The organism is Marinimicrobium alkaliphilum, from assembly GCF_003259155.1.
Lineage (GTDB): Bacteria > Pseudomonadota > Gammaproteobacteria > Pseudomonadales > Cellvibrionaceae > Marinimicrobium_A > Marinimicrobium_A alkaliphilum.
Genome location: NZ_QGMQ01000011.1, coordinates 57,672 through 109,486 on the forward strand (window position 1 = coordinate 57,672; position 51,815 = coordinate 109,486).

Genomic DNA, 51,815 nt, shown 5'->3' on the forward strand with positions numbered 1-51,815 from the left:
CCCTGCAGTTCTTTGACATCCATCCCGAGCACCACGTTATCGAAATCAACCCGGGCGGTGGCTGGTACGCCGAAATCCTGGCGCCGCTACTGCATGAGCATGGGCGCTACACGGCCGCCATCATCGACCCTGACCTGCCCGACATGCCGGCCTACGTTCCGCGCCTGGCAGAGATGATCAACCAACTGCTCGCGCAGGATGAGGCGCTTTACGGTGAGGCTCACATCCACCGGTACAACCCCGCCGAACCGGTACTGGGAGAAACCAACAGCGCCGATCGGGTGCTGACCTTTCGCAACGTCCACGGCTGGATCAACGGCGGCCAGGCGGAAGGCATGTTTGCAGCCTTTTACGACGTGCTGAAACCCGGCGGTGTGTTGGGCGTGGTCCAGCACCGGGCCGAAGACGGTGCGGATTACCGGGAGACAGCGCAGAGCGGTTACGTGCCGGAATCGGCGGTGATTGCCCTGGCGGAGGCGGCGGGATTTCGGTTGGATGAACGTAGCGATATCAACGCCAATCCCAACGATACCCGAGACCATCCGCGCGGCGTATGGACCCTGCCACCGAGTTTGGCGTTGGGCGATGAAAATCGGGAGCGGTATATGGAAATTGGGGAGAGTGACCGGATGACGTTGCGGTTTGTGAAGGATTAATAGTAAGCCCAACCCCTGAAGGAGTTGGGTGCCTCAGTGTCGGATTACGCCCTGCGGGCTAATCCGACCTACAGGAAACAGCGTACCATTGTCCGAGTAGGTCGGATTAGCGCAGCGTAATCCGACAATGAGGCACCCAAACCAGATAAAAACGCCACAGTCCTGATAGGTCGGATTAGGCGAAGCCGTAATCCGACACCGAGCCACCCTGCCCGAATAGATTAACGACGGTTCGGCGCCGTAAACGGCAACCGGTCATTCAACCCTTCAAGAAAATCGCCGGTGTTGTTGAGGCTGCGCACGATCTGCTCCATGGCCCGGAACTGGGCTTCCTGGCGGGCGCGGAAGGCTTCGCTGCGGCGCTCAAGACGCTCACGCGCGTCAGACACTTCCGTCTGCTCCCGGCGCAGATTGTTCTCACGCTCGGAAATCAAACCGGAGCTGCGCGCATAAGTATCCATCATAGTGGATACCATGGAACCAAAACCGCGAGAAAAACTCACGTTTGCACTGGTGGCCCCCTGCGCGATCCTCAGACTAAGGCCCTCAGAGGGCGAACCTATTGCGCCACGCAGGAACTGGCCAAATCCAAACGCTGCCACGCCATTAATGGTGCCCTGAACGTTCTCACCGACCGTGCCTGCGGCCGCTTCAATCCCCAGGTCCGCCATATCGGCCCCAACACTGAGAATATCGACGCGACTGTCCTGCCCATACGTGGCCGACTCGATGTGCAGACCGCCCGTATCATTATCCACGGTGACGCTCACCCGCACGTTGGCAGCGCGAAGCGTGGCATCCGAATTAATCAGCGTCTGGATTTCTGCGGCCAGATCTTGTGCCGAGTCATAAGTACGGCCCTCGGGCAAGGTGATGGTTTCCGCTTGCCGACCGTTAACGGCGACATCAAAACTGTAATCTTTACCGGTGGTATCCAGTGGGAAACCTTCCGCAATAGGACCTGCCAACAAATAGCCGCGAGAAGCCTGCTGGGTGATCTCCACCTCGTAATCACCCGGCTGGGTGCGATTGCCGAAATCCTCCACCATTACCCGGGAAGAGCTGGACGACATCTTGGGCACAAACAGATCGCGAACCTGTTCAAAGTTGTTGTTCAGCGCATTGCGGAAGCCGGTCGCCTGACCATCTTCTATAATCTCCAGCGTTCCGTCCGTCTTGGTACGAATACCAATATTCGCCAACAGGTTGAAGCTGTCCGTAATACCGGGCACTGGGCTGGCCAAGGTGCTCTGCAGGGAACGCAACAGATTGTTCGCCAGGGGATCATTGGCAAGGCTACCCTGACCGTCCTCACCCGCCTCACGATCCGTCAAAAATCGGATCTTCTCGTAAAACTCGTTATAGGTTTCAACAAAGGCACGGATCGTTTCTTCTGCCTGCGCGCGATCTTCAGAGATGTTGATCACAATTTCTTCGGCGGGGTTTGCGTTGAAAATATCAAATTCTACACCGTCGATGACGTCACTGATGGCGTTGGTGCTGCGCGTCACCTGCAAGCCGTTAACACTGAGAATCGCATCCTGGCCCGCCTGGTTTTGGGTCATGGCCTGATTGTCTTCATTGAAATTGAAGGCCGACAGCCCGGGCGTCGCGCCCTCGTCAGCGGTGATTTCCATTTCTTTGGTCTCGCCCGTCGGGCTGGTCAACAACAGGCTATAGCTGCCGGCTTGACCCACGATACTGGCCTGTACGCCAATACCCGCACCATTGATCGCATCGCGCAACCCGGACAGCGTGTTATTGCTGTCATCAATCTCAATGGTGGCCCCTTCAGCATCCGGGTCCAACGTGAAACTACCCGCATCCCAGCTACCGAAGCGAATGGTCAGGGAGCCTTCGCCAATAGGCTCGCTGGTGCTGCCAAAGGCGCCAGAATTCATGGACTGGGACTGAGCCACCTGCTCGATGCGCAGTCTGTAATTCCCAGGAACGGCATTGGGCTCAAGGGCATTGACCGCAATCAGTGAGGTATCAGAAATTGACGCCTGCTTGGCGTTAAACGTATCCGGATCCGAAAGAATCGCGAGAACAGAATCCATATCATCCATGGCACCGCGCATCATACCCAGGCCCGAAATCTGGGACTCCAGGCGCTGGTCGCGCTGATCCAGACGCCGCTCTTCCGGCGCACGCTCCAACTCAACCAGTTGATCCACCAGACTGCGGGTATTGATGCCCGAGCCCCCGCCGATCTGATTGACAATGTCGCTTCCGATGTTGGTAGCCATAGATAAAACCTATTGGTGCTGATTGCGCTGTTGACGTGTGCTTATCGGATTACCCGACTCAGGGAGGTTATCGACTCCGCTACGCCAAACTTTAGTCCAGCTGCACAAATTTTACCCAATAAAAAAGGGTGCCCTTGTGGGGCACCCTTTCTAAGGTTGCTAAGCTGATGAGCTCGCTAAGCCTGCTCACTGAAAAAGTGCACCGGCTCATTGACACGCAGATTCCGTGCCAGATTCAGGAAGACTTCGTCCGGAATTTGCCGGATCACCTCCTGAGTCTGCCGATCCAACACTCTGACAATGGTCTCGCCCGAGTCCTGGTCAACCGTAAAGCGCAGATCCCGCTGGGTCGCCTGGATGTATTCATTCATCTGGGCAACGGCTTCGCGAAGCTGTTCCGCGAGCTGCTCTTGCTGGTTGACTTCAACCTTTTTCACTACCGGTTGTGGGGCCGAGACGGTCGGCGGCAAAACCTTGCCGCCGGCCTGTGCCGCTTGACGGGATACATCAGGTGAAGCGTCCTGACCAGTCCGGGCCTTGTAAGCCTGGGGCTGGCCAGCACTGTGTAACATCGTGACTTCACTCATGTTTATACCCTCTCAAGGGCTCCGCCGGCGAACCGGCGGAGAGACTCATCTTACTGGAGCAGCTGCAGCACCTGCTGCGGACGGGCGTTAGCCTGGGCCAACATGGCCGAAGCCGCCTGTTGCAGCACCTGTGACCGGCTCAGTTCAGCCGTCTCGGCAGCAAAGTCGGCATCGGTGATGCGCGAGCGGGCTGCTGAGGTTTTTTCACTGATGTTCGCCAGGTTGGATACGGTGAAGTCCAGGCGGTTGTTGATCGCACCCAGGTCTGCACGGGCCTGACCGACCTGATCGATGGCGTTATCCAGAATGCCGATGGCTTTCTGAGCACCGTTAAAGGTCGAGATGTCCAGGCTAGCGACAGAGCCGATACCGTCCAGGGCGTTGCGCTCTTGCAAGCCTGTTTGGGTGCCGACATTTGTTGCATTTTCGGCAAACTTAATAGAGATCTGATCACCTGTGGCCGAGCGCAACAAGAGTTCGTTGGCGGCACTCACATTCGCTACAACACCAGTTTGGCTGGAAATATCATTGATGGATTTCGCCAAGGCTTCAGCGTTATCGCCCACTGTGGTTGTCAGTGTGGTTTCGCCTACGGCAACGCCATTGATCAGCAAGTCACCTTCGTTGAGTGTGCCTGCCGCGCCACCAACAGCAACACCCACCAGATTGCCATTACTATCATTGCGGTCGATACCAAGATCAGCAAATCCCGCGGCAGTACCGGCGTCATTTTCGACAGTAATCGCTCGACCCTGACCGGTCGTATCGTTCAGCACCAGTGAGAACTGAGTAGTTACTGCCGCTGTTCCGAACCCGGTGGCGTCCGAGGCGTCTGTAACCGCAATAGTTTCAACGCCCTCTGCAGATAAAACCAAGCGGCCTCTGTTGTCCAGCGATGCCTCAATGGAAGTATCAGCGTTGATCTTGGCCACCAACTCCTCCATGCTGTTGGTACCACCAATTTGGTAAGACTGAGTGTTGTCATCGCCATCCGTAACCACAATGTCAAAGGTATCAGTACCGCGCAACACCCCGTCACCCACGCCACTTGCTGTCGCCTGCACAATGGTCGAAGCTTCAATGCCTGTGTCTTTCAAGTCGGCATTGATGATTTTCATCGCATCGTTGACGCTACCTGCTCCAGACAAGTCACTGATATTGACATCGTTAATTACCAGTGTAGTGCCAGCACCACCAGCAAAAGCGTTCAGAGCGGCTATTCCGGTACTTTCCTCACCCACCAAATCGCCAGTGGTTCCACCGAGCGAACGGGTATTGAAAGACTCGACAGAAACCCCGATGGTTTGACCCTGCTCGGAACCAACCTGCAACAAGGCGTTGCTCAGGCTGCCATCAAGCAGTTTCTGGCCGTTAAAGGTGGTGTCATTCGCCAGGCGGTCCAGCTCAACTTTGAGCTGCTGTACTTCGGAATCCAGACGTTGACGGTCATCATTAGAGTAAATGCCGTTGGCGGACTGAATCGACAGCTCGCGCATACGCTGAAGGATGTTGGTCGCTTCCTGCAGAGCGCCTTCGGCTGTCTGAATCATGGAGATACCGTCGTTGGCGTTACGAATGGCCTGGTCCAGACCACGGATCTGAGAGGTCATCCGGTTGGAAATGGCGAGGCCGGCGGCGTCGTCTTTAGCCGAGTTGATACGGTTACCGGAGGACAGGCGCTCGGTGGCCTGATCCAGTGCGTTACCTGATTGCATCAGCTGACGCTGAGCGTTCAGAGAGGCTACGTTTGTGTTAATTACGAGTGACATAGTCAATCTCCTGGGTTGGTCTGGACACAGGCTTTACCAGCCGTGATACAAGTCGTTTGGTGAAGCCCGAAAACCTTGGGTATGAGGACTTCTGTATAGCTTTTCGACCATTCCGGAGAGAGCTTTAGGTTTTTTTTTGCGATTTGGTGGTTTTTCGTGCCGTTTGGGGTTGGAAGGGGGGTTGTTTGGGGCTGCAGGGGTTGGGTGCCTCAGGTGTCGGATTACGCGCTTTGCGCTAATCCGACCTACAGGGAGCAGTGTGCCATTGTTTAAGTAGGTCGGATTAGCCCGCAGGGCGTAATCAGACAATGGGGTACCCAACCCCGATAAAAGGCTACTTGCCGTAAGCCACCTTGGCCTTATCACCTCGAGCAAACTCCTTGAGCTGCTCGCTCAAGCGGGCTTTGCTGGTCTCCGCCAGTTCGCCCACCTGCTCATTGAGCGCCTGCAGCTCGACGATGGCCTCTCGCAGGACTTCCGCGTAGCCGTTTTTGACCACTTCCACCATGAATTCGCTGCTTTTGAGAGCCTCCAGGGATTCCTGACGCTCGGCCAGCACCTGCTCGAAGGTGGCCCAGTCGTCTTCCCGAGCAAGCGCCAGCAGTCGCCGGGACTGGTCGATGGCCTGGTAGACCGGGTTCAGGCAGGTGCTTTCATGGGGGTTGGTCATGGGGTTTCCTTTTGGCGTCACATGGTTCTGGGGTGGTGCCTCAGGTGTCGGATTACGCTTCGCTAATCCGACCTACTGGGACTTGGGTGGTGTTTTTGTCGGATTACGGTTGCGCCTAATCCGACCTACTGGAGACAGCGTACCATTGTTTACGTAGGTCGGATTAGCCCCGAGGAAGCAATGAGGCATCCAACCCGAAACGGCGTACCATGGTTCAAGTAGGTCGGATTAGCCCCGAAGGGGCGTAATCCGACAGTGAGGCATCGGGCCGTATAAAAAGTATATCGCCCATCCGCTGCTATAGTTTAGGACATTGCGTTTAGCTCACCCGTTCTGGAGGTTTTTATGCGTCATTACCACCCTACCCGCCGCCGCCTGCTACAACATCTGGGTATTTCCTCCGCCCTGCTCGCCACCGGCTGGTCGCCGCACCTGATTGGCGCGCCCGGGCGCAAGATCGGCGTGGCGCTGGTGGGACTGGGACGGTACAGCACTCGACAGTTGGCACCGGCGCTGCAACTGACCCAACACTGCGAGCTGCGCGGCATTGTGACCGGCAGCCCGGAGAAGATTCCCGAGTGGCAGGAGCGCTACGGCATCAAGGACAGCAATGTCTACAGTTATGACACCATGCACGAGATGGCCGATAACCCGGATATCGACGTGGTCTACGTTGTGACCCCACCCAGCTTACATATGAAACACTCACTGGCGGGCGCCAACGCCGGCAAACATGTGTGGTGCGAGAAACCCATGGCCATGGACCGGGCCGAGTGCCAGGCCATTATCGATGCCTGCGAGAAGAACAAGGTGCAACTGACCGTGGGCTACCGCCTGCACCACGAACCCAACACCCAGACCGTGATGCGTTGGGCCGAGGAGCAGCCCTTTGGCCCGATTGAGAAGGTGGAGGCGGTAGCCGCCTACACCGGGGGCGAGAACCGCTCGCCGGATAACTGGCGCATGCGCCGGGAGATGGGCGGTGGTGCCATGTACGATATGGGGGTCTATCCGTTGCAGGGGGCGCGCTACAGCACCGGGGAGGAGCCCATCGCCATCAAGGCCTGGCACGAGATCACCCACCCGGACGCTTTTACCGAGGTGGATTCCACGACCCATTTTGAGTTGCGCTTTCCGAGCGGGGCTACCGCCGAGTGTATGACCAGCTTTGTAAAACCGGGCAACGCTCTGGAGGTGACCTGCGCAGAGGGTTGGTACAACCTGATTCCCATGTCCTCCTACACCGGCGTCAGCGGTGAGGCCAGCGACGGTACCCAGTTGGATAAGCCCATTGCCAATCAGCAGGCGGCGCAGATGGATAATGATGCGTTGGCGATTCTGGAGGATAAACCGGTGAAGGTACCGGGTATTGAGGGCTTGCGGGATATTGTGATCGTCAATGCGGCATTCGAGTCGGCCCGCAAGGGCGATTGGGTTGAGTTGGCACCGGTTTGATGGTGGGATCGCGGTTGGTGGGTTGGGTGCCTCAGTGTCGGATTACGCGCTACGCGCTAATCCGACCTACTCGGTACATCGTGCCATCGTTTAAGTAGGTAGGATTAGGCCAAAGGCCGTAATCCGACAATAAGGAGCCCCACCCGATACCCCGTGCCATTGTTTGAGTAGGTCGGATTAGGCCAAAGGCCGTAATCCGACAAGGCCGCACCCCACCCGATACATCGTGCCACTGCTTGAGTAGGTCGGATTAGGCCAAAGGCCGTAATCCGACAATGCCGCAACCCACCCGATACCCCGTGCCATTGTTTGAGTAGGTCGGATTAGGCCAAAGGCCGTAACCCGACAATGCCGCACCCCACCCGATACATCGTGCCACTGTTTGAGTAGGTCGGATTAGGCCAAAGGCCGTAATCCGACAATAATTTCAATGGGGTCAGAGTCAATTGAAATTAGAGGAAGTTAAACAGGCTCAACTGGCTGACTTTGACAAAACTCTGCTGGGCTGCACTGAACACCATGCTCTCCATGGCGAGTCGGGTACTGGCTTCGGCGTAATCCAGATCCTGTAGGTCAGACAGCAGTTGGTCGGAGTACAGCTTGGTCTCCAGATTCAACTCCCGGGTACTGTCCAGGGTATTCAACCTGGCGCCCACCGCACCCTGAAGCGTAGTCAAGCTGGTCAGGCCGTTGTCCAGGTTGGCGAGCGTTTGCGCGACAATATCGCCGAGCGCGGCTTTGCTTTTGGGGTTGTCCTCGACATTTTTCATGGCATCACTGAGGCGCGAGAGCGTGGTCAAAATCCCCTGATTGGGCGTCGCATTGACCGAGAAGCGATCGCCCCGCTCGGCCAATACGCCATTGTCCGAGGTGGTACCGGCGCCGGTGGTTTCGAATCCGAACACATCGTTGGTGGCGGCGCTGCCATTGCGGACGGTGATATTCTCACCTCGCGCCGACACCAGTCCCTCACCTGGCTCCAGGGTCAGCCCCAGATTAGCCAGTCTGGCCGCGTTGCGATCGGCGCCGCTACCCGCCACGGTTTCTACCGTACTGCTCAAAGCCGCAAACAGCTCCGCTTCGTTGGTCACGGGCTGATCCAAAACAAAAGTTTCCGACACGCCACCAACGGTCATCACCACCGTCGCCGGTGCCACACTGAAGTCGACCGGCGCATCCACGTTCAGCGGTAAACTGCCCGGCTCTGCGGGTGTTCCCGGGAAAGGCTGGCCATCAATAGCAAAGCTGACGCCGCCCACTTCGATCTCCTGCCCCGGCGTGAACGGCTCATTGGCCATCAGCACCTTGCCCGAACTGCGTTCGGTCACGGTAAAGTTGCTACCGGCAGGGTCAATGGCACTTCGGGCATTAAAGGTGATCACCAGGTCACCGGGGTAGATTTCGCTCCAGGCGTCTTTATCCACCACCTGCCCGACACTGATACTGGCCGGAGGCTGCGCCTGATTGGCCGGATTGGCGCGAGTGGTAAAGGTCGGATGGGCACTGGGGATGTCCATAAACACCTTGCGCCCGTTATCGGTCACGGGCACGGTGACGTTTTCCGAAATCTGAATGCGCTTTTCGCCCTGATCACCCCGGTAGAAAAAGTTATCGTCATCCTGCTCGAAGGGCTGAGTACTGCCCTGATGGCCACCAAAAATATACTGACCCGAAGCGTTGCGGGTGTTCATCAAATTCAGCAACTCGTCGATGCGGGTATCCACCTCGGCGGCCATGGCTTTATAGTTACCGGAGTTCATTGTGCCGGTATTACCGGCTTGTACGCTCAGCTCGTTCATGCGTTGGACAATATTGAGTACGGCATCCAGGGTGGCCTCTTCGAGCTCGAGGTTGTTCTGGGCAATGTTGATGTTTTTATCAAACTGCTCCAGGCGCCCCAACTGCTGATTGAGCTTGAGGATGTTGGTGGCCGCCACCGGATCATCGGCGGGGCTGAGTACCCGCTTGCCGGTAGCCATCTGTTCGTTGGTACGGTTCATGGCCGACTGGGTTTTGTGCAAACTCACGTTGGCAATGTTGTACACCATAGAGGTGGATACGCGCATGGCTGCTTGCCTCTAAATGCTGTTCAGCAAAGTATTAAACAGGTCCCGGGCGACGGTCAGTACCCGGGCATTGGCGCCGTAGATCTGCTCAAACTTGATCAGGTTGGCCGCCTCTTCATCAATATTCACCCCGGAGATGCTGTCCCGGGTAGCCTGGGTCTGCTGCATCAGGCCTTCGGCGGCCTGGGTATTGATGCGCGACAGACTGCTTTTACTGCCGATCGTTTCCACCAGGCGACCGTAGGCGTCGGACAAGCTGAGTTTGCCGCCGTCGGCGACGGTCCCCTGGGTTTCCAGCGCCGCGAAGCGCAGAGCGTTGCGGTTATCGTTGGTGGCGTCCGAATTGAAATCGACAGTGAAGGTATCGCCCGCCTGAGGTCGACCTTTAATGTTGACCTGATAGCCCAGGTACGCCGAGCGCGCAAAGTCATCGGCGCGACTATCGCCGAACAGGCCGCTGGTCGTGGGTGCGGTTTCCAGGCGAATTCCTTCGGCCAGGGTAATGTCGATACGGCCACCGACAGTGACCTGACTCTCGCTGCCAGCGCCCTGCCCTTCAAGGCGAACGGTCGGGTTGCCATTGCTGTCGTTCACACCCAGGCGATTGTTGGGGTTGTCCGCCTCCAGGCGCACGTCCAGATCGACACCCGAGGAAGCCACCAGGCGCACCTCCGAGCGGCCGGTGACGGGATTGGTGCCACTCTCCGCGCGAATACCCAATGCCTTCAGGTTATCGTTGCCGTTGATCTGCTCGGCAAGAAAATCATTGAAGCCCACCGGATCGGTGTTGGGGTTGGGAACCTGACCCAGAATGTCACCGTCCGGGTCATAGGGAATCAGCGCCTCGCCATTGAGGGTGATCTGCAAGGGGCTATCGAAATCCTCGAACTGCATATCCGTCAGACTGGCGGTGGTGAACGCGTTGGCCGATACGCCGGGCATATTGCTCAGCTGCTCGGCGGTTTGCGCCGCCGTGGCATTGGCCCGCGTGACCATACGCTCCTGGCGGATCACACCCGTATCGGGATCTTGCACAAAAAAAGTCAGCTGTTCAGCCGGGTAGCCATTAGGCTGACGCTGGGCGCCACTGGCCAGAACGTCTGGGGAGCGGCCTTCCGGCAACCCCAGCCGCGCGCCATCGCCAACGATGACCGTCTCGCCCGGATCGGAACTGAAAATGGCATTTTCCGCCCCGGGCCGGAAGCGTTGCTCCCGAATGGGTGGCTCCAGCGGTACCGGGTTCTCCGGGTCACTGTTGTCGAGCACTTCGTAGGTGGTTTCCGAGGTAAAGCGGATCACCACCGGGGGCGACAGCTGTCCCGGGTTGGCAAAGGCGGGCAATAGGTTACCGTTGGCATCGTACAGGCTCTGGATGTCACCCTGGCTGATTTCGCCGTTACCCTGGTTGCCATAGTCACTGCCCGTGCGGATCGCGAGCGCAAAGGCCAGATCTTCCGGGCGGCTGAGCTCCGCGCGAATATCCTTGGCACCTTCGACCGTGGGCTTCAGGGTAAAACTGTCGCCACCCTGAAAGCTGCCGCCATCAAGACGCAGTCTCAGGCCGTCAAACTCAATTTCGTAAGGATAGCCCCCCGGCAGCGCTCCCTGACCCACCAGTTCGCCGTCACTCAGGCGGGTGATGGCATAGTTGCTGGTGTTGGGCAGTATCTGCAGCCGGTAGTCGCTGGTGGTCAGGCGACTGGTGTCATCGATAAACAGGGACAGGTCCCGATCATTGGGCAGCGCATTGTTGCCGGGGTAAATGCGTTTTTGTGCCAGCGCCGGGTCGTTGATATCGCGGAACATAGAGCGGCCGTAATCGCCGTCCAGATCGACGCCCTGCTGCTGCAGCTCGTTAAAGTTATCCGCGAGTGCAATCGCAACTCGGCCCAGTTCGTTTTTGGCATTGCCCAGGGTATCACCGCGAAATTCCAGCAGGCCACCGATCTTGCCACCTTTAAGTTGACCGGTAATGTCTGCCGAGTGGACGTTGTTACTGAGCATGATCTGGCCGTCGTTTGAAACGCTAAAGCGACTCACGGCATTGCCAATCACCAAGGGTTGACCATTGCCGATAAACACGCTCATCTCGCCATCGCCGCCCTGAACCACCTGGATATTCACCAGCTCTGACAGTTTGCGCAATGCCTCGTCACGCTTGTCGAGCAGATCGTTGGGCGAGCCGCCGGGTACCGCTGCACTCTTCTCGGTAATGGAGCGGTTGAGTTCACCAATGCTCTGGGCCAGGCTGCTGATCTCGGACGTAACGGCCGAGACCTCCCGGTTGATGCTCGACTCAATATCCGCAAGCCGGTCGTGCAAAGCGTTGAACTTGGTCGACAGGCTTTCTGCCTCGGTGATGGCGAGCTGACGCGCAGCTAACGACGAGGGGTCATCGGCCCCGTTCTGCATGGCGGCGAAGAACCGTTGCAGGGACTCACCCATGCCGGTATTCATATCGGCAAAGAGCTTATCCACCTGGCGAATATAGCCGTCAAAGGCGTTCAGCTGATGATAGGCCGAGGTGTCGGTCCGCAGCTGGGCGTTGACGAACTGGTTGACCACCCGCTCCACCGATTGGGTGGTGACCCCGCTGCCCATATAGCCGACGCTGCCCAGTCGCTGTTCGGGGCGCGTCGAGTAGCCCACCTGCTGGCGACTGTAGCCTTCGGTGTTGGCATTGGCGATGTTGTGCCCCGCCGTACGCAGGGCGTTCTGGCTTGCCTGCAAGCCGGAAATGGCGTTTGAGAGCAGACCTGACATGATCGTTATGCCTCGTCAAGAGCGTCGCGGGCAGAGGCCAGTGTCTGGCTCTCCGGGCGCATCAGCTCGCTGTTCATAATGCGGGAAATCTTGTCCGCGTAAGCCGGGTCCGTGGCATAGCCAGCGTTCTGCAGTTCACGTGCGTAGGCGTCAGCATCATCGGCGACGCTCAAGGCCTGCTGGTAGCGCGGGTTGTTTTGCAAGAACTCAACGTAATCGGCAAAGCTCTCCGCGTAGCTGTCGTAACGGCGGAAGTCGGCCCGCTCCTGTTGGGCCACGCCGTTGCGGTACTCCAGGGTACTGACATTGACGCTGTCGCCATCCCAGCGACGGTCGGCTTTGATGTTGAACAGGTTGTGGCTGTTGTCGCCTTCGCGTGTGTGAATCACATGGCGGCCCCAACCGGTTTCCAGGGCGGCCTGAGCCAGGAGCACACTCGGGTCAACGCCCAACTGTTCCGCGGCCTGCTCGGCGTAGGGGGTCAGGTGTTCGACGAACTCGGCCGGGCTGTTGAGGGCCGCGGTTTTGCCGCCGGGCTGCACACTGACGGTCGGGTTGGGGATGCCGCGGGTTGATTGGGTGGTGCCAGCATCCGGGTTGGGAGCGGATTGTCGGATTACGCCCTGCGGGCTAATCCGACCTACGGGGGATACCGAGGATGCGGGGGCTTCTGGGGCGGCATTGGTTTGCCCTTGCGGCAAGTGCTTGCCGTAGGCGGCTTTCATCTGGTCATACAAGGCATCGGCCAAACCGATGCCCCGCCCCTTGGCCATTTCCAGACCCAGTTGCTGGTGGTACATCTCTTCGTGGTGACGCATCTCGCTGCTGTCGAACATGCCGCCTTCTGAGAAAACGTCGTTACTGGCGCGCATCTGCTTGAGCATTTGCTGGATAAACAGGGACTCAAACTGCCGGGCGACCTCCCGCAAAGCCTCGGTATCACCGGCTCTGCCCATCTGTTTGACGTGATTCAGTGAGTTCACGCTAAACACGGAGTCTTGCATGTGTTGGCTGGCTTGGCTGTTTTCCAGAGCGAACATTCAGATCACCACTAGCTGGGCGCGCAGTGCGCCGGATTGTTTCAGGGCCTCGAGAATCGCCATCAAATCGCCGGGGGATGCACCCACCTGATTGACCGAACGGACAATATCTTCCAGGGTAGTGCCCGGTGCGAACTCGAACATCGGGTTGATATCCTCTTCAATATCAATATCCGTGCCAGGTACCACAGCGGTCTCCCCCAGGCCGAAAGGATTGGGCTGAGCAACGGCGTAGGTCTCGTTAATAGAGACGGTCAAACTGCCGTGGGTGATGGCCACTGGCGCCACGCGCACATGCTGGCCCACTACAATGGTGCCCGTGCGGGAATTGATCACCACCCGTGCCGCCTCATCCCCCGGTGTCACTTCGATGTTTTCCAGGATCGAAATAAACTCTACCCGGTGGGCTGGATTGACCGGGCTGTCCACGACAACCGAGCCACCGTCCATCGGGCGCGCAACATCCGGGCCCATCTTGTCGTTGATGGCCTGGGCGACACGGTTGGCCGTGGTGAAATCGGCGCGATTGAGGTTGAACACAATGGGCTGACCATCGTCAAAATTGTTGGCCACCGAGCGCTCCACAAAGGCACCGCTGGGAATACGACCCACGCTGGGGACGTTGACGGTTACGCGCGAGCCGTCAGCTCCCTGGGCACCAAAACCACCCACCACCAAGCTGCCCTGCGCGACCGCATAGGTATTGCCATCCAGGCCTCGCAGCTCGGTTACCAGCAGACTACCGCCGCGCAGACTCCGGGCATTACTGATGGAGTTCACAGTGACGTCAATGGCCTGCCCCGGACGGGCAAAGGCGGGCAGCTCAGCGGTCACCATCACAGCCGCAACGTTGCGCATCTGCATCCGTGTGCCCTCTGGCATGGTGATGCCGAACTGCTTGAGCATGTTGTTGAATGACTGGGTGGTAAACGGAGACTGGGTGGTCTGGTCACCGGTGCCATCCAGCCCCACCACCAGGCCGTAGCCAATGAGCTGGTTGGAGCGCACACCGGCAACACTGGCGATATCCTTCAGGCGTTCGGCCTGGGCCAGACTGGCTCCCAGCAAAAGCGTCAAGGCCAAAACAAGTCGTGTAAACATGGTCATGTCCTCAGTACTCAGAAGGGCCAGTAGGGGCCATTGAAGAAACGTCCGAGCCAACCCATTTCACCAGCGTCGGCCAGGGTGCCGGTGCCGCTGTAGGAGATACGGGCATGCGCCAGGCGGTTGGACTGCACGGTGTTCTGGGGGGAGACATCGTCCGGGCGGATGATGCCGCTGATGCGGATAAATTCATCGCCCCGGTTCAAGGTCATCCACTTTTCACCGCGCACCACCAGGTTGCCGTTGGGCAGCACTTCGGCGACCGTCACGGTGATGTTGCCTTCCAGGCTGTTGCTCTGGTCTGCACCGGCATCGCCGTTAAAGTCGCGGCTCTGACCCAGGTTGGTCTCAAGCTCAGGCAGGTTGCTCCCCAACAGCGGCCCCGCATTGAAATTGGTGTCGCTGTCCTTACTCACCGAAACATTGGAACGTTTGCGCGAGACAGTGCGCTCGTTCAGTGTCACCGTAATCACATCGCCCACTTGCAGGGCCTTGCGATCATCAAACAGGCTCATACCATAACGGGTCTGATAGAGTGAGCCCTCGGTGCGCTGGGGCATTTCTCCTGCCGAGTAGACCGGCGGCGCGTAATAGGGATCGTTCGGCGCAGGGCGCTCGTAGGTGACGCAGGCGCTCAGCGCACTGAGCATGCCAGCGACCAGGGCGGTGCGAGTCAGGTTCGTGATCAGTCTATTCATCTCAATTCACCTCGGCGTTAGAGCGTCTGGCTGATGTACTGGAGCATTTGGTCTGCCGTGGACACCACTTTGGAGTTCATCTCGTAGGCGCGTTGGGTGGTGATCATGTTCACCATTTCTTCCACGATATCGACGTTGGAGTTTTCCAGCATGCCTTGTTGCAAGGTACCCATGCCATCTTCACCCGGCGCGGCCTGAAGGGCGTTACCGCTGGCCACCGTCTCAACAAACAGGTTGCCGCCAATCGATTCAAGACCGGACGGATTGACGAAATCTGCCAAAACGACATCACCCAACTGCTGAGGTTGCACTTCACCGACGAAATGCGCGCTCACCACGCCATCGGTGCTGATGGTGATTTTGCTGGCATTCTCCGGCACCAGAATCGCGGGTTCCACGGGCAGGCCGTTGTTATTGACCAACTGACCCTCACCGTTGATTTGCAGTTGACCGTTGCGGGTAAAGGCCAGGGTGCCGTCCGGCTGCAGGATCTGAATAAAGCCGCGACCATTGATGGCCAGGTCGAGGGCCTGATCGGTGACTTGCAGGCTGCCTTCCGTAAATTGTTTTTGCGTGGCCACAACCCGCACACCACTGCCGAGCTGCAGGCCCGAGGGCAGCTGAGTGTCCTGGGTAGTGAGGGCGCCGGGCTGGCGCTGTACCTGGTAGAGCAGATCTTCAAAGGCCGCGCGATCGCGTTTGAAACCGACGGTGCTGACATTGGCCAGGTTATTGGAGATGGTGGTGAGCTGCTTGTCCTGGGCGCTCAACCCGGTTTTGCTGACATAGAGTGCTGAATGCATGACAAATTACCTTGTGTTAAGCGCTTAGGAGACTTGCAACAAACTGGCCGAACGCTCGGAGTTCTGCTGCACGGTTTGCATCATTTTCACAGACATTTCGTACTGCCGGGACAGACTCATGATTTCGGTGAATTCGTTGATCGGGTTGACGTTGCTACCTTCGAGAAAGCCGGTCACGACCCGAACTTCCGCCGCCGGGTCCAACTCTTCAAACGCGTTGTGCCGGAACAGGCCGTCCTCGCCCTTCTCCATGCCCTGAATTGCAGGGTTGACCAGCTTGATGCGATCAAAATCCACCATGGCCTCGACGCCCTGCCCCTGCAACTGTAATGACAGCGTGCCGTCGTGGCCTATTTCCACCCGCTCCAGGGGCGGCAATGCAATCGGACCCTGATCACCAATCACCGGCAAACCATTGGCCGTGCGCAGAAAGCCCATGGCATCAATCACCAGGTTGCCCGCACGGGTGTAGGCTTCAGTGCCGTCCGGGGCCTGAACCGCGATAAAACCCTCGCCCTCGATGGCAATGTCCAGGTGACGACCGGTGCTGTTGAGCGGCCCTTGGGCAAAGTTGGTCGCTGGGCGCTCAGTCAACGCGAAAGCCCGGGTAGGATGGCCATCACCGTGATAGACCCCCATGCTGCGTGCCTGGGCGAAGTCGGCGCGAAAGCCGTCGGTGCTGACATTGGCGAGGTTGTTGGCATGACTGGTCTGCGCCAGCATGTTGTGCTTGGCGCCGGTCATGGCAATGTAGAGGGCCTTGTCCATTGTGAACTCCGGTTTGTTGGATTGCTTACCGGGGTTAATGCAGGGTCCGTGCCTGATTTGTTTTATTGTTTAAATTCAGTAGGTTATTGGTATTTTTAGAGCGTTGCGAGGCGGCAAGGCGGCAAGGTTTGGCAGGTGTGAGTTGCCGCTTTTGGGGCGATGCCCATTTGATGGGTTTGGGTGGTGGGTTGGCTCGGACAGGGGTTTTGGTTTGGGGAGGCGGGTTGAGGGGAGTATTATTGAGATTGGGTGCCTCAGGTGTCGGATTACGCTTCGCTAATCCGACCTACGCAGACATCAGTGCATTGTTTCGCGTAGGTCGATTGTTTATGTAGGTCGGATTAGCCGAAGACGTAATCCGACAAAACGGCACCCAACCCAGACATCAGCGCAGTGTTCCGAGTAGGTCGATTGTTTATGTAGGTCGGATTAGCCGAAGACGTAATCCGACAAAACGGCACCCAACCCAGACATCAGTGCAGTGTTTCGCGTAGGTCGATTGTTCATGTAGGTCGGATTAGCCGAAGGCGTAATCCGACAAAACGGCACCCAACCCAGACATCAGCGCAGTGTTCCGAGTAGGTCGGATTAGCCCGCCAGGGCGTAATCCGACGCTAAGGCACCCAACCCATTAACGCAGGTTGATGATGGTCTGGGTGGTGGCATTACCGGTTTCAATGGTCTTGGCACTCGCCTGGAAATTGCGCTGGGCAATAATCAGGTTGACCAACTGTGCCGACAGATCCACATTCGATTCTTCCAGAGCGCCGGAATTGATCGACCCGAGTGATGCCGAACCGGGCGCACCAATGATCACTTCGCCGCTCTCAAAGGTCTGCGACCATTTGGTTTCACCTGAGGGACGCAGCGCTTCAACGTTGGCAAAATTGGCGAGCGCCACCTGCCCCAGAATCTGTGCTTCACCGTTGGTAAAGCGGGCGAAGATGATCCCGGTTTCACTCACATCCAGGCCCGACAGGCGCCCGGTGGTGTAGCCGTTCTGGTCACGCTCCTCCACGGCAAAGGAGCTGCCGAACTGGGTGGTACCGGTCAGGTCGATCTGAAAGTTGGAGCTTGCCGGCGGCTCGGAAACCGGCAGACTGCCACCCTGCAGAACGTTCAGTGGTGCCAAGGCACCAAAAGGTTCACCATCGCTGTCGCGCGGCACCCAGTTGGAAATCAGCATGTCGTCGGTCAGTTCGGTATTCAGGCGCCCGTCCGAACGGAAGTGGACATTGAATTCCGCACGCGTGGGCAGCGTATTCTCCGGCGACGGCAAGGTGGTGTCCGGGTCGCCCACGTCCTGACCGTCAATCAGGACAAACATTCTCCAGTGGTTGGGCGAAGTAGACGCGTCGGCCGGGTCATACTCCTGACGCACAAAGTACTGAGTCATCACATGGGGATTGCCCAGACTGTCGTAGATAGTGCTGGATGTGGAGTGGTTGTAGGTACCCTGATCGTTAGGATCAAAGGCATTGATGGCCACTTCAGTGAAGCTGTCCGGCGTCAGAGGTGCAAACAGGTTGCCTACCTCGGGCGTGCTCTCCACCAGGGCGTACCCCTCCTGCATGGTAATCTCGACCGAGCCACCGATAACCACCGCGTCGCCCAGGGTATCGACGGTCTGGGTGCCGGTGCCGGTACGACCAACCACATCGGCGTTACCTGCCGGTTGCGGCCCGTTGAAGGTAAAACGTAAATCCGCCCCGGTGGTAGCGACGATTTCCAGATCTCCGGTATCAGTCACTTCAGCGCGTACACCGGGTAACCGCGAGCTACTGAGGTTGTTGATCTCACTGGCTAAACCTTCCAGATTGGTGGAGCTGAGCGTTACCCCGTTGAGACGCAGGTTGTTGTTACTGTTGTCAAAAGTGCCGCCATTGATGGTGGCCTGTGTGCGTGCCGACGCCGTCACACCGGAAAGCGAGTTGAGTTCCGAGGCCGTACGCGCCGCCGACGACCCGCGCTCGCTGGTGAAGGTCACGGTGCCACCACTGGGGTTGGTAAACTCCAGGGTCTGGCGGTCGTAGCCGTTGGTCACCGCAGCGATACCGGCCACCGATTCCGGCGTGCCGGACGCATTCTGCGCGGTCACAACATCATTGAGCGCTGTGGATAATGCATTGGTACCCGTAACATTATCCAGCGTAATTTCGGAACCGACACCGGACGTAATATCCTGAAACTCAATCCGGCCATCGACTACGACGGCTTGGGCATTGATCGGTGCCGAGGCCCCAAAAATCGCGCTGTTAATCAGGCTTGCAATATCCTGCACCGAGTTGGCGGTGGAGGAATCCAGGGTAATGTTCAGCGTGCCATTGCCTGACGCGGGTGAAGAGCCCGCCAGAGAAATTTGAAAGCTGGTCGGGTTAGCAGTGAAATTCACCGGTGTGGCAATAGCGCCCAAATCCAGTATCGTCGTGGTATCTTCGCTCAGACCTTGGCGCGCAACACCCACTGCGCCCCCGTCTGTGGTGATACTGGAACCGACCGATTCCAGAACAGTTTCGTTGGCATCGAGGTTGAATTGCCCCTCCGCCAGGGTCGTTTGCCGCGGAGCCTGGGTGCTGACGTCGATTTGCAGATCGCTCAGTACCCCGCCGACATTGCCGCGATCATCGGCGGCGAAGCCCTGCAAGCGGTCGTTGGTGTTCGAAACAATATAACCATCGCGATCGAGCCCAAAGGCACCCGCGCGGGTATAAAATTGACCATCTTCGTTGCTGACCACAAAAAAGCCCGCACCGTTAACGGCCAGATCCAGCTGGTTCTCGGTAAAATTCAGATTGCCCTGGCTGTGCTGCTGGCGAATTTTATGCAAATTCACGCCGCTACCGGCGCTGTTGGGGCTACTCCCCAGAAGTGAACTGGCATAGACATCGCCGAACTCGGCGCGCGAGGTTTTAAAGCCGGTGGTGCTGGCATTGGCGATGTTATTACCGGTCACTTGCAGATCGGTATTAGCGGCGCGAATGCCACTGAGTGCTGTATTGAATGGCATAACCTTCTCCTGATTTTACCGGTTGGCCAGGGGCCGCTTAGTTGAACTGTTTGACTTCGGTCATACTGACTGGGCCAATGCCCGCCAAGTTGAGAATCAAGCGCCCATCTTTGCCCAAGGTGACGCTGTTGACGTTGGCGCTGAGTGCGGTTTCGAGTTGCTCTACCTCACCCTCCTGCGTAGCCAGCACCTCAAAACGATAGTCGCCAGGTGGGAAGGGCTCCTCCCCTGCACTCCAATCCAGGAGCTTACCGTTAACCTCCATGCGGTGACCGTCCCAACGGAAAATGTTATCTCCGGCCTCGGCGTAACCCACCGGCACCTGGGCTGCGAGCGAACCCATTGAGTCATAGATGTTGATGCGCATATCTGTGGTGGTGGCATCGAGCTTGACACTGCCAGAGACAATGCCGCCTTCCTGCAACTGGGTGCTGTTGCTCGGCACGCTCACCGAGCGCCCCACCAACGAGGACGCCTGCAAAGCCTGGCTGGACATGAAACTGTTGGCAAAGCCATCAAAGTTTTCATTCAGCCGCTCCAGTCCTTCGACCGAACTGAACTGCGCCAGCTGGGCCACGAACTCGCTGTTTTCCTGCGGGCTAAGTGGATCCTGGTTGTTGAGCTGCGCGATCATAAGCTCCAGAAAAGCGCTCTGCCCCAGCTCGTTGTCCTTGCGCTCGTCCTTGAATTTGTTGCCCATATCCAGATGGCTCAGAATATGATTGACTGACTGATTGTTATCGACCTGGCTCATACACTCCCCCTTACTGTCCCAGAGTCAAAGCACGCTGGACCATTTGTTTGGCGGAGTTCATCACTTCGACATTCATCTGGAACGAGCGGGATGCGGAAATCATGTTGGTCATTTCTTCGACCACATTAACGTTTGGATAGAACACATACCCTTCTTCATCGGCTTGCGGGTGGTGCGGCTCGTAGCGTCGCTGCAGGGGCGCATCGCTCTCCACAATACCCATGACTTGGACGCCAGCACTGGCGTCGGGGTGGCGATCGCCGCCCTCCCCGCCCAGCGCCATGCGCATCGCCTGCTCCTGGACGGAAGCGAACACCGGCTGACGTCCACGATAGACCTGATCCACGCTCGAGCTGGCGGTCTGGGCGTTGGCCATATTGCTGGCGGTGGTATTGAGACGAACGCTCTGGGCGTTCATGCCGCTGCCGGCGATGTCAAAAATCGTACCGAGTGCCATAGGATAATCTCCGCGTATCGGACTTACTCGCCGCGCAGGGCGGACAGCAGGCCTTTGAATCGACTGTTGAGAAACTGGAAGCTGGCTTGAAACTCCAACGCGTTTTTCATGAATTCGGCGTGCTCGACATGCTCCTCAACGGTGTTGCCGTCGATGGAAGGTTGAGTGGGCACGCGGTAGGCTTTGCTCGGATCATTGTCGAGAAATCCGCGCGCCGGCAGGTGCCCGGACTGGGTGGTATTAAGGCTAAAGCGGCTCGACGGATTACTTTGAGCGGCCATCGCCGCCTTGAAGTCCAGATCGCGGGCCTTGTAGTTGGGCGTGTCCACGTTTGCCAGGTTGTCCGCCAGCACCGATGCGCGCTGGGCGCGAACTTTGAACGCCGACTCGTGGATGCCCAGGGCATTGGAAAAGGAAATGCTCATTGTGCTACTCACCTCAGTCTTTCAGGTTACCGCCCGGGGCCAATTTGCCGCTCGGGTCGCTATAGGTGAGTCAATGCAACCCCTGTGCCAACGCACAGGAATTTCTCTAAGCTATTGTTTTAATGGAATTTTCGAAATCAGGAAGGCGCTGCGATGAGCAGCCAGGATGGCAAAGCGGCAAGGGTTTACCGCCGTATCAGATAGCCTTGTAGAAGATACCGGGATCGCCACGCTGCATCTCAAACTTGTCACCAATGCCCGCCAGCCCCTCGGAGGAGCCCAGAAACAGGATGCCACCGGGCTTGAGTGCCCCGTGCAGTTTGAGAAGGATGCGCCGCTTGAGATCAACGTCGAAGTAAATCAGGACATTGCGGCAAAAAATTACATCGAAGCGCCCCAGGCCTGAGTAGGGATCGAGCAGATTCCAGGCTTTGAACTCGATTCGGTCACGAATCATCGGCTTGACCCGCCAGATGTTGTCCTGCGGGCTGTCGAAATAGCGATCGCGAAACTCGGGCGACAACCCCCGTACCACCGACAGCCGGTCGTACTCACCGCGTCGGGCCTGGTCCATCACGATGGATGACAGGTCCGTCGCAACAATCTGTACCGGGCGCGCCAGCGCCCCCATGCGCTGGCGCTTGAACTCCTCCACCATCATACTGATGGAATAAGGCTCTTGCCCTGACGAGCAAGCCGCCGACCAGATTCGCACTGGCCCGTCATTGCGCCGCTCGCCACTCATCAGCTCGGGTAACAGTTTGTTCCGCAGGTGTTCAAAGGGGTAAGTGTCCCTAAACCAGAATGTCTCATTGGTGGTCATGGCATCAATCACCTGGTCACGCAGGCGTCGATTACCGTTCTGCTTGAGTACCCGCACCAGATCGCTGAAGGCGCTCAGGCGGTGCTCCTCCAGAATCCGCCGAATCCGGTTGGATACCAAATACTGCTTGTTGTCCCCCAAGGCAATACCGCAGGCATCCTGAAGAAACTGGCGGAAGTGATCAAACTCCGCTCGATCAAAGGTCTCGGTCACTGTAGAGGTCTTATCCGTCATAACTGCATTGTGGCCTTCGTATCGGGATGTGCACACCTAGCGGGTAGGCGCGCCCTGGATGTCCTGCCCTGTGGTATCTACCACATAGTCGTTGACCATCTTGGCCAACTCGTCGGGGTGGAACTTGGCCAGAAAGTGATCGGCGCCGACCTTTTTCACCATACTGGTGTTGAACACGCCGCTGAGCGACGAATGCAGGATAACATGAAGGCCCGCGAGTTTAGGGTCGTTGCGCACCTCGGCCGTAAAAGTATAGCCGTCCATTTCCGGCATCTCGATATCGGAGATGACCATCAGAACCTCATCTTTCGGGTTTTTGCCCTCGGCGGCAATGGCCTTCAGGTAGTCCAGCGCCTCCTTGCCGTTTTCCTTGAGCAGGGTTTTGACCCCCATGGAATCGAGCACCCGCTTGACCTGCTTGCGCGCGATACTGGAGTCATCGATCACCAAGACCGGTTTTTCCAGCACCTGGCTGGCCAGGTTCGCGCTTACGACCCCCTCGCTCACCCTGTCCATCGCCGGGGAAACCTCGGCAAGAATCTTCTCGACATCGACAATTTCGACCAATTTACCGTCGACTTCGGTCACCGCCGTCAAATAATTGTCTTTGCCGGTCCCCTTCGGGGGCGGGTGAATCTCACTCCAGTTCATATTCACAATACGGTCAACCCCTCGCACCAGGAAGCCCTGGGCAGTGCGGTTATACTCGGTGATGATCACAAAGCTGTTGCCGTCATCCTTAAGCGGTCCACGGCCAATGGCCTGGTTCATATCCATGATTGACAGGGTACCGCCACGAATATGGGCCACCCCGCGCACCAATTGGCTCCGGCCCGGCAAAGCGCTGAGTGGCGGGCACGGCAGCACTTCGCGCACTTTGAACACATTGATGCCGTACATCTGCTGGCCCGACAACCGAAACAGCAAAAGCTCCAGGCGATTCTGCCCCACCAGCTGCGTACGCTGGTCCACACTGTCCATTACTCCGGCCATGTCTTGCCCCCATCTTATGAATCGTTTACTGCGTCTCTTGCGCCACTCGCCAACCTGGGTCGCGGCACAGTTATTGCTTTAATTCTGATCAGTTGAGGTTAACGGCTGAAAACCGTCACTCTTTAGAGCATATTACGGTTTGGCGTAGAGAAAAACCACGCGCCAGCCACTAGGTTGAGGATAGGCTAAAAATGCGCATTTTTCGCGTTTTTCTGTACCTTTGGGTCTCACTGCTTGCGGCGCCAGCAACCGCACAACACGCCGATCTTGGCGCGCTGCATGAGCAGGTGACGGCCTTTCTGCACACCCAGTATATGAGTACCGATGCCGCCCGCATCGACGTGCAGGTGAGCAACCTGGATCGGCGCCTGACCTTGCCCGAATGCCAGGAGACCCCGGAACTGTCGGTCAACGATCCCCAGCAACGGGGCGGTAACGTCAGCGTTCATGTCCGTTGCGCTGAGCCGGGCTGGGCGTTTTACGTTCCATCCCAGGTGGCTCTGTACCATCCGGTGGTGGTTGCCGCACACAACCTAGAGCGGGGCGCACAGTTGACGGAGGCAGATGTGACCCTGGAAATGGTCAATACCAGCACCCTGCGCCAGGGCCATCTGGATAATCTGGAAAGTGCCGTAGGGCGCGAGCTGCGCCGCCCGCTGAGCCGGGGCGATGCGTTACGATCTGGCCTCCTCGATGCCCCTATGCTGGTCCAACGAGGCGACGAGGTGGTGATTGAAGCACGGTCAGGGGGTATTTCGGTCACATCCACGGGCACCGCTATGGCCAACGGCCGTCTGGGCCAGCAAATCCGGGTACGCAACAGCCAGTCCGACCGTATTGTCCGAGGCGAAGTGGTGGCACCGGGCCGGGTATTAAGTCAGCTGTAGACCGGCTTGCCCTTATAATTTGAACCGGCGCACATTTAGCGCAAAAAAAGATTAAAGTTATATGTACCCTGGCCGTTAACCCATGCAGAGAAGGTGCATCCAGTGCACACTCCTGTGTAAACAAGCCAGAATGTTGGGGAACAGATTATGGTTATCGATTCAAACAGTAACGGTATTAAAAACCACACCCAGCCTACGGGTGGACAACGTAGCCAGGCCACCGGCAATAGCGGCACACCCGCACCGGCCGCCAAAAGCGATGCCCCGGCGAGCGGAGATCGCGTGGTTCTCAGCCAGGAGGCACAGAGCCTTCAACGCTTGCAGGGCCGTATCAACGACCTGCCGGACGTTGACAGCGAACGCGTCGCCAGCCTCAAGCAGGCCATTGCCGACGGCCGCTTTGAAGTCAACGCCGAGCGCATTGCAGAAAACATGCTGCGTCAGGATGAACTGCTGAACTGATTGTCTGTCCACGGGCCGCGCTCGCCTCCCCAACCGAGCAGGCGGCCCTTATGATCGGCGGTACTCCCGCCACTGGCCCTGTTATGCACCGGAGCAGCTGTATGCCGCACACACCCCTGCCCTCGCTCTCGCTGCTGCGCGAGCAGCTCAACACCGATTCCGGTGCGATTCACGAGCTCAAGGCTCTGCTTGAACAGGAGCGGTCGCTCCTGGAAGCCCGGGATACTGAAGCCCTGGTACCCCTGATTGTCCGCAAAGACGAGCTCCAGGCGATACTGGTCAAGCACGCCCGTGAACGGCAACAATGGCTTGAACAAGCCGGTCTGAAAAGCTGGAGCGATTTCCTCAACAGCCGCGATACCACCACAGCCTTGATTGAACCCTGGCACGCGCTGGCCGATACCTTTGCGCAGTGTCAGGAACTCAATGAAATCAACGGTCGACTGATCGGACGCTCACGCAAGACCCTGGAGCAGCTGATCAGCCTGATGCGCGGCCAATCTCTGGAGCCGGAACTTTACACCGCCAAGGGCGGTACCACCCCCAAAAAGGATGGCCATACGGTCACCAAAGCCTGACCCTCCCCCACGCGAACCAGCGGCGGCAGTTGTGCAAACCCTACCGGATGGGTAGGATTGCACCCTGCAACGACGTCCTCGTAGCTCAGTTGGATAGAGCAGCCGCCTCCTAAGCGGCAGGTCGCAGGTTCAATTCCTGCCGAGGACGCCACTCTCCGCCCGCTGAGCCCTGCGACTTGCCCATGAATCTGATTATTCTTCACCCGGATGATTTTACGCAGCCGGACGTTGCACACCTGCGCGATGCCCGCCGCTGCACGCATATACGCGATGTGCATCGGGCACAGCCGGGTGATGAGCTTCGTGTAGGCGTGCTCAACGGCGCCCTGGGACGCGGCCGAATCATCACCCTGGACCAGGACGGGATCGTCCTGCAGATCACACAGGAACGGGAGCCGCCTCCCATGCTGCCTCTGACTCTGGTATTGGCACTGCCCCGCCCGATGATGCTCAAACGCATTTTCCAGACCGTGGCCACGCTCGGGGTACAAGAACTCATTTTGCTGCACAGTAAACGGGTGGAAAAGAGCTTTTGGCAAACGCCGCTATTGGCGCCGGAGGCCATTGCGGAACAGTTACTGCTGGGGCTGGAACAGGGCGGCGCGACGCAACTGCCAAAGGTCCGCTTTGAAAAGCGCTTTCGAGGCTTTGTTGAAGACCAACTACCCGCACTGACGCAGGACAGGTTGGCGCTGGTCGCCCATCCCTACGACGCCGAGCCCTGCCCCGCACAGGTAGCGCAACCGACCCTCTTGGCCATCGGCCCGGAAGGTGGATTCATTGATTACGAGATCGAGAAATTACGCGCTGCCGGCCTGGCGCCCGTGCACCTGGGTCCACGCATTCAGCGGGTAGAGACAGCTGTGACTTTCTTACTGGGTCGCCTCTTCTAACCATTTTTCACACAGCGCCTCAAAGGCGGCTTTTGGCAGCGGGGGGCTGCAGAAGTAGCCCTGGTAAAAATGGCATCCATAGCGCTGAAGAATATCGAACTGGGCTTCCTGCTCAACGCCCTCAGCTACCACTTCCATGCCCAGCAGGCGCCCCATGGTGATAATGGTTTCCACCAACACACGGTCGTTGCGATCCTCAATAATATCCGCAACAAAACTCTGGTCGATCTTTAGCACGCTCACCGGCAAGCGCTTCAGATAACTGATTGACGAGTAACCAGTCCCGAAATCATCCAATGAAAAACTGACACCGCGCGCGACCAATTGCTCCATGGTATCAATCGCTTCGTCAATACGCTGAATGATAATACCCTCGGTGACTTCCATTTCCAGAGAATGCTCGGGCACAGGATAGCGATCGAGCATCGCCAGAACATCTTCGGCAAAGGCAGTGCGCCGGAACTGACGCGGGCTGATGTTAATGCTCAAGCGCATACCCCGACGCCATACTCCACGTTTTTGCCAATCACACAGAGTTAGACACGCCTCCTCGACGACCCATTGACCAACGTCCAGAATCAGCCCAGAGGTCTCCAGAACAGGAATAAAGTCTGCCGGCGATATCAGCCCTTTTTCCGGATGATTCCAGCGCAGCAGCGCCTCGGCGCCAACAATTTGCCCGCTGCCCATATCCACCTTGGGCTGAAAATAGAGCTCAAACTGGTCGTCGTCGATCGCGCGGTGCAGATCCCCTTCCATAATCAGCTGGCGGCTGACCCGGTCTGCCATATCTTCATTGAAAAACTCGATGGCATCGCGGCCCTTTTCCTTGACCTGGTACATGGCGGTGTCGGCGTAGCGCAACAGCTCGTGAACACTGTTGTTGCGATCCGGGTAAACCACCACACCAATACTGCAGGTGACCCGCAGATCCAGATTGTCGTGCTGGTAGGGCTGAGAGACCACCCGGCGAATTTTCTCACTGATTTCGCCGGCGCGCAGTGCGGCGGTGGAGATATCCTGGTCCAGCACAGTGAGCAGTACCACAAACTCATCGCCGCTCAAGCGCACCACCAGATCCTCGTCGCGCACTGTCCCGACCAGCCGCTGGGCAACCTCTTTCAGCACCTTGTCACCCACTGGGTGGCCGAGCGAGTCATTAATATTCTTGAACTGATCCAGATCGATAAAGAGCACAGCACCATAGTAGCCATGACGTTCAGCGCGGCGGATCTCGTGTTCCAGGCGCTCGATCAACTGGATCCGATTGGGCAGGTTAGTGAGCGCATCGTGGTGCGCCATAAATTCCATCTTGGCCTGGGCATTTTTGCGCTCGGTAATATCCACCGATACCACCAGCGCCACCGTCTCGTCATAAAACGCCAGAGGCATCACATGCGTCTGCAGAAAACGCTGTTCACCAGTCGCGGTAGTAAAGGCCTCCTCGGCGATATCAATCTCTTCCTGACGATTGATCACGCGCGCATCTTGCGCCATCAGCGAGTCGAGGTTCTGTTGGGTATCGCCAAGCAGCTGACGTACGTGAATATTGCGCATCTCCTCCGGGGTATAGCCCAGTGCATCCGCCAGGGACTTGTTGGCAAACAGGTAGTAGCCAGACACATTGCGCGCGCCGATCATCACCGGCAGTCGATCGATAATCTGACGGACATGCTCTTCACTCTTACGCAGCGCCAGCTCTACGGCCCGGCGCTTGGCCAAGGACAACTCCACCACATCCAGGAGTTGATTACTGCTACTGACCAACTGTGCCAGCTCGTCCTTACGCCCCGGTAAACTGGTCAAACGCCGCACCCCGGGGCGATCCGGATTGATGCTGCGAATCTCTCGCGCCAGGCGCACCAGAGGCTTGGTCAGCAACAGATAAAAGACGATAAATAGCGATACCACCAACAGCATATTGCGCAGGAAGCCGGTCACCACCCCCAGTTCAGACCGGCCATAGAAACCCGACAACGCTTGGTCGACGTCAACTTCGAGATAGATGCTGCCGGCCGTCTCCTGACCGTAGCCGGGAATAATCAGGTAGGAAGCATACTGACGCACGCCTTCAGTCAACAGCGCCGTAAGCCAGCGGGTACCACTGTCACGGACCGGCGTAGCGCCGCTGGCGAGGACATTCCCCAGCTCATCAGTAATCGTCACCTCAGTGACAAAGTCATACACCAGCAGCCCAGCCACCACCTCGGCCGACAGGTCGTCATCGAGGGTGTGAACTGAACGTGCTGCGGGCGGCGTCGCGACTTGTATGACGCGCTGCATCAGCTCGTCAAATTCACTGAGCTGCAAACGAAAACCCAGATAGAATTGCGCCGAGCTGATCACCAAGCCCAGCACAACCGCAATAATGATTCCGATTTTGGCGAGTTGGAATGAGATGCCCTGAAAAATTGTCGGTGCGTTATTATCGTTCATTTGACCTTGTCATCACCTACTGAGCTGATCATTCAGCACACGGTCTGGCCGGGTAAACGGCAAGTCCAGCGATTCGGCTACCGCCAAGTGAGTCACCTGACCGGCACAGATATTGAGGCCTGCGCGCAGATGCGCGTCGGCCGCCAATGCGTCTAACCCCTGATCCGCCAGTGCCTGAACGAAAGGGAGTGTGGCGTTCGTCAACGCCAGGGTCGCCGTGCGCGCCGCCGCACTGGGCATGTTGGCGACACAATAATGCACGACACCGTTCACCGTAAAGGTGGGCTGGGCGTGGGTTGTGGGTCGAGAGGTGGCGAAACAACCTCCCTGATCTATCGCTACGTCCACCAACACGCTGCCGGGCTGCATCTTCCGCACCTGGGCTTCGCTCAACAATTTCGGGGCTGAGGCGCCGGGTATCAAAACCGCACCAATCACCAGATCGGCCGTGAGAGCGCGCGCTTCGGTCAGAGCACCGGTGGCATACTCACAGTGTACCCGCCCGCCGAAAAGCTTGTCCAGTGTGCGTAAACGCGCCAGCGACGTATCCAGCAAGGTGACCTGTGCGCCCATTCCCAACGCGATTCGCGCCGCCTCCGTGCCCACCACACCGCCGCCGACAATGACAACCTGTGCAGGCGCGACACCGGGCACTCCCCCAAGGAGGACACCCCGTCCACCTTGCGCAAGCTCCAAGTGGTGCGCACCCGCCTGCACCGCCAGTCTCCCGGCCACTTCCGACATGGGCGTCAGCAAGGGCAGACCGCCATCAGCCTGAGTGACGGTCTCATAGGCAATGGCGGCTGCCCCCGAAGCCTGCAGGCGCTCGACCAGGGCGGCCTCAGCAGCCAAGTGGAGATAAGTGAATAGCAGGTGATCGGCACGCAGGAGGGCGCACTCCTCGGGCTGGGGCTCCTTGACCTTGACGATCAGTCGCGCTCGGGAAAAAACCTCCTCGGCATTCGCGGCAATCTCGGCCCCCGCATCGCGATAGACCTGATCGCTGAACCCGACCCGCGCCCCAGCACCGCGCTCCACCCAGACCCGATGGCCTCCCCGAATGAGTTCCTGAACCCCGGCGGGCGTCAACCCGACCCGATACTCGTCCTGTTTGACCTCTTTGGGTACGCCCACCTGCATAGCCAACTCCCGTTAAAACACTCGACGTTACTGGCAGTATAGAAGCTTCAGCTATTTACAGTTGTACGGCAGGCACAAACTCTCGCACCGGATCGTGCGCTGATTGCGCCTCGACACCCGCGCCACTATTCGCCCGCAATCCGGCAAAATCGAACAAGGCGATATCAGCCAGCTGCGAAGGTGCCACATTCTTGATGGCCGAAAAGATGGTTTCTGTGCGCCCGGGGTTCTCACGCTCCCAGTCATGCAGCATCTGTTTGATCACCTGACGCTGGAGGTTTTCCTGAGAGCCGCACAGGTTGCAGGGAATGATCGGAAAGCCTTTGATTTCGGCGTAGTGCATCAGGTCCTGCTCCTTGCAGTAAGCCAGGGGCCGGATGATGATATTGCGTTTGTCGTCCGAAAGCAGTTTGGGCGGCATGGCTTTAAGCTTGCCACCGTAAAACATGTTCAGAAACAGGGTTTCGATCATGTCGTCCCGGTGGTGGCCGAGGGCGATTTTGGTCGCGCCAATTTCGTCGGCAAACCCGTAGAGCGTGCCTCGCCGCAGCCGGGAGCACAGACCGCAGGTGGTCTTGCCCTCGGGTATCACCTCCTTGACGATGCTGTAGGTGTCCCTCTCAACGATATGGTAAGGCACCCCCAGGGTATCCAGATAATTGGGCAGCACATGCTCGGGAAAGCCCGGTTGCTTCTGGTCCATATTCACAGCCACTAGCTCAAAGCTCACCGGAGCCGTTTTTTGCAAGCTCATCAGGATATCGAGCATGCCGTAGGAATCCTTGCCCCCGGACAGACATACCATCACCTTGTCGCCATCCTCAATCATGTTGTAATCGACAACCGCTTGCCCGACCTGGCGGCGCAGGCGTTTTTGCAGCTTATTGTGGTCGAGGCGCGCTTGGCGCACTGGGGGAGGTGTACTCATGGTCAAACTCTGAGGCTGGCCGAATCGCGCGGCGTGGGGTGAAAAGCCGCTATTGTACGGATTTTAAGCTCCGCTGGAAACGCTGGTTCCGGGTTTGCCGCCCGATGGCAAAAGCCTGCCCCTCCATTGCCGCCCGATGACCCGGCGTTTACTTCAAAAAAGGCTGCAGCCCCCATTAACCGGCACTACCCGCGACTGGCACAAGCCTTGCTTTACTTCTCTCAACAAGACGTCGCGATTAACCGGAGTATCGCAATGACCCTTTTTGAAAACGTGATTCAAAAGCTGGCTGGGCGCAAGTCCGGCGCCCCGTCGCAAGCGCCCACCCCCGGTGCGCGAGCTCAACAGCCCAGCAGAGCCGAGCAACTGCTGCTCAATCTCGCCCATCAACACCAGTTGCTGGAAGTGCGTATTGAGGGAGAAACGCAGCGCTTTCAGAGCATGATTCTGGCGGTGGATACGGAACGGGGGCTGATCTGGCTCGACGATCTATTCCCGCGCTTTGAGGCACTGCTGCCGGGCGACAGTATTGACGTACAGCACCAGCGGGGCTGGGAATCACTGAACTTTGGCGGCCCGCTTCTGGCGCTCGGCGCCAGCTTTGGCGCCACGGGTTTTGCTCTGGCACTACCCGAGGTTTTGGGCTATCAACCCCGGCGGCAGTCGCCCCGCTGGCAAGTCCCGGACTATGCGCCACTGCGGGTCAAGATGAGAGCCAACTACGAAGAGCCAAGCTTTGGCCGTCTGCTCAACCTCTCCGCTGGGGGTATGCGCATCGCACTACCCGGCAATCAACAGCACCTACTGCGCCGGGATACGCTGCTCACTTTGGTTGAGGTGCCCCTGGATCAACAATTCACCCTGCGCTGCCGCGCCCGAGTGCGCAACCTGCGCCTGGCCCGCAGCCCCTATCGACACACTCAAGTGAGCCTCGAGTTCGCCGAGCTGACACCGGAGCAACGGGAGCAACTGACCCGCTTCGTCAATGTTCAGTTGAGCCTCGCGGTTGGCAGCACGAGAGCGGCATAGCCCCGTTGACGCGCGGTGCCTCAGGTGTCGGATTACGGCTGCGCCTAATCCGACCTACTCCAACCATGGCACCCTGTTTCCAGTAGGTCGGATTAGCCCAAAGGGCGTAATCCGACAAACGTCACTTGCGCTCGAAGAAAAGCGTAAACTTTGCGGCCCGCTTGCCGACAAGCTCTAGTAGACGCGACAGCCCACCGAAGAGGTACCCCCTTGGTGGCACCGACGGACTCACCCTATAGCCAGGCCAAATCGCTATGCGCAATAATGGAGCAGTTACAGGCAGGAACATCCCCGTTGCCGCGGGAGACGAGCTGGTTTCATCCACGGACACCCGCGGAGTCATCCGCTTTTGCAATCAGACCTTTATCAATATATCCGGCTTCTCTGAGGATGAGCTTTTGGGTGCGCCCCACAATATCGTGCGCAACCCGGAGATGCCCGAAGCGGTTTTTGCCGGCATGTGGACGACCCTCAAGGCCGGTAAACCCTGGATGGGCATCGTCAAAAATCGCTGCAAGAACGGCGACCACTACTGGGTGGACGCCTATGTCACCCCTCTCAAGGACAAGGGGCAGATCGCCGGGTACGAATCCGTGCGGGTCAAGCCTGATCCGGAGCGCGTCAGGCGCGCCGAGCGTGTCTATCAACGCCTGAAGGCAGGCAAGTCGCCCTATTCGGCGCTGGAAACCGGGTCGCGCAGACTCGCCGCTCCTGCCCTCGCCACCCTTGCGGGTACCCTGATACTCGGACTGGGGGCGCTTACCACCGGTTTCTTCAGTGCCTCCGTGCTCCTGTCGGCGGTCCTGTTCAGCGGCGTGCTGACGCTCTTTGCCCAACTGCTTTATCGCAACAACCTGAAGCCTGCGCTGGAGCAGGCACGCGAAGTCATTGACGACCCCTTGGCCGCTTACATCTATACCGGGCGCCAGGACGTCACCGGTGAGATCTATCTAGGCCAGCTCGCCCTGCGCGCCCGACTGCGCACCGCTCTGGGCCGGTTCACCGAGTCTGCCAAGGAGCTTCGCCACCAAAGTGACACCGCCAGCACTCAAGCCGAAAAAACCCATCAAGGTATGGACGAACAGCGCCGGGAAACCGATGCGGTGGTAAACGCCATGCAACAGATGGCCATCGCGGTACAGGAAATTGCGGGCAGCGCTACGCAGACGTCGAGCGCCACCAGCGAGGCAATCGCCGAGGTATCCAGCGGCGGCCAGGTGATTGAGGCCGCCAGCCGGGCCATTGGCGAGCTGTCCACCAATGTCGGCAACCTGAGCCAAGTACTCGACCGGTTAATGGCCGACAGCAGTGAGATCAGAACCGTTGTCGATGTCATACGCGGCATCGCCGAACAGACCAATCTGCTGGCGCTTAACGCCGCCATCGAAGCCGCGCGCGCCGGGGAGCAGGGACGCGGGTTCGCGGTCGTGGCCGACGAGGTGCGCACCCTGGCTCAGCGCACGCAGGATTCAACCGGCAACATCCAGAAACTGATCGGCAATCTCAACAAGGCTACCGAAGAAGCCAGTCTGAATATGGACAGCTGCCAATCTCAGGTGGACACCAGCGTCAAGCAGATGGCTAACGTCCGCCAGGCTCTGGATGCCATCGTCGGGGCGGTCAACACCATTGACCAGATGTCCCACCAGATTGCGGCGGCCGCCGAAGAGCAATCGGTCACCGCCAAAGACATCGAGAGCAACACCGACAATATCAGCCGGATTTCCAACCGTACCCAGGCGGAAATTGCCGAGGCCAACCGCCTGAACCAGGAGATGGCCGAGCTTTCACGCAAGCAGTTCCTGCTGGTAGACCGCTTCGATTAAGGCTGCCCGGGTGAATGCCAGCCCCATCTGCGCTATGCTAGGGGGCTGACATTCACCAAGCACGCAGGCGCCATGAGCAACCAGACCCCGCTAAGCCAGGAGCAGCTACTCGCCATCGATCGCGAGCACATCTGGCACCCCTACTCATCCTTTACCCATCCCACCGAGGTGTTCCCGGTCGCCCGCGCCGAGGGTGTGCGCCTGACGCTCACCGACGGCCGCACGCTGATCGACGGCATGTCATCCTGGTGGAGTATGCTCCACGGCTATAACCACCCGGTACTCAACCAGGCGATTCGCGACCAGCTCGACGATATGGCCCATGTGATGTTCGGCGGTCTGACCCACGCGCCGGCAGCGCGCCTGGCCCAGCAACTGGTAGCGCTGACGCCAGCGGGCCTGAATAAAGTGTTTCTGGCAGATTCCGGGTCGGTGTCAGTGGAGGTGGCCATGAAAATGGCGATCCAGTACTGGCAGTCTCAGGGTCTCGCCAACAAGCGCCGCCTGCTGGCGTTCAAACGCGGCTACCACGGCGATACCTTTGGCGCCATGTCGGTCTGTGACCCGGTCACAGGCATGCACCACCTGTTCAGCGATACGCTCGCCCAACAGCTGTTTGCCGAGGCCCCGGACAGTCCCTTTGACGATCCCTGGGACGACGCCTGCGTGGCGGATATCGCGCGCCAGCTCGCCGACCACAAGGACGAGCTGGCCGCGGTGATTCTGGAACCGATCGTCCAGGGCGCTGGCGGTATGCGCTTCTATTCCCCCGAATTTCTTCGCCGGGTGCGCGCCCTGTGCGATGAGCATGACGTTTTGCTGATCGCCGATGAAATCGCCACCGGCTTCGGTCGCACCGGCAAGCTGTTCGCCTGTGAGCACGCGGGCATCACTCCGGATATTCTGTGTCTGGGTAAGGCTCTGACCGGCGGCTATATGACCCTGGCCGCCACTCTGTGCACGGACAAGGTCAGCCAGGGCATCTGTGAGGGTGAGGCCGGGGTGTTTATGCACGGCCCCACCTTTATGGGCAACCCCCTGGCCTGCGCGGTGGCCAATGCCAGCATTGAATTGCTGCTGGCAAGCGATTGGCAACATAATGTCCAACGGATTGAGGCACAATTGCGCCGTGAACTGGCTGCCTGCGCGTCCCTGCCCGGCGTGGCTGAAGTGCGGGCGCTCGGCGCCATCGGGGTGATTGAGCTGGCCGAGCCGGTGGATATGGCGGTGATCCAACCGCGCTTTGTCGATGCCGGTGTGTGGGTGCGCCCTTTTGGCAGACTGGTGTATATCATGCCGCCGTTTGTGATATCAGAGACGGATTTGACGGCGCTGACGTCGGGCATTTATGCCGTACTGGCCGGGTATTTGGATTCGGACGATGTTTAACGTCGTGCGGTGCCTCAGGTGTCGGACTACGCTGCGCTAATCCGACCTACACAAACAATGGCACACCGTATCCAGCAGGTCGGAGTAGCCCGCCGGCGTAATCCGACAAGGCGGCACCCAACTCGACCCAAGGCACCAATGTTCAAGTAGGTCGGATTAGCCCGCAGGGCGTAATCCGACAAGGCGGCACCCAGCCCGACCCAAGGCACCAATGTTCAAGTAGGTCGGATTAGCCCGCAGGGCGTAATCCGACAAGGCGGCACCCAACTCGACCCAAGGCACCAATGTTCAAGTAGGTCGGATTAGCCCGCAGGGCGTAATCCGACAAGGCGGCACCCAGCCTGAAAGGTATGCCCAATCCAACACTTATTGAAGACACACATTTATGGCAATCAACTGGTTCCCCGGACACATGCACAAGGCCCGCAAAGAAATTGCCGAGGTCATGCCGCGCATGGACGTCATCATCGAGCTGGTGGATGCCCGCATCCCCTTCTCCAGCGAGAACCCCCTGGTGCCGGCCCTGCGCGGCAACACACCCTGTATCAAGCTGCTCAACAAGGCCGACCTCGCAGACCCGGAACTGACCCGGGCCTGGATCGAACACCTGGAGCAGGAGCAGGGCATCACCGCCCTGCCCCTCAACGCCAAAGAGGCCGACAAGGTACGTCAACTCCCTGCCTTGTGCCGCTCCCTGACCTCCGCACGCAAACTGGAGACCCGGGGCGTGCGCGCATTGATTCTCGGGGTGCCCAACGTCGGCAAGTCGACGGTGATCAACACGCTGGCCGGACGCCAGGTGGCCAAAACCGGGAACGAAGCGGGTATCACCAAGGCCCAGCAGCGAATCAAGCTGGACGACGATATGGTCCTGACCGACACCCCGGGCTTTCTCTGGCCCAAACTCAGCCCGCCGGAATGCGGCTATCGACTGGCCATTACCGGCGCCATCAAGGACACAGCGTTCGAGTATGAGGATATCGCACTCTTTGCCGCCGACCTGCTGCTCCGGCACTACCCGGAGCGCGTCAAAGAGCGCTACCGCATCAACATCCTCCCGGAAACCGACCTGGAATTGCTGGAAGCGATCGGCGTTCAGCGCAATTGTGTGCGCAAGGGCGGCAGTGTGGAGCTGCAGAAAGTGTCGACACTGCTGATCAAGGAGTTGCGCGACGGGATGCTTGGGCCGCTGACGCTGGAAACCCCTGAGCAGGTGGAGCGGGAGATTGCGGCAGCGAGGGAGGAGGATGAGCGGAAGGCACAGGAGAAGGCGGAGCGGGATCGGGTGCGGAAGCAACGTACCAAGAAGAATCGCCGCTAGTAGGCTGTACACCCCGTAAAGTTGGGTAATAGCCCACGCTTGCGGCGCCCAGACCGGCTCAACTATCGTAGAGTACAACAACCGCCAGCGCGTTGGTCGGATGAGAAGGTGATTCGGGTTGCGCTGCGTGGGACCGTCGCCCGCAGGGATGCGGGCGTCGAGCCCCCAAGGATGGGTTTACGGCGCGTCCCGCGCAGCGCAACCCGAAGCACCGCCACCACACCCAATCAACGCGAACACAAACCACATATCAGGAGCAGTTATGGGACTTTTAGTGAAAGGCGAATGGCACGACGAGTGGTACGACACCGAGAAAACCGGTGGCGAATTCATTCGTGAAGACGCCCAGTTTCGCGACTGGGTGACGCCCGATGGCAGCGCCGGCCCTGACGGCCAGAAAGGTCACAAAGCCGAGGCCGGGCGTTATCACCTGTATGTATCCTACGCTTGCCCCTGGGCGCACCGGACGTTGATTTTTCGCAAACTGCTGGGCCTGGAAGATGCTATCAGCGTAGCGGTGGTGCACCCGCACATGCTGAGCAAGGGCTGGGAGTTCAAAAAGGACGACACCTTCGGGACCGACAAGGACCCGCTCTACGGCTTCGACTGCATGCACCAGGTATACACCAAACACGACAGCCAGTACTCCGGGCGCGTGACTGTGCCGGTGCTGTGGGATAAGCAGGAAGAGAAGATCATCAATAACGAGTCGGCGGAAATCATTCGCATGCTTTGTACCGGCTTTAAAGATATCGCCAAAAACCCCAAAAACTTCTACCCGGAGACGCTGAAAGACAAGATCGACGCGATCAACAAAACCGTTTACCACAATATCAACAACGGGGTTTACCGTTCAGGCTTCGCCACCAAGCAGGAGAAGTATGCGCAGGCGTACCGGAAATTGTTTGGTGCGCTCGATGAGGTCGAAGGGATTTTGGGTAAACAGGCATTCTTGACGGGGGACGAAATTACCGAAGCTGACTGGCGGCTGTTTACGACGCTGGTGCGTTTTGATGCGGTGTACCACGGCCACTTCAAATGCAATCGCAATCGGATTGAAGATTACCCCAACCTGTCCAACTATGTCCGGCAGTTGTACCAGTGGCCGGGCGTCGCAGAAACGGTGCATATCGATCATATCCAGCACCACTACTACTACAGCCACGACACCATTAACCCGACCCGGATTGTGCCCGAAGGGCCGGAGCTGGATTTTACCCTGCCGCACAACCGCTAGCCCAGCTGCCAGGTGGCGGTTTGGTACCTCAGATGTCGGATTACGCTGCGCTAATCCGACCTACTGGAGACAATGGTCACTAAACCCCAAAACTCCCATAGTTTCCCCGCCCGGCTTGCAAGCGGCTTTCGGCAAACAAGCGAGCCCGAGCCGGGGATAACAGCTGACTCAAACACACCGTCTGCAACCCCAGCGCCAATAGATCCCCCAGTCGACGCCCATGGTAAACCAACGTTGGGGCATCCAGACCCAGCAGCTCGTCCACCGACGCCATCAACGCCGCTAACGCGGGAACCTCCGAGCGCGCCTCACTGACCCGCAGTCGCCAGTCTGCCAAACAGTCGGGTGTGCGCTCCAGGATACGCAATATATCCAGGCATTGGACGTTGCCACTGCCCTCCCAAATCGCATTGATGGGTGCCTCTCGGTACAAGCGCGCGCACAGGTGCTCGTCCATGACACCACTACCGCCAATACACTCCATCGCCTCATGATTGTGGGCCGGCACCTGTTTACATACCCGGTATTTCCCCAGCGCTGCCCCCAGACGAAACAGGGCGCGCTCAGCAGGCTCAGCGGCACGATCAAGCGCCGCCGCCAGGCGCAATGACAACGCCAGCGCCGCATCGCTTTCCAGTTCCAGGTCGGTCAGCACCGCGCGCATCAACGGCTGCTCACTCAAGCGCGCACCGAACGCCTCACGATACTCACAGTGGTGCCGGGCCTGGACAAACGCCTGGCGCATGGCCGCCGCCGAGGCCACCGTGCAGTCAAAGCGGGTCAGGGCCACCATTTCCAGAATGGTCGCGACACCGCGCCCCTGCTCCCCAATCAACCAGCCTTGGGCCGCCCGAAATTCCACTTCGCTCGACGCGTTGGAGATATTGCCCAGTTTATTTTTCAGCCGTTGCAGGTAGAGTCGATTCTTCTGTCCGTCCGGACACCACCGCGGCACCAGAAAGCAGGACAGGCCTTCTTCGGTCTGCGCCAAGGTCAGAAAACCATCACACATCGGCGCCGACATGAAGTACTTGTGCCCAACAAGCTCGTACAGCCGCCCACTCCCGGGCTCGCTCACCGGCTGGGCAAAGGTGGTATTGGCGCGCACATCCGAACCACCCTGCTTTTCGGTCATGGCCATACCGATGGTGGCACCCCGCTTGCGCTCAATGGGTAAGTCTCTGGGGTCGTAGTGGCGGGATAGCACCCTGGGCAGCCAGGTATCAGCGATCTCGGGCACCTGGCGCAGCACCGGAACACTGGCAAAGGTCATGGTCAGCGGGCAGCCGTGGCCCTGCTCCACCTGGGTCTGCAAATAGAGCATGGCAGCCCTCTCCAGGTGGCTGCCGGTGCCGTCCCAGGGCAGAGCATGAATACCCCTGCCGATCGCATCAGCCATCAGCTCGTGATACGCGGGGTGGTAGTCAACCCGATCGATACGCTGCCCTACCCGATCGTGGGTATATAACACCGGTGGATGGGCGTTGGCGGTAAAACCCCGAGCAATCATCGCGGCCGAGCCGGTGTGAGCACCGTAGTCGCTCAAAACCTCCCCCAAAGCCTCGCCGCCAAGCATTTTCATTGCCTGCCGGAGCGATGGGTCGCCCGCCCAGGCGTTGTAGTCTTCAAACACCGGCACCACGTTGTGCACGCTGTGGGTCTCTGCCGTCGCTCGGAATGCTCCGATCCGGGGTTCTTCGGATTTATTCATGGTAAGCCTCCCGGCACAATCTCAGCGGATAAATCCATGTTGTGCAGTTCGATCACCCCTCAGTATAGCCTTCCGCACTGAATTCTCAGCGCCCTCACCGCTGTAATCGGCGATGTGTCCCCCAACCTTCACGCTTCTCTTTTCAGCCTATTACGCATATAAAAAACTTACTTATCATTTAGTTATATAATTAGCATGCATTTAACTTATTGTTATATATATCATTTTTTATTTATTTTACCTTTGAAAAACATCACCATTGATTTTTATATCACAGTTATATAAATTAGTAGGTATCGCACCTCACAGCTTACTCCGCAGGCGGAGCAGCAAGGGGCGCTACGCGCAAAACCAATTCAAATAACGAGGGTAACGCTATGAACAAGCCTAAATTCTGGCCCGAGTCCCTACTCGTGGGGCTGAGCTGTCTGGCTCTGGTAGCCTGTGGAGGATCTTCCACCAGCTACCAGGACTACGAAGACGAATATGAACCCGTTTACGAAATTCCCGAAGACGAAGATCCCGACGGCGACAACGGCGAGGTTCTGGTCAACGTCACCAATGACGATCCCGAGCTGTTTGACAATGTGATCGCCGACTTCGAAGACGTGGCCTTCATGCAAGACCCCGCCAACGGCTGGGTACTGTCGGGCATCTTTGCCGACGTCAATGACTGGCGCGGGGTCACTAACCGGCCGGAAGCGGCGCGGGTCGGCCAGCGAGCGGTCAGCACCTGTGAAATTGGCGGCAACGACTGTGACTCCAATACCGGCTCGATTCTGACACCACCCTTCACCGTCGAATCGGACTACATCAACTTCCTGATGACCGGCGGCGCCACCGACGTGGGCCTGGAGCTGCGCTCCGCTGACGATGAGTCAGTGCTGGTGTCCTTCCAGCCCGACAGCTGCGGCCGAGCGTTCATTACCGACGATGACGACTGGCATCATCTGGATGTCAGTGCCCTGCGCGGCGAAGAGGTACAATTGTTCCTCTTTGACCACGAAGAAGGCGGTTGTGGCTTTATCAGCTTCGATCACTTCTATCAAAGCGGCAGCGCTATCGGGAACCTCGGCGCGCAGGCCGCACCGCCCCTGGAAGCCGTCAATGTCAGCCTGCCCAGCGACTCTGGCGCCAATATTATCAGCCGTTTTGACGATGCCCTGCGCATGGTTGCGAGCATTGATGAGGGTGGCGAAGGTTGGCAGGCCGAAGGCGACTTCGCCGATCCGCAAAGCGCTGATGCCTGGGAAGGTCCCTCTGCAGATCCCGCTGCCGCCCGCATCGGCGAACGTGCGTTCTCCTCTTGCGCCACCGGCGAAGCCGCATGCGAATCTCTGACTGGCCGCATTGTGTCAGCACCCTTTACCGTCGCACAAAACTATATCCGCTTTCTTGCGGTGGGCGGTTCAGAGAGCAACCAGGATGTCGCCATCAACTTGCTGAATGCATCAAGCGGTGAAGTGCTGGCAAGCTTTACGCCGGAAACCTGCACCAGTCCGTATATGACCGGTGACCAGGACTGGCATCAGTTTGACGTCAGCGATATTCAGGGTCAGCGTATTCGTCTGGAAATCGTCGACGACTCCACCGAGGAGTGCGGCTACATCAGTATCGATCACGCTTATCAGACCGGTAGCGAAAGCTTCACCGGCGAGAGTGGCGATCAGGTAGTACCGGGCTCGGCAGGTATCGCAGAAATTCCTGCAGAGTTCCAAAGCCAGAATGTCGACGTCGCCCCCGACGCCTTCGATGAAGACCGTGTCATCAGCAGCTTTGACAGCCCGACACAAATGATCGAAGACGGCTGGACCGGCACCGGCGCCTTTGCCAATCCCGCCGATGACAACGCCTGGAAAGGCACCACCGCGAGCAGCGGCTCCGCGCGCGTTGGGCTGGCAGCAATCAGCACCTGCGAAATCAATGACAACGCTGAAGGTTGCGACGCACCCACCGGTCGACTGACGTCACCCATCACAAAAATCATTGAAGACTATATCTACTTCCTGATGCTGGGTGGCAACGGTGACGCACCGGTCGGACTGCGTATTCTCGACTCCATCGGCAATGAAGTTCACAACTATACGTCTGCCAAATGCGGCCCCTCGCATATCGAGAGCAACGACGATTGGACCTTTATCGACCAGTCCAACCTGATGAATGCCATGGTTCACTACCAGTTCTACGATGAAGAAGACGGCGGCTGTGGCTTCCTGAGTTTTGACCACCTGTATCAAAGCGACCGCGACCCCTTCGAGGACGACGGCATTCTGCCGGTGGATATGAACAACGGTGGCATGATCATTGTCGACGACCAGCAACTGCAGTCCATCGGCTTCAATGCCTCGCTGCCCTACGCGGACTCCAACGAGAGGGTCATTGGCCGCTTTGATGATGCCATTGCGACGCTCGACGACGAAGGCTGGACCGCCACGGGTGACTTTGCTTCGCCGGGTGACAGCGAAGCCTGGCAGGGCACCACAAGCTCTGACGCAGCGGCCCGGATCGGCGCTGGCGCCGTCAGCACCTGTGAGCTCAATCACAATGCTGACGGCTGTGACGCCCCGACCGGCACCCTGACCTCGCCGGACTTTACCGTCGATGCGGACAAGCCACTGCTGGTGTTCATGATGGGCGGCGGTAACGGTGGCGATGCGGATGTGGGCCTGCGGGTATTGCTCGCCGCTGACGACAGCGAAGTGGCCAGCTACACACCCGACTCCTGCGGTCCATCACACCTGTCCGGCAATCACGACTGGTCGGAAATCGATCTGTCCGATTACGCTGGCCAAGCGGTCAAAGTCGAAATCTATGACAACGAACCCGGTGGTTGCGGTTTTATTACCTTTGATCATGTACACATGAGCAACGGTGAGGCCTATACACCGGAGTAAACCGGCTTTCCGGCCACGTTTAACGGCCCCGGCGCGTCCGGGGCCTTGTTGTGTCCGGTCATAAACCCGAGAGGTCTAGCACATGTTTTTCAAAAGTAAACTCCATTCACTGACCGCCTGCGCCGGATTACTCGCGCTGGTAGCCTGTGGCGGCGGCGGTGGCAGCGGCCCTGCCCCCGACAATGGCAACGGCAATGGCAACGGTAATGGATTCCAGGTGCCCGCCCCCGATGCTGAAGCCGTCTTCCATCTGGATTATAACGAGCTGGTTCAGGGTCAACGGGTCCGCGACCTGGCGAACGACACCGACTACGCCGTCGAGAACCAGTTTATGGCACCCGAACTGGTGCCCGGCGTCGACGGCAGCGCGCTCAGAACCGATGGTTTTTCCACCTGGATATCGACCAACATCAATCTGGCTATTCAGCGCACCATGACGGTGGAGAGCTGGGTTGCACTGGAAAGTTATCCGTCCGATCACGAGGTGCCGCACGCGCACCTGTCCCCCTCGTCTTTTATCAATCAACGCAGTAGCGCGACCGGCTTTTCCGTCGACATCAACACCTTTGGTCAGTGGGAATTCCGCTTTTTTGTCAGTGGCAATGAGTATTCGCTGTTTGTGGAAGAACCCTTTCCCCTGTACGAATGGACCCATATAGCCGCGGTCATCGATACCCCCAACGGAAACGCTCGGCTCTATCTGAACGGCGACCAGGTCGCCAACGAAGCCGTGCCGGTAGACAGCACCATCAATTTGGCCAACGTGCCTCTGGTGATCGGTAAGAGCAATGACGACACCTACATGGGCATCTTCCTGGTCAACGCGCTCAACGGCGCGTTTGATGAAACCCGCATCTACCCGGGCGCGCGCACCAGCGCGATGATCCAGGAGGAATACAGTACGCGTGTGAGCGCTGCCAGTGACCCCATGACCGAAGCCCTGGTGGTGCCCGAGAGCCGTTTTGCCAATGACCTGCAACGCCCTCGCCTGCACGCCATGCCCCCCGCCAACTGGGCCAACGAACCCCACGGCCTGATCGAGGTCGATGGGCGCTACCATATGTTTTACCAGCGCACACCCAACGGGCCCTTTAAAACCCAGATGCACTGGGGCCATATGGTGTCTGATGATCTGGTGAGCTGGGAACACGACCAGGATGCCCTCAGGCCCACGCTCGAGGATTCGCCCACGCAGGGTTTTGATATGAAAGGCATCTGGTCCGGCGATGTGGTGTACGACCAGGGTACCGCCTATGCGTTCTACACCAACGTCAACCATAGCAGCAGCTTTAATCCGGGCATTGCGGTCGCCGTCAGCGATGACGACGACTTGCGCCACTGGGAAAAGCTCGGCCCGATCATCGACACCAGCTCGGTGCAGGACTTCCGCGACCCCTACCTATGGAAAGAAGGTGACACCTGGCACATGCTGATTGGTGCCCGGATTTCCGGCGGCGGCGCACTCGACTACTACCGCTCAACCGACCTGCTCAACTGGACCCGGCGTACCGGCTTTACCGGCTCGGTCGCCTTCAGCCAGCTGGATATCGGCTCGGATATTTGGGAAATGCCGGTGTTCGAACAGCTTGACGGCGACACCTACGTCCTGGTGGTCAACCCGATCGGCGGACAGGTCTCCAAATATGACCAAGACAAGCCCACCCGCGGGGTCTACTGGACTGGCCGCTGGGACGGCAATCGGTTTACGCCGGATTACCTGACCCCCAAAAACCTGGATGTGATTGAAGGACACCTGTCCCCCACAGTCACGCGCCGGGATGACGGCCTGCCGGTCGGTATCGGCATTGTTGACGAACGCCGCTCCTCTCAGGCGCAACTGGATGCAGGCTGGACCCATACCTTCAGCTTCCCACGCCAGTGGTATCTGATGGACGACCGCGAAACGCTCGGTCAGCGGCCTATTGCCGAGCTTGAAGCACTGCGGGTGGCGGACAGCCACAGCCAGACAGCGCCGGGCTCGGTATCAGGCCAACAGGACCCGGGCATTCGCGGACGTATGAAAGAAATCATTGTTGAAGTGGATGCCGACAGCGCTCAGGGGCAATACGGGGTAATCATCGCCAGCTCGGCCGATGGCGCTGAGCGCACGCGCCTCTTCTATGATGCTGATAGCCAGCAGGTCGTCCTGGATAAAACCCGCTCCAGCTTTTCTGACCAGGTGGAAGACAAGCGCTTTTTCAGGGGCGACTATGACGAGGCCGCTTTTGGTAAACCGGAACGTCTGCACATCTTTATCGACCACTCGATCGTTGATGTCTTTATCAATGACAGCGCCGCGTTCTCGTTCCGAATTTATCCTGAAGGCGAGCACAGTGATCATGTCTATCTGCTGTCCCAGCAGGGCGAGACCACGTTTCTCAACGTCGAATCCTGGGATCTGGCGTTACCCCATTGATGCATTGTCGGGTTATCCAGCGCGAACCCGACCGACCCGGACGTCAATGCACTGTTCGTTGAGCGGGTGCCTCACTTGAGGCCGCTGCCTCATGTGTCGGATTACGGCTTTGCCTAATCCGACCTACTTGTGCATTGGCGCGCTGGGTCGGGTTGGGGGCCTTATTGTCGGATTACGGCTGCGCCTAATCCGACCTACTCGAGCAATGGCACGCTGCTTCCCGTAGGTCGGATTAGCCCGCAGGGCGTAATCCGACAACAAACCACCCAAACCCTATTCTCCCCGCCCTTCCTACACCCTTGTGGGCATAAGCTGTATAATCTGCGCCATTCAACATTCACTACAGCGACGTCACAAGGCCACGCACGCATGGATAAAACCTATCAGCCCCACGCCATTGAGCAACAGTGGTACGAAACCTGGGAAAATGCCGGTTATTTCAAGCCCCGGGGCGAAGGCGACCCCTACTGCATCATGATTCCCCCGCCCAACGTTACCGGCAGCCTGCATATGGGCCACGGCTTCAATAATGCCGTGATGGACGCCATGATCCGCTACCACCGTATGAAAGGCGACGACACGCTGTGGCAAATGGGTACCGACCATGCCGGTATCGCCACCCAGATGGTGGTGGAGCGGCAACTGGCCGCCCAGAACATCAGCCGCCACGACCTGGGCCGGGACAAGTTCTTGGAGAAGGTCTGGGAATGGAAGGCTGAGTCCGGTGGCAATATCACTCGTCAACTGCGCCGCCTGGGCTCGTCTCTGGACTGGAGCCGCGAGCGCTTCACCATGGATGAGGGGCTGTCCAAGGCTGTGCAGGAAGCCTTTGTACGCCTGCACGAAGACGGCCTGATTTACCGGGGCAAGCGCCTGGTGAACTGGGATCCGACGCTGCACACCGCCATTTCTGACCTGGAAGTGGAGAATCACGACGAGAAAGGTTTCCTCTGGCACATGCGCTACCCCCTGGCCGACGGCGCTACCACGGCTGAGGGTAAGCCCTATCTGGTGGTGGCCACCACCCGCCCGGAAACCATGCTCGGCGACAGCGCCGTGGCCGTGCATCCGGACGATGAGCGCTATGCCTCACTGATCGGCAAATTTGTTGAGCTGCCCCTTGTGGGCCGCCGAATCCCGGTGATCGCCGACGAGTATGTCGACCGCGAATTCGGCACAGGCTGCGTCAAGATCACTCCCGCTCACGACTTTAACGACTACGAAGTGGGCAAACGCCACGCCCTGCCCCTGATCAATATTCTTGACCAGAACGCGGCGGTGCTCGCCGAGGCGCAGATTTTCAATCTCGACGGCAGTGTCAACGACACCCTCGACGCCACCCTGCCCGGCGCCTATGCCGGGCAGGATCGCTACATCGCACGCAAACAGATCGTTGCCGATCTGGAAGCGGCCGAGCTGATGGACAAGATCGATGATCACGCCCTGAAAGTACCGCGCGGTGACCGCTCAGGCGTGGTGGTGGAACCCTGGCTGACAGACCAGTGGTATGTGCGCACCCAGCCCTTGGCCGAACCCGCCATCGCCGCGGTCGAGAATGGCGATATCCAGTTTGTGCCCAAGCAGTACGAAAACATGTACTTTTCCTGGATGCGGGATATCCAGGACTGGTGCATCTCCCGCCAACTTTGGTGGGGCCACCGGATTCCCGCCTGGTACGACAAACAGGGCAAGGTCTACGTCGGGCGCAACGAGCAGGAAGTGCGCGAGAAGCACAACCTGGGCGCTGATGTTGCGCTTGAGCAGGACGAAGATGTACTCGATACCTGGTTCAGCTCCGGGTTGTGGACTTTCTCCACGCTGGGCTGGCCCGAGCAGACCGAGTTCCTGAAAAAATTCCATCCCACGAATCTGCTGGTCACCGGCTTCGATATTATTTTCTTCTGGGTGGCGCGCATGATCATGCTCACCCTGCATCTGGTCAAGGATGACAATGGCAAGGCCCAGGTGCCTTTTGAAACCGTGTATGTGCACGGCCTGGTACGTGACAGCTACGGCCAGAAGATGTCCAAATCCAAGGGCAACGTGCTCGACCCCCTGGATATTGTCGACGGCATCGATCTGGAGACCCTGGTACAGAAGCGCACGCAGGGCATGATGCAGCCCAAGCTGGCGAGCAAAATTGAAAAGCAGACCCGCAAGGAATTCCCCGAGGGCATCGCCGCCCACGGCACCGACGCCCTGCGTCTGACCTTCTGCTCACTGGCCTCTACCGGCCGGGATATCAAGTTCGATATGGGCCGGGTTGAAGGCTACCGCAACTTCTGCAACAAGCTGTGGAATGCCACCCGCTACGTGCTGATGAACACGGAAGAGCACGATTGCGGCCAGGACGGCAGCGAGGATTATGAACTGTCCCTGGCGGACCGCTGGATCGTCGCGCGACTGCAGCAGGCCGAGAAATCCGTGACCCAGGCGCTTGACACTTATCGCCTGGATCTGGCTACCCAGGCCCTGTACGAGTTTGTCTGGAACGAGTACTGCGACTGGTATCTGGAACTGTCCAAACCCATTTTGTGGGACGACAATGCCAGCGCGGCGCAGAAGAAAGGCACCCGCCGTACCCTGATTCGGGTACTGGAAGCGATCCTGCGCCTGGCGCACCCGCTGATTCCCTTTATTACCGAGGAAATCTGGCAGCGCATCAAGCCGTTGGCAGGCGCCAAAGGCGAAACCATCATGCAGGCCGCCTACCCCGTTGCCGATGAAAGCAAACTCGACCCGCAAGCGGTTGACGACATTGAGTGGCTGAAGAAAGTCATTCTGGGCGTGCGCAACATTCGCGGGGAGATGAATATTTCCCCCGCCAGAAGTGTGCCCCTGTTTATCCAGCACGGCAGCACCGAAGACCAGCGCCGACTCGAACAAAATCGGGCCGCTTTGACCAAGCTTGCCTCCCTCGAAAGCGTCACCTGGCTCAATGCCGGTGAGGAGGGCCCTGTATCTGCCACAGCCCTGGCCGGCGGCATGGAGTTGCTGGTACCCATGGCGGGATTGATCGATAAAGACGCTGAGCTGGAGCGCCTGAACCGGGAAATCGCCAAACTGGAGAAGGACGCCGAGCGTACCCAAGCCAAACTGAACAACAGTGGCTTTGTGGATAAGGCGCCCGTGGAAGTGGTGAATAAGGAACGCAATCGCCTGGCGGAGCTGCAGACGGCGCTTGAAAAACTGCGTGAGCAGGCTCAGCGGATTGCCGATTTGTAGTTTTTTGCGTGGGTGTTTTGAGCGGGTGAGGTGGCTCAGGTGTCGGATTACGGCTGCGCCTAATCCGACCTACTGGAAAGGGCGTGGGTTCTGTTGTCGGATTACGCTACGCTAATCCGACCTACGGGAAAGGGCGTGCCATTGTCTGAGTAGGTCGGATTAGCCGAGGGCGTAATCCGACAATGAGGCACCCGCCCCTTTCAATCCCCGAGGCCCACACTCACGACCTGATTCCGACCATGCTCTTTGGCTTGATACAGCGCGGCATCGGCGCGCTTAAGCAGGCTGGCAAAGCTGTCGTCCGCCTCCATCACCGTAACGCCCACACTGATGGTCAGGCCTTCCGGAATCACAAAGGGGTAACTTTCGATCTGCGCGCGCAAACCCTCAGCAAAAGCCTGTGCACCGCCGGCATCCGTTTCCGGCAACAGCACCAGAAATTCCTCACCGCCCCAACGCGCCAAAATATCGCTCTTACGCGTTGCACCCCACAACAGCCGAGCCACCTCGCGCAGGACTTCGTCACCCACATTATGGCCATGACGGTCATTCACCCGCTTAAAGTAGTCGACATCGAAAAGTACAACAGCAAAGTGAGTGCCATAGCGGTGGACGCGCTGAATATTCTGCCGAATGTGCCCCTCCAGATAACGGCGATTCCACAATCCGGTCAAGCTGTCGTGATGGGCTTCATAGGTCAAGGCATCAACCAGTGACTCGCGGGTTAGTGCGCTCGCCACCAGCCCCGCCACTACCTGAACCATGGCGATATCGTCCTCGGGCCACTGTCGCGCCTGACGCACCGCATCAAAGCCCATGAAACCGGTAAACTGGCCGTCCTGTATGATCGGCACCAACAGGATTGAATGGATACCGCCGGCTTCCATAATGGCCGTCAACTGGGGCGTGAGGGTTTGGCTCGCCAGTTGATCCACCACCACCCTGTGATCCCCTTGAAGCGCTTCGAGCCAGTCCGACTGGTACTCTACAGGAAGTGTCTGCAGATCCTGCTGCTGAGGTGCGATCCCCGGAGCACACCATTCGTGGCTATTACGCAACGTCTCGTTGCCAGGGTTGTAGAGAAAAACATAAGCCCGATCAGCACGAAGATGCTCGCCCAGTAAACCCAGGACGTCGGTAATTGATTTCTGAGTTTCCGCCGGTGCCCGAGTGAGCAGGTGGCGGCTGATCTGACTGACCAACCGCTCCAGTTGCAAGCGCGCTTTGACCCGTTGCTCAGCCGTGATCTTGGCGGTGACATCTGCGGCTGTCGAGCTGATATAGAGGCGCCCATCCAGGGTGATCGGCTCAAGAAAGACATCCTCCCACAGGAGGCTGCCGTCAGACAGGGGGGTGCTCCATAAAAACCGCTGCGGCCCCTGCTCCGCCGCCCGAGCAAACCATGTCCGCATATCATCCCAGCTGCAAGGCGGTTCGCCGAAGGCATCCGGATTGAAAATGAAGCCCTGATTGATGCCGTGAATATCATCGACCCGGAAGCTGGCAAGAGCAGAGTCATTGGCATACAAGACCTCCAGAGTCTGCGGGTGATGAATCATCACCGAAACAGGCATGTGATCTATCAGGGCCTGAAGCGTTTCGGCGTTGAGCGAGAGTGACTGGCCGGGAGCCTGATTCGCGGTCATAGTAGACTACTGCATAGGAGTTTCAGTACAGTCTAGGTGAAAATTGCGCCAAAGGGAAAGCTTGAAGCTGAGCTCAGTTTTCCCGGGCGGGAAACACCTTCAGCCACTTATGCTCTCAAGAGGAGCTGGAGAACTGAAAAAGGCCCCAGCGTATCACCGGGGCCTGTGTATCAGGATCAATAAACATCGATAAATCAGTGTATTAGCGCCAAATCGACTTCAACTCCCAGGCCTCTGCCGCGTTGACCGAGGCACGGCCGCCTTCGCTGTACATAAACAAACGCCCGTGGCCCGTATGAGGGAAATAGCGGTTGGCAAACACCGTTTCGCCATCGTTACCAAAGACTTCAACCATGGATGTATCGAAATAAACCCGCAATCGAATCCGGCCGTCGGGGGCCGTCATCGGACCCCGGTGCAGCGCAGGGAAGTCCTGGTGGAAAGCCGTATGCCCTGAACGGCGACGATCTACCCGCAGTTCGGCCGCCGCGACATCATAACTGATCACCAGCTCATGGTTAGGGCCCGTCACCAGACGCAGACCAACCTCCTCCGCGTCGCCCAGCTCAAATTCCAGCTCCACTTCGGCGGTATTCGCCCGAAAATCCCCACCGGTGATTTCCAGCTCTTGGCCATCGAGCGCGACCGGCTCGGACAAGTGGTAAGCCGTGCGGCTACGCAAAGCTTTTACTTCCTCAACCGGCTCCTGAAACAGTTGCACCTGGTCGCCGACGGTACGCAACGTCATCTCTCTGGCCAGGCTCATACTACCGCGCCAACCTTCGGTAGGAATGGCCCCGGCGTAGCGCCAGTTGCTGGCCCAGCCGATGGTGACCCGCCGGTCATCGGGCATATTTTCCCAGGTGAAGGGGGCGTAAAAGTCGGCGCCGTGGTCCATCCAGAGTTCGCCGGTCTGTGGCTCAAACGCCTCGCCGGAGAACCAGATGTGATCCACATTGATGTGACCCCAGTCGCCGGCATTGGCGTCGATGACCCGGAGTTGACCGGTCTGGCCGACATAGTCCTCGACGTGAAAGCTTTCCCACTCCAAATGCTCAGCATTGCGGCCGGTCGCGGAACGCACCCGCTCCCCGTCGATGTAAAGATTAAAGGTGGTTTCACCCTCAGGCGAGTCCGCCGGATGGCGGCCACCCCCGATCAGGAAATGAATGTATCCGTGGGTAATCTCGAACTCGTCAGAGGTGAGCGTACCGGTGGTTTCGTCGCCGCCCAAAAAGCTGTTCACCAGGGCATCGCCCAAGTAGCCTGTGACTGGCTGCTGGCCGTGCAGGGCGCCCTGGGCAGGAGCATCCCCAAAGGCGTCACCGGTGGCGGTCCACTGCCCATAGCCGGATTCGAAATCCTCGAACAGAACGCCCTCGTCCAGCTCAGTCATCGGATCGTCGACCACATTGTCGGCGGTAAAGTGGGTGCCATCGAAATCGCCGATAAAGTACTGCACGCCGGAGCCGCCATTGGGCGCGCCGCCATCACCCACACTCAGCAGCATGACCCACTTCTGATTATTGGGGTCACCGTCCACCGGCAAGCGCGACAGGTCCGGCATTTCCCAGATGCCACTGACTGAATTGGCGGGCCCAAAGGTGCTCGCCAGCGCCCAATCCACCAGATTGGTGGACTCATAAAAGGCCACCTGGCGATCGATGGAGAGGGTCACGGCCATAATCCACTTGTCTTGCTCACCGTCGGTGTACTTGAAAACCTTGGGGTCGCGAAAATCCGGGTGCCCAATGTCCACCACCGGATTGCCTTCGTAAAAAGTCCAGGTCTCACCGTTATCCGTGCTGTAGGCCACCGATTGAGCCTGGACCGAGTTGCCAGGATGATCGGGTGAGCCCTGAGGGTAGTGACTGGTGTAGAACGCCAGAATCGCGTTCTCGCCAAAGCCCGCAGCATTGTCGTGATCGACAATGGCAGTACCGGAGAAGATCATTTCGCTGACAGCACCCGAGCCGTCGGTCTGGTAAGGCAACTTCACGCCCTGCTCTTCCCAGTGCACCAGGTCGGTACTGGTGGCGTGCGCCCAGGACATATAGCCCCATTGATCGCCGTTGGGGTTGTACTGATAGAACATATGGTAAGTGCCGTCCAGGTACACCAGACCATTGGGGTCATTGAGCCAGTTTTCCTGGGGCGAAAAGCGTTGCTGTAGACGATAGTCTTCGGCATACAGACCGGAATCGGCACTGTCGTTGGGTCCATCGCTGGACGTAACAGCGGTGTTTGTACTGCCGCAGGCCATAAGCGTCAAAGCGCAGCCGATTGGGGTCAAGAGCATCAAAAAGCGGGACATAGGAGATCCTTTATTTTTGCATTATGTCAGTGGTCTCTATGATTACACACGCCTCCTCACTAATTCAATCACTGTGCGTTAATTATTGTAATGGACAGATTAACCTTTCAGCCATAAAAAAACCGCCCCTGTCGGGACGGTTTCTTGTATGGCGGAGAGGGA

At 58.3% G+C, this 51,815-nt stretch carries 37 protein-coding genes, 1 tRNA gene and 1 pseudogene (1 of these 39 only partly in view); 16 read left to right on the forward strand and 23 right to left on the reverse strand.

The annotated features are described in order from the left end of the window. A protein-coding gene (locus DKW72_RS15370) for a class I SAM-dependent methyltransferase (protein ID WP_198411392.1) crosses the window boundary here: on the forward strand, window positions 1-656 show its 3' portion. 196 nt of this gene lie to the left of the window's left edge; the window shows 656 of its 852 coding nt (coding positions 197-852); its start codon lies beyond the left edge, outside the window; the stop codon is at window positions 654-656. A 221-nt stretch (window positions 657-877) separates the two neighbouring features. Here the strand turns inward: DKW72_RS15370 and fliD are convergent, their stop codons facing one another. The 4 genes from fliD to DKW72_RS15390 all read right to left on the reverse strand — a co-directional run bounded on the left by fliD (window position 878) and on the right by DKW72_RS15390 (window position 5,931). Beyond that, complete coding sequence (fliD, locus tag DKW72_RS15375; RefSeq protein WP_111643280.1) at window positions 878-2,905, reverse strand: flagellar filament capping protein FliD; 2,028 nt, start codon at window positions 2,903-2,905, stop codon at window positions 878-880. 176 nt (window positions 2,906-3,081) lie between these two features. After that, window positions 3,082-3,492, reverse strand: a complete 411-nt coding sequence (locus DKW72_RS15380) for a flagellar protein FlaG (RefSeq protein ID WP_232522437.1) — start codon at window positions 3,490-3,492, stop codon at window positions 3,082-3,084. Window positions 3,493-3,542: 50 nt separating this feature from the next. Further along, entirely contained in the window at window positions 3,543-5,261 is a 1,719-nt protein-coding gene (locus tag DKW72_RS15385) for a flagellin N-terminal helical domain-containing protein (protein WP_111643281.1), read from the reverse strand. A gap of 334 nt (window positions 5,262-5,595) precedes the next feature. Further along, window positions 5,596-5,931: a flagellar protein FliT gene (locus tag DKW72_RS15390; protein WP_111643282.1), complete on the reverse strand. Its 336-nt coding sequence runs from the start codon at window positions 5,929-5,931 to the stop codon at window positions 5,596-5,598. Window positions 5,932-6,276: 345 nt separating this feature from the next. On the opposite strand from DKW72_RS15390, the gene DKW72_RS15395 reads away from it, so the two are divergent. Continuing rightward, complete coding sequence (locus tag DKW72_RS15395; RefSeq protein WP_111643283.1) at window positions 6,277-7,386, forward strand: Gfo/Idh/MocA family protein; 1,110 nt, start codon at window positions 6,277-6,279, stop codon at window positions 7,384-7,386. Window positions 7,387-7,838: 452 nt separating this feature from the next. Here the strand turns inward: DKW72_RS15395 and flgL are convergent, their stop codons facing one another. The 13 genes from flgL to DKW72_RS15460 form a co-directional block, all read right to left on the reverse strand. Continuing rightward, window positions 7,839-9,452 carry a flagellar hook-associated protein FlgL gene (gene flgL / locus DKW72_RS15400; protein WP_111643284.1) on the reverse strand — a complete coding sequence of 538 codons (1,614 nt, stop codon included), beginning with the start codon at window positions 9,450-9,452 and terminating at the stop codon, window positions 7,839-7,841. A 12-nt stretch (window positions 9,453-9,464) separates the two neighbouring features. Next, entirely contained in the window at window positions 9,465-12,215 is a 2,751-nt protein-coding gene (gene flgK / locus DKW72_RS15405) for a flagellar hook-associated protein FlgK (RefSeq protein WP_111643285.1), read from the reverse strand. A 5-nt stretch (window positions 12,216-12,220) separates the two neighbouring features. Next, window positions 12,221-13,255, reverse strand: coding sequence for a flagellar assembly peptidoglycan hydrolase FlgJ (gene flgJ, locus DKW72_RS15410; protein WP_111643286.1), 1,035 nt, complete (start codon window positions 13,253-13,255; stop codon window positions 12,221-12,223). After that, window positions 13,256-14,356: a flagellar basal body P-ring protein FlgI gene (locus DKW72_RS15415; protein ID WP_198411393.1), complete on the reverse strand. Its 1,101-nt coding sequence runs from the start codon at window positions 14,354-14,356 to the stop codon at window positions 13,256-13,258. Window positions 14,357-14,373: 17 nt separating this feature from the next. Beyond that, window positions 14,374-15,057, reverse strand: coding sequence for a flagellar basal body L-ring protein FlgH (flgH, locus tag DKW72_RS15420; protein ID WP_111643288.1), 684 nt, complete (start codon window positions 15,055-15,057; stop codon window positions 14,374-14,376). A 17-nt stretch (window positions 15,058-15,074) separates the two neighbouring features. Then, window positions 15,075-15,860: a flagellar basal-body rod protein FlgG gene (gene flgG / locus DKW72_RS15425; RefSeq protein ID WP_111643289.1), complete on the reverse strand. Its 786-nt coding sequence runs from the start codon at window positions 15,858-15,860 to the stop codon at window positions 15,075-15,077. Between the two features lie 24 nt (window positions 15,861-15,884). Next, window positions 15,885-16,628, reverse strand: a complete 744-nt coding sequence (gene flgF, locus DKW72_RS15430; protein ID WP_111643290.1) for a flagellar basal-body rod protein FlgF — start codon at window positions 16,626-16,628, stop codon at window positions 15,885-15,887. A 631-nt stretch (window positions 16,629-17,259) separates the two neighbouring features. After that, complete coding sequence (locus DKW72_RS15435; protein ID WP_111643291.1) at window positions 17,260-19,635, reverse strand: flagellar hook-basal body complex protein; 2,376 nt, start codon at window positions 19,633-19,635, stop codon at window positions 17,260-17,262. Window positions 19,636-19,672: 37 nt separating this feature from the next. Then, complete coding sequence (locus tag DKW72_RS15440; RefSeq protein WP_111643292.1) at window positions 19,673-20,389, reverse strand: flagellar hook assembly protein FlgD; 717 nt, start codon at window positions 20,387-20,389, stop codon at window positions 19,673-19,675. Window positions 20,390-20,399: 10 nt separating this feature from the next. Further along, window positions 20,400-20,846, reverse strand: coding sequence for a flagellar basal body rod protein FlgC (gene flgC / locus DKW72_RS15445; protein WP_111643293.1), 447 nt, complete (start codon window positions 20,844-20,846; stop codon window positions 20,400-20,402). A gap of 23 nt (window positions 20,847-20,869) precedes the next feature. After that, the gene (flgB, locus tag DKW72_RS15450; RefSeq protein WP_111643294.1) at window positions 20,870-21,271 is read right to left on the reverse strand and encodes a flagellar basal body rod protein FlgB; all 402 of its coding nucleotides are present in this window, start codon (window positions 21,269-21,271) and stop codon (window positions 20,870-20,872) included. A 196-nt stretch (window positions 21,272-21,467) separates the two neighbouring features. Beyond that, window positions 21,468-22,328, reverse strand: coding sequence for a CheR family methyltransferase (locus tag DKW72_RS15455; RefSeq protein WP_111643295.1), 861 nt, complete (start codon window positions 22,326-22,328; stop codon window positions 21,468-21,470). A 36-nt stretch (window positions 22,329-22,364) separates the two neighbouring features. Next, window positions 22,365-23,321: a chemotaxis protein CheV gene (locus DKW72_RS15460; protein WP_111643296.1), complete on the reverse strand. Its 957-nt coding sequence runs from the start codon at window positions 23,319-23,321 to the stop codon at window positions 22,365-22,367. 191 nt (window positions 23,322-23,512) lie between these two features. Between DKW72_RS15460 and flgA the strand changes: the two genes are divergently transcribed. The 5 genes from flgA to DKW72_RS15485 all read left to right on the forward strand — a co-directional run bounded on the left by flgA (window position 23,513) and on the right by DKW72_RS15485 (window position 26,141). Continuing rightward, window positions 23,513-24,208 (forward strand): flagellar basal body P-ring formation chaperone FlgA, encoded by a 696-nt coding sequence (gene flgA, locus DKW72_RS15465; protein ID WP_111643297.1) that lies wholly within the window; start codon window positions 23,513-23,515, stop codon window positions 24,206-24,208. A 147-nt stretch (window positions 24,209-24,355) separates the two neighbouring features. Further along, window positions 24,356-24,670 (forward strand): flagellar biosynthesis anti-sigma factor FlgM, encoded by a 315-nt coding sequence (gene flgM / locus DKW72_RS15470; protein WP_111643298.1) that lies wholly within the window; start codon window positions 24,356-24,358, stop codon window positions 24,668-24,670. Window positions 24,671-24,771: 101 nt separating this feature from the next. Then, window positions 24,772-25,248 carry a flagella synthesis protein FlgN gene (locus DKW72_RS15475; protein ID WP_157960515.1) on the forward strand — a complete coding sequence of 159 codons (477 nt, stop codon included), beginning with the start codon at window positions 24,772-24,774 and terminating at the stop codon, window positions 25,246-25,248. Window positions 25,249-25,322: 74 nt separating this feature from the next. After that, window positions 25,323-25,399 (forward strand) — tRNA-Arg (locus DKW72_RS15480). A gap of 31 nt (window positions 25,400-25,430) precedes the next feature. Further along, complete coding sequence (locus DKW72_RS15485; RefSeq protein WP_111643300.1) at window positions 25,431-26,141, forward strand: 16S rRNA (uracil(1498)-N(3))-methyltransferase; 711 nt, start codon at window positions 25,431-25,433, stop codon at window positions 26,139-26,141. Here the strand turns inward: DKW72_RS15485 and DKW72_RS15490 are convergent. The 3 genes from DKW72_RS15490 to ttcA are packed head-to-tail and all read right to left on the reverse strand — an operon-like array spanning window position 26,121 to window position 30,645. Continuing rightward, the gene (locus tag DKW72_RS15490) at window positions 26,121-28,577 is read right to left on the reverse strand and encodes a putative bifunctional diguanylate cyclase/phosphodiesterase (protein WP_111643301.1); all 2,457 of its coding nucleotides are present in this window, start codon (window positions 28,575-28,577) and stop codon (window positions 26,121-26,123) included. The two genes, DKW72_RS15485 and DKW72_RS15490, sit on opposite strands and share 21 nt — an antisense overlap. Before the next feature lie 12 nt (window positions 28,578-28,589). After that, complete coding sequence (gene ald / locus DKW72_RS15495; RefSeq protein ID WP_111643302.1) at window positions 28,590-29,717, reverse strand: alanine dehydrogenase; 1,128 nt, start codon at window positions 29,715-29,717, stop codon at window positions 28,590-28,592. Window positions 29,718-29,772: 55 nt separating this feature from the next. Then, window positions 29,773-30,645, reverse strand: coding sequence for a tRNA 2-thiocytidine(32) synthetase TtcA (gene ttcA / locus DKW72_RS15500; RefSeq protein WP_111643303.1), 873 nt, complete (start codon window positions 30,643-30,645; stop codon window positions 29,773-29,775). Window positions 30,646-30,900: 255 nt separating this feature from the next. Between ttcA and DKW72_RS15505 the strand changes: the two genes are divergently transcribed. From DKW72_RS15505 to DKW72_RS15525, 6 genes and pseudogenes are all read left to right on the forward strand, one after another. Continuing rightward, window positions 30,901-31,674: a flagellar brake protein gene (locus DKW72_RS15505; RefSeq protein WP_111643304.1), complete on the forward strand. Its 774-nt coding sequence runs from the start codon at window positions 30,901-30,903 to the stop codon at window positions 31,672-31,674. Between the two features lie 254 nt (window positions 31,675-31,928). Next, a pseudogene (locus tag DKW72_RS16820) lies at window positions 31,929-32,249 on the forward strand (PAS domain-containing protein); the annotation flags it as partial. Between the two features lie 18 nt (window positions 32,250-32,267). Then, window positions 32,268-33,500, forward strand: a complete 1,233-nt coding sequence (locus DKW72_RS15510) for a methyl-accepting chemotaxis protein (RefSeq protein ID WP_408631118.1) — start codon at window positions 32,268-32,270, stop codon at window positions 33,498-33,500. A 72-nt stretch (window positions 33,501-33,572) separates the two neighbouring features. Further along, window positions 33,573-34,889 (forward strand): adenosylmethionine--8-amino-7-oxononanoate transaminase, encoded by a 1,317-nt coding sequence (gene bioA, locus DKW72_RS15515; protein ID WP_111643306.1) that lies wholly within the window; start codon window positions 33,573-33,575, stop codon window positions 34,887-34,889. A gap of 385 nt (window positions 34,890-35,274) precedes the next feature. Then, the gene (ylqF, locus tag DKW72_RS15520) at window positions 35,275-36,210 is read left to right on the forward strand and encodes a ribosome biogenesis GTPase YlqF (RefSeq protein ID WP_111643307.1); all 936 of its coding nucleotides are present in this window, start codon (window positions 35,275-35,277) and stop codon (window positions 36,208-36,210) included. 262 nt (window positions 36,211-36,472) lie between these two features. Continuing rightward, window positions 36,473-37,447 (forward strand): glutathione S-transferase family protein, encoded by a 975-nt coding sequence (locus DKW72_RS15525; protein ID WP_111643308.1) that lies wholly within the window; start codon window positions 36,473-36,475, stop codon window positions 37,445-37,447. 79 nt (window positions 37,448-37,526) lie between these two features. On the opposite strand, the gene DKW72_RS15530 is transcribed toward DKW72_RS15525, so the two are convergent. Further along, window positions 37,527-39,158 (reverse strand): acyl-CoA dehydrogenase family protein, encoded by a 1,632-nt coding sequence (locus DKW72_RS15530; protein ID WP_198411394.1) that lies wholly within the window; start codon window positions 39,156-39,158, stop codon window positions 37,527-37,529. A 377-nt stretch (window positions 39,159-39,535) separates the two neighbouring features. Here DKW72_RS15530 and DKW72_RS15535 point away from each other — a divergent pair, with 377 nt between their 5' ends. From DKW72_RS15535 to DKW72_RS15545, 3 genes are all read left to right on the forward strand, one after another. Further along, window positions 39,536-42,052: a hypothetical protein gene (locus DKW72_RS15535; RefSeq protein WP_111643309.1), complete on the forward strand. Its 2,517-nt coding sequence runs from the start codon at window positions 39,536-39,538 to the stop codon at window positions 42,050-42,052. Window positions 42,053-42,134: 82 nt separating this feature from the next. After that, window positions 42,135-44,468: a GH32 C-terminal domain-containing protein gene (locus DKW72_RS15540; RefSeq protein WP_111643310.1), complete on the forward strand. Its 2,334-nt coding sequence runs from the start codon at window positions 42,135-42,137 to the stop codon at window positions 44,466-44,468. Window positions 44,469-44,837: 369 nt separating this feature from the next. Next, window positions 44,838-47,693, forward strand: a complete 2,856-nt coding sequence (locus DKW72_RS15545; RefSeq protein ID WP_111643311.1) for a valine--tRNA ligase — start codon at window positions 44,838-44,840, stop codon at window positions 47,691-47,693. A 200-nt stretch (window positions 47,694-47,893) separates the two neighbouring features. Here the strand turns inward: DKW72_RS15545 and DKW72_RS15550 are convergent, their stop codons facing one another. Then, window positions 47,894-49,339: a sensor domain-containing diguanylate cyclase gene (locus tag DKW72_RS15550; protein WP_111643312.1), complete on the reverse strand. Its 1,446-nt coding sequence runs from the start codon at window positions 49,337-49,339 to the stop codon at window positions 47,894-47,896. A gap of 202 nt (window positions 49,340-49,541) precedes the next feature. Continuing rightward, window positions 49,542-51,653, reverse strand: a complete 2,112-nt coding sequence (locus DKW72_RS15555) for a glycoside hydrolase family 32 protein (RefSeq protein ID WP_111643313.1) — start codon at window positions 51,651-51,653, stop codon at window positions 49,542-49,544. Window positions 51,654-51,815 lie beyond the last annotated feature (162 nt).

Excerpts from the sequence above, each read along its gene's own strand:
- DKW72_RS15505 (WP_111643304.1), top strand. The coding sequence starts at position 30,901 with ATGACCCTTTTTGAAAACGTGATTCAAAAGCTGGCTGGGCGCAAGTCC.
- DKW72_RS15550 (WP_111643312.1), bottom strand. The coding sequence starts at position 49,339 with ATGACCGCGAATCAGGCTCCCGGCCAGTCACTCTCGCTCAACGCCGAA.
- DKW72_RS15490 (WP_111643301.1), bottom strand. The coding sequence starts at position 28,577 with ATGAACGATAATAACGCACCGACAATTTTTCAGGGCATCTCATTCCAA.
- DKW72_RS15385 (WP_111643281.1), bottom strand. The coding sequence starts at position 5,261 with ATGTCACTCGTAATTAACACAAACGTAGCCTCTCTGAACGCTCAGCGT.
- DKW72_RS15455 (WP_111643295.1), bottom strand. The coding sequence starts at position 22,328 with ATGACGGATAAGACCTCTACAGTGACCGAGACCTTTGATCGAGCGGAG.
- DKW72_RS15545 (WP_111643311.1), top strand. The coding sequence starts at position 44,838 with ATGGATAAAACCTATCAGCCCCACGCCATTGAGCAACAGTGGTACGAA.
- DKW72_RS15390 (WP_111643282.1), bottom strand. The coding sequence starts at position 5,931 with ATGACCAACCCCCATGAAAGCACCTGCCTGAACCCGGTCTACCAGGCC.
- DKW72_RS15460 (WP_111643296.1), bottom strand. The coding sequence starts at position 23,321 with ATGGCCGGAGTAATGGACAGTGTGGACCAGCGTACGCAGCTGGTGGGG.
- flgK (WP_111643285.1), bottom strand. The coding sequence starts at position 12,215 with ATGTCAGGTCTGCTCTCAAACGCCATTTCCGGCTTGCAGGCAAGCCAG.
- fliD (WP_111643280.1), bottom strand. The coding sequence starts at position 2,905 with ATGGCTACCAACATCGGAAGCGACATTGTCAATCAGATCGGCGGGGGC.
- flgL (WP_111643284.1), bottom strand. The coding sequence starts at position 9,452 with ATGCGCGTATCCACCTCTATGGTGTACAACATTGCCAACGTGAGTTTG.
- DKW72_RS15440 (WP_111643292.1), bottom strand. The coding sequence starts at position 20,389 with ATGAGCCAGGTCGATAACAATCAGTCAGTCAATCATATTCTGAGCCAT.
- DKW72_RS15540 (WP_111643310.1), top strand. The coding sequence starts at position 42,135 with ATGTTTTTCAAAAGTAAACTCCATTCACTGACCGCCTGCGCCGGATTA.
- DKW72_RS15555 (WP_111643313.1), bottom strand. The coding sequence starts at position 51,653 with ATGTCCCGCTTTTTGATGCTCTTGACCCCAATCGGCTGCGCTTTGACG.
- ald (WP_111643302.1), bottom strand. The coding sequence starts at position 29,717 with ATGCAGGTGGGCGTACCCAAAGAGGTCAAACAGGACGAGTATCGGGTC.
- flgM (WP_111643298.1), top strand. The coding sequence starts at position 24,356 with ATGGTTATCGATTCAAACAGTAACGGTATTAAAAACCACACCCAGCCT.
- flgA (WP_111643297.1), top strand. The coding sequence starts at position 23,513 with ATGCGCATTTTTCGCGTTTTTCTGTACCTTTGGGTCTCACTGCTTGCG.
- DKW72_RS15415 (WP_198411393.1), bottom strand. The coding sequence starts at position 14,356 with ATGTTTACACGACTTGTTTTGGCCTTGACGCTTTTGCTGGGAGCCAGT.
- flgH (WP_111643288.1), bottom strand. The coding sequence starts at position 15,057 with ATGAATAGACTGATCACGAACCTGACTCGCACCGCCCTGGTCGCTGGC.
- flgF (WP_111643290.1), bottom strand. The coding sequence starts at position 16,628 with ATGGACAAGGCCCTCTACATTGCCATGACCGGCGCCAAGCACAACATG.
- ttcA (WP_111643303.1), bottom strand. The coding sequence starts at position 30,645 with ATGAGTACACCTCCCCCAGTGCGCCAAGCGCGCCTCGACCACAATAAG.
- flgG (WP_111643289.1), bottom strand. The coding sequence starts at position 15,860 with ATGCATTCAGCACTCTATGTCAGCAAAACCGGGTTGAGCGCCCAGGAC.
- DKW72_RS15395 (WP_111643283.1), top strand. The coding sequence starts at position 6,277 with ATGCGTCATTACCACCCTACCCGCCGCCGCCTGCTACAACATCTGGGT.
- DKW72_RS15530 (WP_198411394.1), bottom strand. The coding sequence starts at position 39,158 with ATGAATAAATCCGAAGAACCCCGGATCGGAGCATTCCGAGCGACGGCA.
- DKW72_RS15475 (WP_157960515.1), top strand. The coding sequence starts at position 24,772 with ATGCCGCACACACCCCTGCCCTCGCTCTCGCTGCTGCGCGAGCAGCTC.
- ylqF (WP_111643307.1), top strand. The coding sequence starts at position 35,275 with ATGGCAATCAACTGGTTCCCCGGACACATGCACAAGGCCCGCAAAGAA.
- flgB (WP_111643294.1), bottom strand. The coding sequence starts at position 21,271 with ATGAGCATTTCCTTTTCCAATGCCCTGGGCATCCACGAGTCGGCGTTC.
- bioA (WP_111643306.1), top strand. The coding sequence starts at position 33,573 with ATGAGCAACCAGACCCCGCTAAGCCAGGAGCAGCTACTCGCCATCGAT.
- DKW72_RS15535 (WP_111643309.1), top strand. The coding sequence starts at position 39,536 with ATGAACAAGCCTAAATTCTGGCCCGAGTCCCTACTCGTGGGGCTGAGC.
- DKW72_RS15485 (WP_111643300.1), top strand. The coding sequence starts at position 25,431 with ATGAATCTGATTATTCTTCACCCGGATGATTTTACGCAGCCGGACGTT.
- DKW72_RS15380 (WP_232522437.1), bottom strand. The coding sequence starts at position 3,492 with ATGAGTGAAGTCACGATGTTACACAGTGCTGGCCAGCCCCAGGCTTAC.
- DKW72_RS15525 (WP_111643308.1), top strand. The coding sequence starts at position 36,473 with ATGGGACTTTTAGTGAAAGGCGAATGGCACGACGAGTGGTACGACACC.
- flgJ (WP_111643286.1), bottom strand. The coding sequence starts at position 13,255 with ATGTTCGCTCTGGAAAACAGCCAAGCCAGCCAACACATGCAAGACTCC.
- flgC (WP_111643293.1), bottom strand. The coding sequence starts at position 20,846 with ATGGCACTCGGTACGATTTTTGACATCGCCGGCAGCGGCATGAACGCC.
- DKW72_RS15435 (WP_111643291.1), bottom strand. The coding sequence starts at position 19,635 with ATGCCATTCAATACAGCACTCAGTGGCATTCGCGCCGCTAATACCGAT.